This window comes from Candidatus Enterococcus huntleyi, assembly GCF_009933175.1.
Taxonomy (GTDB): domain Bacteria; phylum Bacillota; class Bacilli; order Lactobacillales; family Enterococcaceae; genus Enterococcus_K; species Enterococcus_K huntleyi.
On the sequence record NZ_MAEJ01000007.1, the window covers coordinates 57,672 to 115,342 of the forward strand.

Annotated in this window: 57 protein-coding genes and 2 riboswitches (2 of these 59 cut by a window edge); of the genes, 18 read left to right on the top strand and 39 right to left on the bottom strand. The window is 39.4% G+C overall.

Annotation, left to right across the window (positions count from 1 at the left end; genetic code table 11):
* Positions 1–154, bottom strand: partial view of a helix-turn-helix domain-containing protein gene (locus BAU15_RS04885; protein ID WP_161841635.1) — the start only. 872 nt of this gene lie to the left of the window's left edge; only the first 154 of its 1,026 coding nucleotides appear in the window; the start codon lies at positions 152–154; its stop codon lies off the left edge, out of view.
* A gap of 39 nt (positions 155–193) precedes the next feature.
* On the opposite strand from BAU15_RS04885, the gene BAU15_RS04890 reads away from it, so the two are divergent.
* Positions 194–406 carry a ferredoxin gene (locus BAU15_RS04890; protein ID WP_161841636.1) on the top strand — a complete coding sequence of 71 codons (213 nt, stop codon included), beginning with the start codon at positions 194–196 and terminating at the stop codon, positions 404–406.
* A gap of 92 nt (positions 407–498) precedes the next feature.
* Here BAU15_RS04890 and BAU15_RS04895 read toward each other — a convergent pair whose 3' ends face one another.
* The 14 genes from BAU15_RS04895 to BAU15_RS04960 all read right to left on the bottom strand — a co-directional run bounded on the left by BAU15_RS04895 (position 499) and on the right by BAU15_RS04960 (position 15,903).
* Positions 499–1,839: a M20 family metallopeptidase gene (locus BAU15_RS04895; RefSeq protein WP_161841637.1), complete on the bottom strand. Its 1,341-nt coding sequence runs from the start codon at positions 1,837–1,839 to the stop codon at positions 499–501.
* Positions 1,840–2,210: 371 nt separating this feature from the next.
* Positions 2,211–2,819 (bottom strand): ECF transporter S component, encoded by a 609-nt coding sequence (locus BAU15_RS04900; protein ID WP_161841638.1) that lies wholly within the window; start codon positions 2,817–2,819, stop codon positions 2,211–2,213.
* Positions 2,820–2,967: 148 nt separating this feature from the next.
* A riboswitch (FMN riboswitch) is annotated at positions 2,968–3,091 on the bottom strand.
* 155 nt (positions 3,092–3,246) lie between these two features.
* On the bottom strand, positions 3,247–3,987 hold the full coding sequence (locus BAU15_RS04905) for a pseudouridine synthase (RefSeq protein ID WP_161841639.1): 741 nt from the start codon (positions 3,985–3,987) through the stop codon (positions 3,247–3,249).
* Entirely contained in the window at positions 3,988–4,584 is a 597-nt protein-coding gene (scpB, locus tag BAU15_RS04910; protein WP_161841640.1) for an SMC-Scp complex subunit ScpB, read from the bottom strand.
* Complete coding sequence (locus tag BAU15_RS04915) at positions 4,568–5,335, bottom strand: segregation/condensation protein A (RefSeq protein ID WP_161841641.1); 768 nt, start codon at positions 5,333–5,335, stop codon at positions 4,568–4,570. The genes scpB and BAU15_RS04915 overlap by 17 nt, the downstream gene beginning before the upstream one ends.
* A gap of 36 nt (positions 5,336–5,371) precedes the next feature.
* Positions 5,372–6,262: a site-specific tyrosine recombinase XerD gene (gene xerD, locus BAU15_RS04920; protein WP_161841642.1), complete on the bottom strand. Its 891-nt coding sequence runs from the start codon at positions 6,260–6,262 to the stop codon at positions 5,372–5,374.
* A 353-nt stretch (positions 6,263–6,615) separates the two neighbouring features.
* Positions 6,616–7,113: a ferric iron uptake transcriptional regulator gene (gene fur, locus BAU15_RS04925; protein ID WP_161841643.1), complete on the bottom strand. Its 498-nt coding sequence runs from the start codon at positions 7,111–7,113 to the stop codon at positions 6,616–6,618.
* A gap of 105 nt (positions 7,114–7,218) precedes the next feature.
* Positions 7,219–8,094, bottom strand: coding sequence for a CvfB family protein (locus BAU15_RS04930; protein ID WP_161841644.1), 876 nt, complete (start codon positions 8,092–8,094; stop codon positions 7,219–7,221).
* A 15-nt stretch (positions 8,095–8,109) separates the two neighbouring features.
* Positions 8,110–8,433 (bottom strand): AzlD domain-containing protein, encoded by a 324-nt coding sequence (locus tag BAU15_RS04935; protein ID WP_161841645.1) that lies wholly within the window; start codon positions 8,431–8,433, stop codon positions 8,110–8,112.
* Positions 8,423–9,136: an AzlC family ABC transporter permease gene (locus BAU15_RS04940; protein ID WP_161841646.1), complete on the bottom strand. Its 714-nt coding sequence runs from the start codon at positions 9,134–9,136 to the stop codon at positions 8,423–8,425. Before BAU15_RS04940 ends, BAU15_RS04935 begins: the two co-directional genes overlap by 11 nt.
* A 367-nt stretch (positions 9,137–9,503) precedes the next feature.
* Entirely contained in the window at positions 9,504–11,756 is a 2,253-nt protein-coding gene (locus BAU15_RS04945) for a cell division site-positioning protein MapZ family protein (RefSeq protein ID WP_161841647.1), read from the bottom strand.
* A 255-nt stretch (positions 11,757–12,011) separates the two neighbouring features.
* The gene (rpoD, locus tag BAU15_RS04950) at positions 12,012–13,121 is read right to left on the bottom strand and encodes an RNA polymerase sigma factor RpoD (protein ID WP_161841648.1); all 1,110 of its coding nucleotides are present in this window, start codon (positions 13,119–13,121) and stop codon (positions 12,012–12,014) included.
* A gap of 18 nt (positions 13,122–13,139) precedes the next feature.
* Positions 13,140–14,990, bottom strand: a complete 1,851-nt coding sequence (dnaG, locus tag BAU15_RS04955; protein ID WP_161841649.1) for a DNA primase — start codon at positions 14,988–14,990, stop codon at positions 13,140–13,142.
* 280 nt (positions 14,991–15,270) lie between these two features.
* On the bottom strand, positions 15,271–15,903 hold the full coding sequence (locus BAU15_RS04960; protein ID WP_161841650.1) for a lysozyme family protein: 633 nt from the start codon (positions 15,901–15,903) through the stop codon (positions 15,271–15,273).
* 167 nt (positions 15,904–16,070) lie between these two features.
* On the opposite strand from BAU15_RS04960, the gene BAU15_RS04965 reads away from it, so the two are divergent.
* A complete protein-coding gene (locus BAU15_RS04965; protein WP_161841651.1) occupies positions 16,071–16,787 on the top strand; it encodes an alpha/beta fold hydrolase in 717 nt (238 codons plus the stop codon).
* 166 nt (positions 16,788–16,953) lie between these two features.
* On the opposite strand, the gene tuf is transcribed toward BAU15_RS04965, so the two are convergent.
* Positions 16,954–18,141, bottom strand: a complete 1,188-nt coding sequence (gene tuf / locus BAU15_RS04970; RefSeq protein ID WP_161841652.1) for an elongation factor Tu — start codon at positions 18,139–18,141, stop codon at positions 16,954–16,956.
* A 352-nt stretch (positions 18,142–18,493) separates the two neighbouring features.
* A complete protein-coding gene (locus BAU15_RS04975) occupies positions 18,494–19,009 on the bottom strand; it encodes a hypothetical protein (RefSeq protein WP_161841653.1) in 516 nt (171 codons plus the stop codon).
* A gap of 178 nt (positions 19,010–19,187) precedes the next feature.
* Here BAU15_RS04975 and BAU15_RS04980 point away from each other — a divergent pair, with 178 nt between their 5' ends.
* A complete protein-coding gene (locus tag BAU15_RS04980) occupies positions 19,188–19,544 on the top strand; it encodes a YxeA family protein (protein ID WP_161841654.1) in 357 nt (118 codons plus the stop codon).
* Between the two features lie 448 nt (positions 19,545–19,992).
* On the top strand, positions 19,993–20,175 hold the full coding sequence (locus BAU15_RS04985) for a hypothetical protein (RefSeq protein WP_161841655.1): 183 nt from the start codon (positions 19,993–19,995) through the stop codon (positions 20,173–20,175).
* Between the two features lie 115 nt (positions 20,176–20,290).
* Here the strand turns inward: BAU15_RS04985 and BAU15_RS04990 are convergent, their stop codons facing one another.
* Together BAU15_RS04990 and BAU15_RS04995 are read right to left on the bottom strand one after the other, a co-directional pair.
* Positions 20,291–20,932 (bottom strand): endonuclease III domain-containing protein, encoded by a 642-nt coding sequence (locus BAU15_RS04990; RefSeq protein ID WP_161841656.1) that lies wholly within the window; start codon positions 20,930–20,932, stop codon positions 20,291–20,293.
* A gap of 55 nt (positions 20,933–20,987) precedes the next feature.
* Entirely contained in the window at positions 20,988–21,992 is a 1,005-nt protein-coding gene (locus BAU15_RS04995; protein WP_161841657.1) for a nucleoid-associated protein, read from the bottom strand.
* Positions 21,993–23,050: 1,058 nt separating this feature from the next.
* Here BAU15_RS04995 and BAU15_RS05000 point away from each other — a divergent pair.
* The 3 genes from BAU15_RS05000 to BAU15_RS05010 all read left to right on the top strand — a co-directional run bounded on the left by BAU15_RS05000 (position 23,051) and on the right by BAU15_RS05010 (position 25,266).
* Positions 23,051–23,902 (top strand): aldo/keto reductase, encoded by an 852-nt coding sequence (locus BAU15_RS05000; RefSeq protein WP_161841658.1) that lies wholly within the window; start codon positions 23,051–23,053, stop codon positions 23,900–23,902.
* A 40-nt stretch (positions 23,903–23,942) separates the two neighbouring features.
* The gene (locus tag BAU15_RS05005; protein WP_161841659.1) at positions 23,943–24,191 is read left to right on the top strand and encodes a hypothetical protein; all 249 of its coding nucleotides are present in this window, start codon (positions 23,943–23,945) and stop codon (positions 24,189–24,191) included.
* Between the two features lie 286 nt (positions 24,192–24,477).
* Positions 24,478–25,266, top strand: coding sequence for a hypothetical protein (locus tag BAU15_RS05010; RefSeq protein WP_161841660.1), 789 nt, complete (start codon positions 24,478–24,480; stop codon positions 25,264–25,266).
* Between the two features lie 81 nt (positions 25,267–25,347).
* On the opposite strand, the gene BAU15_RS05015 is transcribed toward BAU15_RS05010, so the two are convergent.
* Positions 25,348–27,810 (bottom strand): hydroxymethylglutaryl-CoA reductase, degradative, encoded by a 2,463-nt coding sequence (locus tag BAU15_RS05015; protein ID WP_161841661.1) that lies wholly within the window; start codon positions 27,808–27,810, stop codon positions 25,348–25,350.
* Positions 27,811–27,997: 187 nt separating this feature from the next.
* Here BAU15_RS05015 and BAU15_RS05020 point away from each other — a divergent pair, with 187 nt between their 5' ends.
* Complete coding sequence (locus BAU15_RS05020) at positions 27,998–29,155, top strand: hydroxymethylglutaryl-CoA synthase (protein ID WP_161841662.1); 1,158 nt, start codon at positions 27,998–28,000, stop codon at positions 29,153–29,155.
* Between the two features lie 50 nt (positions 29,156–29,205).
* On the opposite strand, the gene BAU15_RS05025 is transcribed toward BAU15_RS05020, so the two are convergent.
* Positions 29,206–30,192, bottom strand: coding sequence for an ABC transporter substrate-binding protein (locus BAU15_RS05025; protein ID WP_161841663.1), 987 nt, complete (start codon positions 30,190–30,192; stop codon positions 29,206–29,208).
* Between the two features lie 3 nt (positions 30,193–30,195).
* Positions 30,196–30,939 (bottom strand): polysaccharide deacetylase family protein, encoded by a 744-nt coding sequence (locus BAU15_RS05030; protein ID WP_161841664.1) that lies wholly within the window; start codon positions 30,937–30,939, stop codon positions 30,196–30,198.
* A gap of 97 nt (positions 30,940–31,036) precedes the next feature.
* Between BAU15_RS05030 and BAU15_RS05035 the strand changes: the two genes are divergently transcribed.
* Complete coding sequence (locus BAU15_RS05035; RefSeq protein ID WP_161841665.1) at positions 31,037–31,762, top strand: ABC transporter ATP-binding protein; 726 nt, start codon at positions 31,037–31,039, stop codon at positions 31,760–31,762.
* Positions 31,752–32,486, top strand: a complete 735-nt coding sequence (locus BAU15_RS05040) for an ABC transporter permease (RefSeq protein ID WP_161841666.1) — start codon at positions 31,752–31,754, stop codon at positions 32,484–32,486. The genes BAU15_RS05035 and BAU15_RS05040 overlap by 11 nt, the downstream gene beginning before the upstream one ends.
* Before the next feature lie 100 nt (positions 32,487–32,586).
* On the opposite strand, the gene BAU15_RS05045 is transcribed toward BAU15_RS05040, so the two are convergent.
* Together BAU15_RS05045 and spx are read right to left on the bottom strand one after the other, a co-directional pair.
* Positions 32,587–33,024 (bottom strand): GNAT family N-acetyltransferase, encoded by a 438-nt coding sequence (locus BAU15_RS05045; protein ID WP_337247987.1) that lies wholly within the window; start codon positions 33,022–33,024, stop codon positions 32,587–32,589.
* A gap of 167 nt (positions 33,025–33,191) precedes the next feature.
* A complete protein-coding gene (gene spx, locus BAU15_RS05050; protein WP_161841667.1) occupies positions 33,192–33,596 on the bottom strand; it encodes a transcriptional regulator Spx in 405 nt (134 codons plus the stop codon).
* A 429-nt stretch (positions 33,597–34,025) separates the two neighbouring features.
* Here spx and psiE point away from each other — a divergent pair, with 429 nt between their 5' ends.
* Together psiE and cls are read left to right on the top strand one after the other, a co-directional pair.
* Positions 34,026–34,472 carry a phosphate-starvation-inducible protein PsiE gene (gene psiE / locus BAU15_RS05055; RefSeq protein ID WP_161841668.1) on the top strand — a complete coding sequence of 149 codons (447 nt, stop codon included), beginning with the start codon at positions 34,026–34,028 and terminating at the stop codon, positions 34,470–34,472.
* A 170-nt stretch (positions 34,473–34,642) separates the two neighbouring features.
* Entirely contained in the window at positions 34,643–36,088 is a 1,446-nt protein-coding gene (gene cls / locus BAU15_RS05060; protein WP_161841669.1) for a cardiolipin synthase, read from the top strand.
* Between the two features lie 225 nt (positions 36,089–36,313).
* Here cls and BAU15_RS05065 read toward each other — a convergent pair whose 3' ends face one another.
* On the bottom strand, positions 36,314–36,778 hold the full coding sequence (locus BAU15_RS05065; RefSeq protein ID WP_161841670.1) for a MerR family transcriptional regulator: 465 nt from the start codon (positions 36,776–36,778) through the stop codon (positions 36,314–36,316).
* A 177-nt stretch (positions 36,779–36,955) separates the two neighbouring features.
* Here BAU15_RS05065 and BAU15_RS05070 point away from each other — a divergent pair, with 177 nt between their 5' ends.
* The 3 genes from BAU15_RS05070 (at position 36,956) to proC (ending at position 40,107) form a co-directional block, all read left to right on the top strand.
* A complete protein-coding gene (locus BAU15_RS05070) occupies positions 36,956–38,410 on the top strand; it encodes an MDR family MFS transporter (RefSeq protein ID WP_161841711.1) in 1,455 nt (484 codons plus the stop codon).
* A complete protein-coding gene (locus tag BAU15_RS05075) occupies positions 38,407–39,108 on the top strand; it encodes a DUF4811 domain-containing protein (RefSeq protein ID WP_161841671.1) in 702 nt (233 codons plus the stop codon). The genes BAU15_RS05070 and BAU15_RS05075 overlap by 4 nt, the downstream gene beginning before the upstream one ends.
* Positions 39,109–39,324: 216 nt before the next feature.
* Positions 39,325–40,107: a pyrroline-5-carboxylate reductase gene (gene proC / locus BAU15_RS05080; RefSeq protein WP_161841672.1), complete on the top strand. Its 783-nt coding sequence runs from the start codon at positions 39,325–39,327 to the stop codon at positions 40,105–40,107.
* 58 nt (positions 40,108–40,165) lie between these two features.
* On the opposite strand, the gene BAU15_RS05085 is transcribed toward proC, so the two are convergent.
* The 6 genes from BAU15_RS05085 to BAU15_RS05110 all read right to left on the bottom strand — a co-directional run bounded on the left by BAU15_RS05085 (position 40,166) and on the right by BAU15_RS05110 (position 46,040).
* Complete coding sequence (locus BAU15_RS05085; RefSeq protein ID WP_161841673.1) at positions 40,166–40,864, bottom strand: Fic family protein; 699 nt, start codon at positions 40,862–40,864, stop codon at positions 40,166–40,168.
* A 242-nt stretch (positions 40,865–41,106) separates the two neighbouring features.
* The gene (locus BAU15_RS05090) at positions 41,107–41,862 is read right to left on the bottom strand and encodes an ABC transporter permease (RefSeq protein ID WP_161841674.1); all 756 of its coding nucleotides are present in this window, start codon (positions 41,860–41,862) and stop codon (positions 41,107–41,109) included.
* A gap of 1 nt (position 41,863) precedes the next feature.
* On the bottom strand, positions 41,864–42,814 hold the full coding sequence (locus BAU15_RS05095; RefSeq protein ID WP_161841675.1) for an ATP-binding cassette domain-containing protein: 951 nt from the start codon (positions 42,812–42,814) through the stop codon (positions 41,864–41,866).
* A gap of 211 nt (positions 42,815–43,025) precedes the next feature.
* A complete protein-coding gene (locus tag BAU15_RS05100) occupies positions 43,026–43,706 on the bottom strand; it encodes an amino acid ABC transporter permease (protein ID WP_161841676.1) in 681 nt (226 codons plus the stop codon).
* A complete protein-coding gene (locus tag BAU15_RS05105) occupies positions 43,707–44,555 on the bottom strand; it encodes a transporter substrate-binding domain-containing protein (RefSeq protein WP_161841677.1) in 849 nt (282 codons plus the stop codon).
* A 9-nt stretch (positions 44,556–44,564) separates the two neighbouring features.
* Positions 44,565–46,040: an amidase gene (locus BAU15_RS05110; protein WP_161841712.1), complete on the bottom strand. Its 1,476-nt coding sequence runs from the start codon at positions 46,038–46,040 to the stop codon at positions 44,565–44,567.
* A gap of 173 nt (positions 46,041–46,213) precedes the next feature.
* Here BAU15_RS05110 and BAU15_RS05115 point away from each other — a divergent pair, with 173 nt between their 5' ends.
* Positions 46,214–47,740, top strand: coding sequence for an AMP-binding protein (locus tag BAU15_RS05115; RefSeq protein ID WP_161841678.1), 1,527 nt, complete (start codon positions 46,214–46,216; stop codon positions 47,738–47,740).
* A 145-nt stretch (positions 47,741–47,885) separates the two neighbouring features.
* Here the strand turns inward: BAU15_RS05115 and BAU15_RS05120 are convergent, their stop codons facing one another.
* The 3 genes from BAU15_RS05120 to BAU15_RS05130 all read right to left on the bottom strand — a co-directional run bounded on the left by BAU15_RS05120 (position 47,886) and on the right by BAU15_RS05130 (position 52,223).
* Positions 47,886–50,081 (bottom strand): alpha-galactosidase, encoded by a 2,196-nt coding sequence (locus tag BAU15_RS05120; protein ID WP_161841679.1) that lies wholly within the window; start codon positions 50,079–50,081, stop codon positions 47,886–47,888.
* A 3-nt stretch (positions 50,082–50,084) separates the two neighbouring features.
* Complete coding sequence (locus tag BAU15_RS05125) at positions 50,085–51,086, bottom strand: aldo/keto reductase (RefSeq protein ID WP_161841680.1); 1,002 nt, start codon at positions 51,084–51,086, stop codon at positions 50,085–50,087.
* A gap of 105 nt (positions 51,087–51,191) precedes the next feature.
* The gene (locus tag BAU15_RS05130; protein ID WP_161841681.1) at positions 51,192–52,223 is read right to left on the bottom strand and encodes a LacI family DNA-binding transcriptional regulator; all 1,032 of its coding nucleotides are present in this window, start codon (positions 52,221–52,223) and stop codon (positions 51,192–51,194) included.
* Between the two features lie 315 nt (positions 52,224–52,538).
* Positions 52,539–52,637: riboswitch (guanidine-I (ykkC/yxkD leader) on the top strand.
* 57 nt (positions 52,638–52,694) lie between these two features.
* Between BAU15_RS05130 and BAU15_RS05135 the strand changes: the two genes are divergently transcribed.
* Positions 52,695–53,027 carry a DMT family transporter gene (locus BAU15_RS05135; RefSeq protein ID WP_161841682.1) on the top strand — a complete coding sequence of 111 codons (333 nt, stop codon included), beginning with the start codon at positions 52,695–52,697 and terminating at the stop codon, positions 53,025–53,027.
* A gap of 1 nt (position 53,028) precedes the next feature.
* Positions 53,029–53,343 (top strand): DMT family transporter, encoded by a 315-nt coding sequence (locus BAU15_RS05140; RefSeq protein ID WP_161841683.1) that lies wholly within the window; start codon positions 53,029–53,031, stop codon positions 53,341–53,343.
* 272 nt (positions 53,344–53,615) lie between these two features.
* Here BAU15_RS05140 and BAU15_RS05145 read toward each other — a convergent pair whose 3' ends face one another.
* From BAU15_RS05145 to dltA, 5 genes are all read right to left on the bottom strand, one after another.
* Entirely contained in the window at positions 53,616–54,350 is a 735-nt protein-coding gene (locus tag BAU15_RS05145) for a class I SAM-dependent methyltransferase (protein ID WP_161841684.1), read from the bottom strand.
* Between the two features lie 295 nt (positions 54,351–54,645).
* Positions 54,646–55,923, bottom strand: a complete 1,278-nt coding sequence (gene dltD / locus BAU15_RS05150) for a D-alanyl-lipoteichoic acid biosynthesis protein DltD (RefSeq protein WP_161841713.1) — start codon at positions 55,921–55,923, stop codon at positions 54,646–54,648.
* 2 nt (positions 55,924–55,925) lie between these two features.
* The gene (dltC, locus tag BAU15_RS05155) at positions 55,926–56,165 is read right to left on the bottom strand and encodes a D-alanine--poly(phosphoribitol) ligase subunit DltC (protein WP_161841685.1); all 240 of its coding nucleotides are present in this window, start codon (positions 56,163–56,165) and stop codon (positions 55,926–55,928) included.
* Between the two features lie 17 nt (positions 56,166–56,182).
* A complete protein-coding gene (gene dltB, locus BAU15_RS05160) occupies positions 56,183–57,385 on the bottom strand; it encodes a D-alanyl-lipoteichoic acid biosynthesis protein DltB (RefSeq protein ID WP_161841686.1) in 1,203 nt (400 codons plus the stop codon).
* A protein-coding gene (gene dltA, locus BAU15_RS05165) for a D-alanine--poly(phosphoribitol) ligase subunit DltA (RefSeq protein WP_161841687.1) crosses the window boundary here: on the bottom strand, positions 57,385–57,671 show its 3' end. 1,234 nt of this gene lie beyond the right edge of the window; only the last 287 of its 1,521 coding nucleotides appear in the window; the start codon falls outside the window, past its right edge; the stop codon is at positions 57,385–57,387. Before dltA ends, dltB begins: the two co-directional genes overlap by 1 nt.

The following is a 57,671-nucleotide window of genomic DNA, read 5'->3' on the forward strand; positions in this document are numbered from 1 at the left end:
TTAAAATAGGAAAAGCACCAAAATACGGAAGAACTTGATGAAAAAAACCATATACCAACACTGAAGTAGTTCTTTTACCACGCAGCAAATGATATAAAGTTGTGCCTTTCATCTTGTTTCCTTCTTTAAAGAAGGATAGAATTAATTCATTCATGCTTTACTATACTCCTTAATAAGATAGGGTTGACTATTTATGAAAAATTGCCAAATCATTCCGGAACGATGTATTGCTTGCGGGATTTGTGAGCTATTGGCTCCTGCTGTATTTGACTATGATGATGAAGGAATTGTTCGCTTTGTAGAAGAACCGAATGCAACGCATCAATTTATTCCTGAAGCCGAAGAATCAGCGGTCCTTGAAGCCTATCGAAAATGCCCCGTTCGTGCTATTCTCATAGAAAAATAAGGACTATTCCCAAAATATTTAGTTTTTATTTTTGTAATTAGAGGTTATGACATCCGTCTTCTTGACCAATGTCATAACCTCTTTTAACTATTTTAGACACATAAACGGTAGACTGCCTCAGCATAAATATCCATGGCCTTATAGATACTTTCTAATGACCACGCCTCATCTGGTTGATGGGCCATACCAGCAACATCCGGTAGAATTGCCCCGAAGGCTACACATTGATTCATCGTCCGTGCGAAGGTTGCCCCACCAGAAACAATCGGTTCTGAAACTAAGTCACCTGTGATGTCACGATAAGTACTCATTAAATTCTGTACAAGCTCACTATCTAAGGGAACATAGAGAGAATGAATAAAATCATATTCTTCATAACGAAGGTCATATTCAGCAGCTTTAGCTGTTAGTTTTTCGACTAGCTCTGCTTTCTCGACAGTGACTGGCATCCGCATATCCACACCTATTCTGGTTTCTGTCGGTGTAATCGTAAGGCTTGCAAAGTTCATCGTTAACTCACCAGATTGTTCGTCTTCTATTTTTCCTACAACCGTTTCACCGGTTGCATTTTCTTGAACCAATTTCCCTAAGAAATTTAATGGAGCAAAGTCAACAATTTCTGACAAAGCCATTGCTAAACGAGTGATGGCATTAATCCCTTTCGGTGCCTCTTTCGAGTGAGTACTCTTACCGATGACCGTAATTGCTTCGCCCGCTTCTTCAAAATCAAAATTAAGAGCCTTAAGTTGCTCTTTCACTTCAGCTAATTTATCTCCTGAATACTTCGCTACTTCCGGTACAACATTCATTGTCCCAGGTAGATTGACTGCCACTTCTTGTGAACCAGGTCCAACTAAATAGGCTTGTAATAACCCTTTTTCAGCATAAATTAATGGAAATTTTGAGTCCGGTGCAAAGCCTAATGTAATTGGCTCTTCCTTTTCATTATACTTATCTAAACAGCGCCATAAATTTTCTTCATCTGTGCCGAAGATGAAACGCACCCGTTTATTAAAGGTTACGCCCTCATCCATTAAAGATTTTACTGCATACAAAGAAGCAATCGTTGGGCCCTTATCATCCTGTACACCACGGCCAATCAAGCCTTTATCAGTTAAGACGGGCTCAAACGGATCAGAGTGCCAATTTTTCAAATCCCCTGCAGGAACAACATCCAAATGACACAAGATACCAAATAATTCTTGGCCTTCCCCTACTTCTGCATAACCGTAATACCCTTCCGGATCTTTAAAGGTTTTAAACCCTAATTCTTCAGAAATTTCTAAGACTTTATCTAACGCAGCCACCACATTCTTGCCAAAAGGATGTCCCTTACCGGCATCCGATTCATCTAAAATTGATGGGATACGGACTAATTCTTTGATTGCTTCAATTGCTGCTGCTTGGTGTTCTTTTTTGACAAATTGTTTCATTTTTATAGCCTCCAATTTTTAAACTCAGCGGCAGAAACGACTCAAATTAATTCAGTCGAAGTCTTACCTACCGATCTCGAACAATCAGACATTCGTGCTCCCTTTTATGATAGGCTTACCGAAAATATTTGTCTAGCCCTACTCTAAAAAAAGACCGATTTTTTCATAAGTCCTTGTTTTCATTTACTTATTACTTACTCTATCTAAGCTACAGATTAGATACGAGTTAGCTTTCCTACCTATAAATCCCCTATATAATCCACGTGCCAGTCTAACTGTTTCGCTATCTTGTTCTATGGATTATATGGTAAAGCAAAGAAACAAAAAAACTGACCAAAAACGTGCTTGTTTTCAGTCAGAATTATTATTTTTTATTTAATTATAGTAGATGGTCGATTGAATTGATGCTGTTTCTTGACTAACCAAGGAAGTAACTTGGCATGCAAGACAAGGAAAACCGCACTCACAATAGCTCCTTTAATTAGATTGAATGGTACAATCCCGATTAACACGTAATTTATTAACGGCATTCCGAGAAATTGATTCGCATTCACTCCAAAGAAATACAAATATAAGGGCGTAATCACAAAATAATTAGCCACACTCATGAAGACTGTCAAGGCTAGGATACCACTCACGGTTCCCACGGCTTTATTTTTAAATTTGTGGCTACCTTTGTTAAAGAAATAATACATCGGTAAAGTAAATATTGTTGAAGCAAAGAAACTTGCTACGTCGCCCACCATATTCGATGGACTGAATCCTGTCGTTATTAAATGCAACACAGAGCGAATGAAAGCAGTCGCTATCCCCGCCATTGGGCCGAATAAAAACATACTAATCATAATCGGAATATCGCTAAAGTCGATTTTTAGAAAACCGAAAGCTGGCATTATTGGAAATGCGATATACTGTAAGACCAAACCTATTGCTGCAAACATTGACACGGCGACCATTTTTTGTACCTGATTGTTCTTCATTTGAAATCCTCCTGGTTAAGGACACATCTTCAACGAACCCTTTAAATCCATATTTTTATGCGTAACAAACAAAAAAACTCTATTTTTTCGCAGGGAAAAATAGAGTTAGAGTTATTTGAGTCAGCAAAAAAACATCAATTCAAATAAGCCCTATCTTCTTTATCCAGACTGTACTGTCGGTATCAGAATTTCACTGACTCAGCCACCTCAATGAGATGGGTCGTGGACTATAACCACCGGTCGGGAATTTCACCCTGCCCCTGAAGACGAACCTTTTATTTAATTTTTGTTACAAGTCAAGTATACACGGTCGATAGAAAAAAACAAGCTTTTTGTTTCAGACCAATCTAACTTTTTGATACTCTTGCTATTTTAAGACTTCCAAACAGTTTAGGGGACTTTTTTAAAGTCCCCTTCCTATTAGTTATTAGTTGCGTCTCTCGTTTGACTTATTAGTCGCTAAATTCAATAAACTGCTGACTTCTTTCTTATTTAACTCACGATAATCACCAGGTCGTAAGCCTTTTAATGTCAATTCCCCGTAGCGTTCACGCTTTAGTTTTTGAACAGGTAAACCGACTGCTTGAAGCATATTTTTCACTTGGTGATTTCTGCCTTCGTGGATTATCAGTTCGACAATACTCGTGCCTGTTCGTGGATCTACAGAAATAACCTCTGCTTTAGCAGGCGCTGTTTTCCGTCCTTCAATTCGAATGCCTCGTGTCAATGGATGCAACATTTGTTTCGTTGCTAGACCTTTAACTTTCGCCACATAGACTTTATCAATTTCATGACTTGGGTGGGTTAGTTTTTGCGAAAACTCGCCATCATTGGTCAATAATAATAAACCTGAGGTATCATAATCCAAGCGACCCACTGGATAAATTCGCTCATTGACACTTGGTAAGAAGTCAGTCACAACTTTTCTTTCCTTATCATCAGAAACCGCCGAAATTACTCCTTTGGGTTTATATAACAGATAGTAGCCATATTCTTCTTGATAAATCGGCACATCATCCACTTCAATTTTGTCACCCTTATTAACTTTAATTCCTAATTCTTTTACGATTTTGCCGTTCACTCGTACTCGCCCAGCAACGATATATTCTTCTGCTTTTCGGCGCGATGTAACTCCTGCGTGTGCGATGACTTTTTGTAGTCTTTCCATTTATTCTTGCTCCTCTGTGGTTGTGTCTAATTCTTTTCCTTTATAACGATCGAAAAATAAATCGGTTGACTCCTCTTCGTCTTCCATCTCCATCGATTGAATATCTGGTAGTTCATCTAATGATTTCAAGGCAAAATAATCCATAAAATAATCAGTTGTACCATATAAAATTGCCCGTCCAGGACCATCTACTCGACCTTTGTCTTCAATCAATTGGCGAGCCACTAACTTTTGAACAGAGCCGGATGACTGAACCCCACGAATCTCCTCAATTTCAATTCGCGTGATGGGCTGTTTGTAGGCAATAATTGATAATGTTTCTAAGGCTGCTTGCGATAATTTATTTGAGATAGGTGACTGAGCATATTTCTTGAGCAACTTGGCAAATTTCTTTTTCGTAGTTAAGACAAAATGATTGCCTACTTCTAAGATATTTAAGGCCGAATTTTCGTCCTCTTCGTACCTTTTATCCAATTCGCCGACCCATTCATATACTTGAGGCGTCTCTGCTCCTAAAAGATAGCTCAACTCATCTAAGCCGATGCCTTCTTCTCCCACAACAAATAAAATCGCTTCTAACTCACTCAGTTTCGTCATCTGTTTGTTCTCCTACTGTTCCGTAGAGCATGATTGGCAGATAATTCGCCTCTTGCTCCACCTTAATTCGCCCGGTTTTCATCAATTCTAACAACGCCATAAAAGTTGTCACAATTTCTGAACGGGAATTTTTTGAGAAAAAGGAATCAAATGTACAGCCTTTATTTCTCGGTAAACTAGCCAATTGTTTTTCAATCATTTGAATCTTCTCTTCAATCGTCACATCCTCTGAAGCCACTGTTGTTTCAACCGTTTTATTTTTTTTGCGTTTTTCTAGCATACTATGAAACGCTAAAAATAAATCAATCGTATTAATCTGGTTCAAAGGTAATCGAGGATCATGATCCTTATATTGATCGACATCCATCGGCTCCTTAGTAAAATACAAGCTTCGTTCATCTGCTTTTTCAGAGAGCACCTCTGCTGCGTATTTAAACTTACGATACTCTAATAATTGCGCAACTAAGGCATCTCGTGGGTCTTCCCCTTCTTCTAGTTCTTCCTCAATTTCCAATTCTTGCTTTGGCAAAAGCATCTGACTCTTAATCGCCATTAGCGTAGCAGCCATAACTAAATACTCCCCAGCCATCTCTAATTCCAGTGTTTTCATTGTATGAATATAGGTCATATATTGTTCGGTTACAGCAGAAATTGGAATATCATAAATATCGATTTCCAGTTTTTTTATTAAGTGAAGCAACAAATCAAGTGGCCCTTCAAAAACATCTAGCTTTACATTAATCTCTTGCACATGACTCCTACTTTCTTTACAAAATACCTAGCCAGCCTACGCCCGCGGAAAATGCTGTTTGTACACATCTGTCATCCGTTTTTTGGTAATATGCGTATAAATCTGCGTTGTTGAAATATCGGCATGTCCCAGTAACTCTTGCACCGTGCGTAAGTCCGCCCCATTCTCTAGAAGATGCGTAGCAAAACTGTGACGCAACGTATGAGGAGTGACGTCTTTATTAATTCCAGCCTCACGCACAATCGCCTTTAAATTTTTCCAAATTCCTTGTCTCGACAAGCCGGTTCCGTGATTGTTAACAAACAAGTGAGTTTCATTCGGTTTCTTTTTCGTCAATGTCGGACGAACTTCTTCCAAATAACGTTCAATCCAATGAATGGCATAATCGCCTAAAGGAATAATTCGCTCCTTATCCCCTTTACCAATCGTCTGCAATAAGCCAATCGATAAATGGAGATTGCCCAACTTCAAACCAATCAGCTCACTCACGCGCAAACCGGTGGCATACATAACCTCCAAGATTGCACGGTCTCTAATCCCCAAAAGCTTACTCGTATCCGGCGTTTCTATTAAACGTTCAACTTCTTTCAAACTTAAGGTACTAGGTAACTTTTGTGCTTTTTTAGGAGAATCAATATGTTGCATTGGATCATGCTCTGTATATCTTTCCTGCCGTAAAAACTGATGAAAACGTCGCAAGCTTGACACCATCCGTGTCACCGTTGCAGAAGACTTTCCAGCCATTTGCAAGGCCTGCAAAAAATTCACCACTAAAAATCGATCGACTTCTTGCCAAGAAGCAATCTTATTTTCTTCAAGGAAAGCTAGATACTGAGTTAGGTCACGCTCATAACTCATGCGTGTATTTAACGATAGACCTCGCTCAATATTCAAATAATGAAGATACTCGATAATTTGCTCTTTCACAAAAATCACCCAACTTTCGCATTATTTATCATAACAAATAACCAGTGGGAAGGATAGAAAAAAATAGGATTTCCCTTATAAACTCACTATCAGCTCACTAATTATGAACAATCGTCCCCTCAATTCTCAAGAAACTCGAAAAAACAGTTCCTCACTCCTAGCTGACAAAGAGCCAAAAAAAGAGAGAACACGCTACAGCGGCTCCCAAATTTTTGGCTCTCAACCGGATGACACAATTCCCTACCTATTTAAAAAATAGTAGATTTGATGATAAACATGCTACATTGATTTTTAATCAATAGGCAACGTCCATCCAGCAAGTTACTTAGTCATTTATTTAATGGTTTCCAAATCTAGCCATTTTGCATCTCTGTGGAATGACTTGACTCTTCTGTCGCGTCTTTTTTCTTCAATTGACACGCCCGACAAATACCGTGGAATGTCAGACGGTGATCCTTTATCGCAAATTGGTATCTTTGTTCGACAATCTGCTCCACAGAGCCCAACAAATCTTCTTCAATCTCTTCGATATTTCCACATTCCAAGCATAACAAATGATGATGGAAATGTTTTGCACCTTCTTTGCGCAAATCATATCGAGCAAGCCCATCGTTAAAGCTGACTTTATCAACAATTTTCAAATCAGTCAAAATTTCTAAAGTCCGGTAAACCGTTGCTAGACCAATCTCAGGACTCTTTTTTTTGACTAAAAAATAAATTTCTTCAGCAGATAAATGATCTTTCTCATTTTCTAACAATACTAGCACGGTGGCTTCTCTTTGTGGCGTCAGTTTAAATCCTGATTCATGAAGCTGTTCTTTAGTTTTTTTCAATGCGGCAATAGGATTCATGTGACTTCTTTCCCCTTATTTATAATTATTATAATTAAAAAACTTAATCGCGACCTATAAATTAAAATAATTATAGGTTACAATTAAGTTTTTAGCAAGCGATTCTCAATTAGAATCTTTATCTATCTCTGAGGTTAAGATTGTATAGCCATCTTTTTGTTGAATTCTGCGTTGTTTCAGCAAACTTCCCATCGCCCGTTTGAATTGTCCTTTACTAATCCCAAACGTTTGAAGAATTTCCTCTGGTGTTGATTTATCTGTATAAGGAATCTTATTCTCAGGTGCCCGTTCTAAAAAGGTTAGAATCATCGCAGCATCATCACTGATTGCTTCATAGGCCCGCGGTTTCAAAGAAAGATTCAGTACGCCATCCGGTCGAACACCAATCACTCGTCCAGTAATCTTCTCTCCTAAACGAGGCTCTTGATATCGCTCAGAAGGATGGATAAAGCCAATATAAAAATCATCTGTCAGTACATAAGAACCGACAATTTTTAAGCGATACACTGTGCCGCTAATGTTTTGATTCTTCAATTCCTCCGTGCCGCGATTACTCAATGCTTGGAAGATTTTTTCATCAGCCAAAGATCCCCAAATGCGATCCTTAGCATCAACTGTTAAAGAAATCATCAGTTGATCCCCATTTTTAGGCCATAACTCACGCATCGATGGCAGTTCATCTAAAGAAATAGCGACATCTTTATCTGGTAAGCCAATATCCACAAACGCCCCTAAATCTCGACGTGTGCCTGTCACTGTACCAAACGCATAGTGTCCGATGCGACTTTTAGGAATCTCAGAAGTCATACTCAGCTCTTGCTTTTGATTCACATACCCAAAACCTTCGACAGCCTCTCCTAAATTATGTTCCCCTTCAGATTTCGCTAATCGAAACGTCAGTCCATTTTTTTGGACAAAGTAATGTGTTTCATTTTCATCTGTAATCATTCCACTAAATACTGTTGCTAATAATGTATTCATTTTTTTCTCCTCTACTTAAAAAAACAAGCGCAGTAAAGCCATTGTGACAATCCCAACAATCACTGTTTTCATCAAATCTTTGGTGCGTATAGCTACTAAAAAAGTCGGGACACACGCTACTAACGATAATAAATCAATTGCCGGTAATTTACCAGCCCGAACTTCTAAAATACTCTGAAATAACAACGCCGTCAAGATACAAATTGGAATATAAGACAAAAAATCCATCAACCATTTAGGAAAATCAATTTTTTTTGACAAGATAAACGGAACAATTCTAGGAATCCATGTGACAACTGCTGATCCCGCGATAATCAAAAATAAATAACTAGTTGTCATGATTCGTCACCACCCCTACTAAACAGCCAAGTAACGTCGCAATCAATACGGAAATTTCGGGAGAAAGAAGCGCCATCATCAGATACAGAGAGACACAAACACTAGCCAATACGATGATTGTCTGGCGTGTTCGTTTTCTCATAGGTAAGTCGACTTGTAAGACGAACAATCCTATAAACATCCCAATCAGAGCAAAATCTAAGCCAAAACTTTCAGGACTAGGAATGTATTCTCCCAGTAATCCGCCTAGTACTGTTGCGATAATCCATGTAGAATAGGCCATTATATTTAATCCATTCATCCACGGCACTGTAACCTTTGATTTTTTTGTTAATTCAGTCGCCAGAACGCCATAAGACTCATCAGTCAATAACGTACCAATCCCGATACTTTCTAATAAATTAGCTTGTTTAAAATGGGGTGCTACAGACATACTCATCAAGAAATGCCGCAAATTCACTAAAAAAGCCGTAAAAACGATACTCGCTACCGGCGCTTGAATAGCAATCATTCCACAAATAATAAATTGAGCACTTCCCGCATAGATAAAAACCGACATCATCAGAATTGCAAAAATTGACAACCCAACACTTTTCCCTACCACACCAGCCGCTATACCAATCCCTAAATAGCCTAAGACTGTTGGTAAACAGGCCTCAACTCCTGCTCGAAATGTCGTTGCAGATTTCATTTGTTTTTCCATAGACTTCCCCCACATCCTTTTAAAACAGATATCCTACTAAAATAATCAGCCAGACATTCGCCACATTTCCCCTTGTTTACCTAGCAAGCCGTCCCTTTACACCGAAGCTTTAGCAAAATTAAAAAACACCCATTTTTATGTATTTCTTCTATAATAACGAAGTTGAAAGTACAACGCAACGTCAAACAGAGACTTTTTTCTAAATTTTCTGATTATTTACCGTAGCATCTATTACCCATGTAAAAAAACGAGTAGGCTAATCGCACCCACTCGTTTGAGAAATATGAATTAGAATTTTTTCCACACCTGACCTGCTATAAGCTACTAGCTCCTTTTCAAGCGTTCATTCACTAGCCATTCTCTCGCCTTATTGCGTTTGATCGCTACCATTTCCACCAAACCAACCCGTTTTACAATTGATGGTCATTAAATAAACAGGAAAAGAATAATCAGAACTCAATAAATTGGATGGCTTAGTCGCGTACAAATTATAAAATCCTTCGCCCGCTTCAATTCGAGCTGGCTCTAAATAATAACCACCTTCGACAATATAACCACGAGAAAAAGCAATCGATAGCACATGGTCTTTCACCCCATCAGCCCAAGACCAAGCTGCATTGTTGACGTCAGCAATATCACTTTGTCTTGAAGATAAAATTGGTAGTCCTTGGTTATTTTTTTGGAAGACAGGGTGTCTCATTCCTTGACTATCATAGGTCCACTCCACATTAGGAACAGCCGCTGAGCCGCCAGAATTTTGGGCAGATACATTCGTTTCAGCGGACGTTGTCTTGTTCGCCGTTTCTGCTTGTTTTGCCGCCTCCGCTTGTTTATTCGCTTCAGCTTTTTGCGTGGCTTCCTTGGCTTTGTTAGCCTCTGTATCAATCTGTTTTTTTACTGCTTGCAAGCCGATTGTTAACTCTTTTGCTAGCTCTTTATTTTTGACATTTTCTACTGCTTTTTTCGCAGCATCATAATTTTCTTTGTTTGCTTTGTCAGTCACTTTTCCATTCACATAAATCACGTCAACCAACTCTTTTGCAGTTTGCAATTCATCAAATTGGCTCTGAGCCGTAGCAATCGCTTCGTTCATCAATTTAGCAAAGCCACTTGTTTCTGTAGAAGCCTCTAGCCCAATTTGCTTATCTTCCTTCAAAAGTGGTTCTTTGATTAATGTATCATCAGAAATCACCGCACCTGTAAAGAGCGCATTGACTTTATTTATCATGGCAACTTTATCAGAAACATCTTTGAACTCTTCAGCAACTTTTTCATAGCCCTTTTGATCTTTGAGCGCTGATAATTGCGAAGATAATTTAGTTAAATCTGCAGATACTTTTTCAGTACGAATAAATTCATGGGTATCATCCGTATAAAATTCATCTAAATTTTGTTGAATTGCTTCAAGTTCAGTCGCTTTTTTCTTCGTTTCTTCAACTTGTTGGGCTTCAGCAGCCTTCTTATTCTGACTATATACAGTCCAAGCACTTGCGCCTAAAATAAGCACCGCTACCGCAGTAATCCCACGAGCAATGTTTCTTTTCTTATGAGAAGTAGTCTTTTGTTCTGGTTCTGTTGATTCAGAAGTAGCAGCCTTTTCCAGCGGTTCAGCCTCTAACAATTCAACTTCATCCAAAATCACTTCGTTCGTATCAGGTGCTTTCGGTGCTTCGCCAAAAATAGGTGTTGGCGTGACTGACTCAGTTAATTTATCTTCATCACTCTTTTCTTCGTTTGCTGCACCTTTTTTCACATCAGCTGTTTCTACCGCGTTCTCGTCTAGCGAATTTTTTTCTAGCTCTTTTGAAGTGACTTCAGCACTTACAGCATCGGAAGATACTTCGGATAACTTTTCATCCGCTGCTTCTTCACTTTCCTGCTCCACAGACATATCCTCGGTTGATTGTGTCTGTGCCTGCTCTGTCAAATGTCCCTGATCTACTACTTCTTTTTGATCCACTTGATTTTTTTGTTCTGGTTGATCTACTTGGACAGTTTGATTTGCTTGTTTATCTTGATTACTGGCGTTTTCTGGTAATTCAGGGGAGTCAGATTCTTCCTCCCTGGCCTTTTCTATGGAATCATTGGCAGTTGCCTCAGCCTCAGAAGAACCATTGACCTCTTCTCCACGATGCTCACGAATATAGGCCGCTAAAAGAGAATTTTCTGTATCTTCTTCATCCAGTTCTACCGATTCTTTCAATTCTTCTGGCTCTTCTGATTCATCTGTCGCTTCTGAATCTTTTAGGCTCTCCGGCTCATCTGGTTGTTCTAATTCTTCAGATAACGTTGTTTGTTCGGTTTCTTTTTGGCCAATGTCAGGCTCTGATTGTGAACTAGACTCTAGTTCTTCCGACTTATTTTCGACGATATCTTCTGATTTATCTGTTTCTTCGTTTGTCGACTCATTCGTTTCATTCGCTTCTGAATCTGGCGTTTCAGTAAACATTTCCATCATAGATTCCAATGGTACATCGCCATAATCTGACCATTTAATATCATCATTTTTATCTTCAGTTAGTTCATCGATTGATTGTTTTTTCAAATCAAAGCCGCATTTTGGACAACTATCTAAATCGTCTTTATATTTAAATCCGCAATTTGGACACTTTTTTCCCACTAGTCGTTCGGCTCCTTAGTTTATTTTTTTACGCTCATGCTTTAATCTATCATATAAATCTGTAACAGAAAAGCCCCTCTGCTTTACGATTTTATTAAGAATTTTTAAAAGCAAGTAATATTCGTAGAATTTATATCGATTTACGACGAAAAAAATAGTTAGAACAATCAATTATGATTGCTCTAACTACTTAATTTTGGTGACTTTCTATAGAAGAATGAATTAACTTATCTCCTCATCCTATAGACGTCTCTCTTATTCTAAAAAGTCTTTTAATTGTTTTGAACGTGATGGATGGCGTAATTTACGTAAAGCTTTCGCTTCAATCTGACGGATGCGCTCTCTCGTTACGCCGAATACTTTTCCGACTTCTTCTAGCGTACGTGTCCGACCATCGTCTAAACCAAAACGTAAACGAAGTACGTTTTCTTCACGGTCAGTTAAGGTATCTAGGACATCCTCAAGCTGTTCTTTTAATAATTCATAAGCTGCATGTTCAGCTGGGCTAGTTGCTTCTTGGTCTTCAATGAAGTCTCCAAGATGCGAATCATCTTCTTCACCAATTGGTGTTTCTAATGAAACTGGCTCTTGAGCTATCTTCAAGATTTCACGAACTTTTTCAGTCGGTAAATCCATCTCTGCACCAATTTCTTCAGGTGTCGGTTCGCGTCCTAAATCTTGTAGTAATTGACGTTGAATACGAATTAATTTGTTAATCGTCTCAACCATATGAACTGGAATACGAATGGTTCTCGCTTGATCGGCAATCGCACGGGTAATTGCTTGACGAATCCACCATGTCGCATAAGTTGAGAATTTGAACCCTTTGCGATAATCGAATTTTTCAACAGCTTTCATCAAGCCCATGTTCCCTTCTTGAATTAAATCAAGAAATTGCATTCCACGGCCCACATAACGCTTAGCAATACTAACTACTAAACGAAGATTGGCTTCTGCCAAACGTTGTTTTGCTTCCTGATCGCCTTCTTCAATTTTTAATGCTAAAGCAACTTCTTCTTCAGCAGTTAATAAAGAGACACGACCAATTTCTTTTAAATACATACGAACGGGGTCATTGATTTTCACACCAGTTGGTGCTGAAAGATCTTCTTGTTCCGCTTCTTTGGCTTTTTTTTCATTACTTTTTAGACTATGAACAGATGGTTCCCCATTTTCATCGACAACACTAATCCCAGCGTCTTCAACTTTTTGGATTAATTTGTCCATCTCATCTGCATCCAAAGTAAATGGCGTTGCTAATTTATTCGACAATTCGTCATAAACGACTTGTCCTTTTGCTTTGTTTTCTTTGATGAATGACGCAACCGCTTCATTATACGCTTTTTTCTCTGTTTCTTTTGCCATAAAGAAGGCCCCCTCTAGTTAGCTATTAGGCTTTTTTAACTGTTTCGTTAAATTTATTATTTCAATTGCTAGTTCCAACTCTAGTTGTTGATTTCCGTTTCGACTGGCTTCTTGCTGCAATAATTTTTTTTGTTTTATTTCATCAGCTAAGCTAGCTTTCCCGATAACCGCCAATAGGTCTTGTATTTCCCGTTCGGAACTCGTATCCCCAACAGAAAAATAAGCAATTTCAATGACTGTTTTTCGTAATGCTTCTTTCTTTAGAAAGTCTAAAAATTCTGGAAGTGTAAAGGTTCCTCGTTCTTCCAAGAATGCTCCCAATAAAAAGTAAATTTCTTGGTACTGATCATGCACAAATTGAAAGGATAATTCATTCAATTGATTCCGTATTCCTTGTTCGTTAAATACCCGAAACAATAAATTACGCTCGGCTTTCTCAACCAAAGATAGTGGCGCTTTCGTAACAGGAGTCGGTGCAACCGGCGCAATCTGCGGCGCAAAATTTTCTTGCCGTCTGGCTGCTCTTCTCTGTTGTCGAGATTCTTGCTTTAACGACCGCAATTGTTCTTGGAGACTTTCGCGGCCAATTTGAAATTCTGTTGAAAGCTGGGTAAGGTACTTATCTTGCTCAATCGGTGAGGCAACTGCCACAAGTTCTTGAAGTAACTCCTCAATATAATCAAGTTGTTCTTTCTCATTTTGTAAGTTGCGATTCAATCGATGGTAACGCATTTTAAAAGTAAAAACTGTTTCTCTTCCATGAAGAGCAAGTTCCTTAAATGCAGCTTCACCATATTTCCGCAGATACTCATCTGGGTCACGGCCTTCTGGCACGCTCACCACTGACAAATTCAAACGACTATTATCATTCAATAATTCAATCGCTCGATTCGTTGCTTCAATCCCCGCACTATCGCCATCGTAACAAATAACCAATTCTTTGGTCACTCGTTCAATCATGGACAACTGCTGACTGGTCAAACTGGTCCCCATCGAGGCAATCCCATTATGAATTCCGGCTTGCCAAGCCGCTATAACATCCATAAATCCTTCAAATAAGAACACTTCGCCTTCTTTTCGAATCATGCTGCGTGCCTTATCGAAATTAAAGAGTACCAACCGTTTATTAAATAATTCAGTCTCTGGACTATTTAGATATTTTGGTTGATCCGTTCCTGGGAATTTTTCAGTCTTTAACAAACGTCCGGAAAATCCGATTGTTTTGCCTTGCGGGTTTCGAATAGGAAACATAATCCGTTGGTAGAATCGATCAACGAAGGTTCCATCATCTCGATGCACGAACAAACCACTTTCTTTCATCAGTTCGACATCATATGACTCGTTTTCGAATACTTGAACCAAAAACTTGCGTTCATTTGGTGCAAAGCCAATCTGAAACTCTTCAATCAACTCCATAGTCAAACCACGTTCGAGTAGGTAATCTAATGCTTCTACCCCAGCTTTTGTACGCACCAATAGATGATGAAAAAGCTCATTTGCTTTTTCATGCAATTCAATCAACTGTCTCTGTTTTGAGTTTCCTTGTTCTTCTCGATTAGAAGCTACCCAATTTCCTTGTAGAGGAATTTGTTCCAATTCAGCAACCTTTTCGACTGCCTCAGGGAAGGAAACTCCTTCAAGTTCTTGAACAAAGTTAAAAACATTCCCGCCTTTTCCACAGCCGAAGCAATGGAAAATTTGTTTGTCTTCTGCAACTGAAAATGAAGGAGATTTCTCTTCATGAAAAGGACATAAACCTAAATAGTTTTTACCAGATTTTTTCAGCTGTACGTATTGACCAACAATCTCGACTATATCTGTTTTCCCTCGGATTTCATCAATGACTTCTTGAGGGATTCTTTGAGCCATTTGACTCACCTCCCGTTTATACTTTTTCTGTATAAACAACAGTCGGTAAAAAATCGCACTAATAAGCATCAGCGCGATTTCTAAAGGACACAATTATACATATTTCATTCTACCATATCTTTTGCTGTTTTCAAGTAGTTTGACTTCAACTAAATGATTTTTCTTTATTTTTTTCAACTTATTTTCAATTATTAGATGGTTTTCATAGAAAAATCACTTTGCAGCCTAATGCTTCCACTTGTTTTACATTCAGTCTATTACTTTTTCAATCCCGTTACCTTTAGAACCAGTCGGCCGTCGTAGAGAAAATCCACTGATTGGTTTTGACCACATCTGCATAAAATATATTTCCCCCATTATGGTACAAATAGCCCCCATTATATAATAAAGATTGGATACGCAGATAACGGTACTGTTTCTTTTCGGAATTTCCTAAGGTTGGTGAGAGCACATCTCGCGAATAAACTTCGGCTAACTCGACTGTATTTTCCCCACCATTTTCAGCAATATAATTCACATAATCGATTCCATAATTATACGCCTGAACAGCTGTCCAAATATCGGTGCCTTTATCTTTTGCCTGAGCTAAAACTTCAGCGAAATAAGACACACCTTTTTCGATACTCTCTTCCTGTGTGGTAATCTGATTTTGACTTCCGAAGGCACTCTCAGAGCTTTGCATCAGATCAATTCCCTTACCTTTAGACTCTGTATAGATGATTGCCATCAATAAACCCTTATATTCTGAAATTTGATTCTTCTCCGCAGCTTCTTCGACCTGTTCTTCATATTGATTGACTCGTCTCACTGTTTGAACCGTTTGATAGGTCAAATACAGCGTCCCAGCAATAAAAATGAAGAGAACCATTAGGAGAAAGGTTTTCAAAATTCTTCTTTTTTTCCGTTTTCTCATTCATAATCATCCAAACTTTTTACGTCTTTCAACATAGTACTATGAGTTGAATTAAATAATCAATTATCTCAGCAACATTTCTGTTTCTTTAATAAAAAATGAAGAATCTAGCCTTTTCTTTGCCGAAAATACAAGTTGGTTTATACTTAATCTAAGTAGGTGATTAAATGAACCCAGAAAGACACTATGCCACCATGGCTGATGGCAGTCAAATATACTACGAAAAAAGTGGGCAAGGCTACCCGCTATTTCTATTACACGGTAACGGCGGCAGTGGCAAATACTTCTCCAGACAAGTCCCAGAGTTAGAAAAAAATTTCCAAGTATTTCTAGTCGATAGTCGTGGGCATGGGCAGTCAACGAATAATGCAGACAGCTTGACTTTCGCTGAAATGGCAGAGGATATCAAAACAATTATGCACTTAGAACAAATTCAGATAGCCGATTTTCTAGGTTTTAGTGATGGCGCCAATCTAGCCATGGTCTTTTCAAGTAAGTATCCCGAATCTGTGCATCGCTTAATTTTAAATGCCGGAAATACGACAACAAATGGTGTGCGCTTAACCTTTCAATTAGCCAGTTATGTACAATACATTTTTTTATGGATGCTCTCTCTCTTTTGGCCGCAAGCAAAAAGAACATTAATTTCACTGAGCTTAGTATTACATGATATAGGCATCCAAGAAAAAGATTTACAACAAATTTCTAGCCCGACATTAATCCTAGTCGGCAAACACGACATCATCAAATTAAAGCATTCAATCTATCTAGCAAAAGCTATTCCGAAAGCTTCGTTCGTTCTCGTCCCCGGCCAAGGACACAGTTTTGCTCGGAAAAATCCAAAGCGTTTTAACCATGAAATCTTAAAATTTTTAACAGAATAGTAAGTGACTCTGTTGAATAAATCGATTACTGGCTAAAAAGCTCAAATAATCATTTTAAGATTTTTTATTCTCCCCAACTAATAAAAATTACAGAAAAAAGGATCGAATGCTCACTGGAAATTCCAGCGAGGTTCGACCCTTTTCGTTTATTATTTTTGTACTTTATCTATGCTTCAATCTCAGTAACCATTCCTGAACCGACTGTCCGTCCACCTTCACGAATAGAGAAAGTTGTGCCGTTTTCGACAGCGATTGGATGAATCAGATCAACATCAATTGTCACATTATCGCCTGGCATTACCATTTCGATCCCTTCAGGTAAGACAATATTTCCGGTCACATCCGTCGTCCGGAAATAAAATTGTGGACGATAGTTATTAAAGAATGGCGTATGACGCCCGCCTTCTTCTTTGGTCAATACATAGATTTCTGCTTTGAATTTTGTATGTGGCGTGATTGAACCTGGTTTTGCTAAGACTTGTCCACGTTCAATCTCATCGCGGGTAATCCCCCGTAACAAGACGCCAACGTTATCGCCTGCTTCGCCATAATCCAACGTTTTCCGGAACATTTCCACGCCGGTTACGACAGCTTTTTGGGTTTCTGGTTTGATTCCCACAAGTTCCACTTCATCACCAACACGTACCACGCCTCGGTCAATTCTCCCAGAAGCAACAGTGCCGCGTCCAGTAATTGAGAAGACATCTTCGATTGGTAAAAGTAATGGTTTGTCTGTATCACGTTCAGGTGTTGGAATATATTCATCCACCGTATCCATCAATTCCATGATCGCAGCTTCGGCATCTAGATCACCTTCAAGAGCTTTCAAAGCTGACCCTTTGATAACAGGAATGTCATCGCCTGGGAAACCATATTCAGTCAGTAACTCACGGACTTCCATTTCGACTAAGTCGATTAATTCTTCATCATCAACTAAATCAATTTTATTTAAGAAAACGATCAAATATTTAACACCCACTTGGCGAGAAAGTAAAATATGTTCTCTCGTTTGTGGCATAGGTCCATCAGTTGCTGAAACGACTAAGATTGCCCCATCCATTTGGGCAGCCCCAGTAATCATATTTTTAACATAATCCGCGTGTCCTGGTGCATCAATATGCGCATAATGTCTTTTTTCAGTTTCATATTCAACATGCGCGGTGTTAATCGTGATGCCACGTTCACGTTCCTCAGGGGCAGCATCAATACTGGCGTAATCTTGAGGATTCGCTAAGCCTTTTTTCCCTAATACTGTCGTGATTGCTGCAGTTAACGTGGTTTTCCCATGGTCAACGTGCCCAATTGTTCCGATGTTAACATGTGGTTTGGTTCTGTCATACATTTGTTTTGCCATAATTTTTACTACCTCCTATTTTAGTGAACAGTTGATTTATCGCGCTCAACCATCCCAATTATATTCCTTTTCTTACAAATAGAAACGCTAGACGACTCACTTACTATTTGTAAGTTTTTGAATATGGATTTATTATACGTCAAAATTGGTCAAAGTCAATTGATTTGTCTTCGTGCTTTGTTTCAGCTTAAATCCGCCTCTTAAATCTTGTCTGAAATTACCGGAATTATTCACTTCACTAATAACCTACGCGTTTCTTTTCTCGATACACGAAAAAAGTCAAAGAAACTTTCTATCTCAGAAAGACTCTTTGACTTGATTCCTATTTATCTATTTTTCAGGCGACTGATCCTTAGCCAATAAAGTGTTGGCCTTCTTGGGCTTTCTGCGGACTCGGATCCTCCACTGTAAACACATCAGCTTCTTGCCATATGATTTCTAAGTCGGTATAGGTCAATAATGCATCAAAATTTTCCATCTCGTCATAAATCTTATGCAGCTGTTCACTACGTTCATTTTCTTCTTGAAACTCATTAATCAGTTGTTCTTTAAACGTCGTCAATTGTTTGTTCCCAATCGTCACTAACTCGTCAAACAGTTGGCGGCTCACATTCATCACAAAATTTGTCTGTGTGCTCAGTGCTGTAAGTTGCCCTACTTGTTGGCCCTCTTCGACCTCTTCAAATAATCCCTCGGCAGTATTGTAAGCATATTGCTCCCCTTCTAATGCGTACACTAAATTAATAGGCGCTGATAATTCTACCTGATTCTCATTCGCCCAGTCGATTGTTTCCGTTAAAAATTCAATAATAAAACCTGTTCCCCACTTAAAACGGAAACTTGTTTCGAAAAATTCATTTTCAGCCATAATAATCCTCCATACACGTGTAATCGTTTTACTTAATCTAGTCTATCATAATTTTGATTAGATGAAACGTTGTTTTTCTTCTACCCTTTTCTCGACTAACAAAACTGTCACTCTTTTGTGAGGGAATCAAATGGACGAACCTCCTCATTTTGTGAATAATAAAGGTGAGGTGAAAAAAATGAAGAAAATAATCGGATTCTTCGTAGTTCTTCTATTATTAGCTGGCGGTAGCTGGTTTGGTTACACGTATTACTTTGGTGGCGAAACCTATTACACACAAATTATCAATGAAGGTGATAGAAAAATTGAGCAATCAAGTGGTGAAACATTCACTAAATACACCTATCAACAAGAGGCCTACAATAAAGTAGGCGCTGAAAAACAACTCTCGCTAGATGCTTTTCGAACGCAACCATTAAGACTCAAAGCCTATCTTAAAGTCACAGTGAACCCTCGAAAAGGTGTCCTAGATTGGCAAGAAATCAGCCAATCCGATATACCAAAAAAAGCTTTAGAAAAGCTAATCCAACGCTAACTAGACATCGTTAGTAGTTGAAACGAATCCATTTTTCAGACAACAATTCTACCCACCGGTAAGGCATCATGCTTGTATATGGTGGGTAGATTTATATTTAACAGACTAATTTTGGATTGATTATTTCCAAAGCTATAAAAAAACTAGTTTTCATTTTTGATTCGGTACCTACTCTGTGTCTCCTCTTCGACCAATTAAATAAATAGACTAGAATGACTAGCGTACTGGTTAATAAGGAAGCGCCTGAATACGAAAAAGCGAACAAGAATATTCTAGTAAAATAATCAAGAAAACACTATTTTGATATTGCCTCAACTTTTTGATAAGATTAATGAGTAATACTAAAATTGAATTTACATAGTAAGTGTCAGATTCTAAAGCTACTCGCACGATTATATTTTTTATTAGAAAAAGTGATTAACTCTTTAATTCGGAAGGTGTGATACTATTGAAACTTTCTAAAGTTATGCTTGTTTTGGCTATTATCGGAAATTTCATCGTTTTTTTATCCGGAATCGAAGATAAAAATCTATTGCTGATTATCGCTCCTATATTATTGATTTGCATTTATCTCTATGAATTAATGCATACAAAAATCAATAAAGAGAGTGCTCAGAAAAATGAAAAGTAAAAAAGTTTCAGTATCGTCAGGATGTTCTCCACCTGATAATTTCTGAAACTTTTTTATTTATTAGCTAACTATTCTCAGCACTTCGATAGCTAGATTTATCATTTTAAGCTTAGTATTATTCTTCACCCAGCAGCCAGCTTTCATCCATTTGCTTGTCTGATCTGTAGTGTTTCCCATGGACATCAATCGCGGCATGCCATTCCTTACACAAAGCATGTGGAATTTTGTCGGCTAGATGGGCAAAATCTTTTCTCATATCGCTATAATTTTTGTATTCGCCAAAACCTAACCGCGTAAATAAACGAATTGCATATTGATCGCAGATAAAGACATTTCGTTCGAAAATATACAATAGCATCGCATCAGCCGTTTCTTGTCCAACGCCTTTGATACTCAATAGTTCCTTACGTAGCGCTTCGGTGGAATAGTCAGCAAACTTCGCAATATCCGCGCCATTCTTGATATACCAATTAATCAGCTCTTTGATATACAGACTTTTTTGTGTGAAAAAGCCAGCTGGGCGAATCAATTCCTGTAGTTCCTCTATCGGCATTTCAGCTAATTGCTCAACACTCAGATATCCCTCGAGATTCTCCAAGGCCTTCTTGGCATTTTTCTCAGTGGTTTGTTGAATTAAAATCATTGAGACCCAATCAGTAATCCGATTTTCATCCTCCCACCAATATTGCACGCCATAGTGTGCAACCAAGCGATTCAGGACATCGATTTTTTGGCTGTCTGTTTTCTTTTGCTTCATTTTTTAGAACCTCTTCTATTCTTCCATCATCTCTCGACTTTCCGAAAGCTCCCTATTACAGACGGTTCAGCACTTCATCCACATTCTTAATCATCACTGAAACCGTCCCGTCTGGATTATTGACAAACTCAATTAAATCAGGGTTTCTATAGACGTCGACCGGGACAATCAACTCAATCCCATTTGACATTTTGAACTTTTGTTTCCCAAATTTTTTCTCAGAAACTTCTCGTACCTCACGAATCTGTGGGACATCTGAGACAAAGCCCTTTTCTTGAACCTCTTCTTTAAAGGCCATTTGAGCCGTAATATTATCCTTAAAGACTCGACTAGCAATCTCTTCATGGTTGATTAATCCGACCTCTTCGATGCTATCATAGACGGCTTCCTTAATATCCGCCACCACATCAAACTCATCGGCATCAAATTTCTTGCCAATCTGCTTAGCCACTTTTTGAATCACTCGAACGTTTTCTTCTAATGAAGGAGCCGGCTCTGTTTCAATCACTGATTCAGAGAAATAGAAGCGTTTTTCTCCTGAAAAGAGATATTTCTTCTCAACTAATTCATACGTTAACTCTTCAATATCAATCGTGATCGCTTCGTCGGCTTTTTGTGATTTTGATGCCAAAATAGCTCGATTAATAATCAATTTGTTCGCGACTCCTTGTTCGTCAGCATCTACAAAATGAGTATAGGCATCGTGATAGTTAACTTTCAAGAAAGCCAGATTCATTTTTGTATCCAATTCATATAGCACAACAAAGATATCGGCACTTGGCGCTTCTTCACTTTGTTGATAGATATCAACCCAGCGCTTAACTAGTTTTTCAGAAGCCTCGACAAAATTTGCGACACTCTCACGGACGATTGTTGTGAACGCCCCATCCTCTGCTAATTTACCGGTTTTTGTTTGTGCAGAAGAAACTTTTTTTATCTTGTTAGTTAAATAATCTCGGACATATTCCGTACTTAAATCTAGTTCTACTTGCGAAAATACGGGTACCCCTGAATCCTTATCAATGATATGTAAAATCGCTTTTTTTAAATAAATATCCATCTGTTCGTCTCCTTTTTGACCACCTTACTAGTTTACCGAAATCTTCAAAAAAAGCCAGTGATTTTTTTCTTTCTTTTCTCAACAACTAAAGAAAACTCCTCTAATTTCATCGTCAGAAAATTGGTCCGAATGCCAACTCAACTCGCTAAATTTCCTCGCATTAAAATGAAACGCACAGTAGCCTAAATATAACAAGCTGTGCTTCGAGCTTTCTCCATATAAGGTTGCTAGCTAGAGAAATTCCGGACTTTTTCCACTAATCTTTGCTTGTGGAGTTTTGATTAATTTTACGGAAGATTAAGTGCTAAGAACCCATTGGCTAGTACGTTTTTCTTTTAAATCCGCTCTTTTGTTTGTACTTCCTTTCACAAAAAACGCAACTAACCACAAGTATTCTAAATGTGGCTAATTTACCACTCATGAACTAATGAGTGTAAAGTTTATACGAGTTATAAACCTTGAAAAATCAGGATTTAATTATCAATCTTTGTCACAGTCATCTGAGTTGAACTTGTCTTTCGCTGAAAATTTCAAGCTTTCGTGCTTTTTTCAAAGTTGTGGCTAGTTGCGCTGTTTTCGTGCATTCCTACAGCATTCAAAAAAGTAAGAATCTAGCAACCAGTGGTCTTTCCTTTTGAAACTAGCCTTATTCTCTCTGTTTTCCACTAAAAAAGTGCGCAACTAGCCACAAGTCTCTTAAAAACAATTAGTGTATGCTCATTTATAAATTTTATTCTATTTGTTTAAATAACGAATCGATAGTTATCTAAACAGATAACTCTAAGCTTCGATCAACAAGTATTTATCGTTCGTCTAAACTTCTGCTTGCAGTACATCAGAAAAATACTTAACTGATTGATGATTCCTCGATAGTCTTGGAATTCCCCTATTTTTCTCAAATAGTTTTCTAAAAAACTAAAGAGATTAGACTACATCTATCAGTGATTCTGTCCACATCTTTCGTCCGAATTTTTATAAACAATAAGCAAATAATTGCCTATTCTCTCCAATTTTGCGATACACTAGATATGAACAAAAAATTAGGAGGCGTTAATTTTATGAATTCACTGACATCTACGTATAAACTAAGCAATGGCATTGAAATCCCAGTTGTTGGCTTTGGCACATGGCAAACTCCCGATGGCGAAGTAGCTGTTCAATCAGTTAAAGAGGCCTTAAAAGCTGGCTATCGTCACATCGACACAGCACAAGGTTATGGCAATGAAGAAAGTGTCGGTCAAGCAATTGCTGAAAGTGGCATCGACCGCAAGGACATTTTTGTCACCAGTAAATTAGGTAATGGTCAACATAGTTATGATCTTGTGATGAGTTCTTTTGACGAGTCTTTAAAAAAACTTAAGACAGATTATCTTGATTTATTCTTAATCCATTGGCCAAATCCACTAGGTTTTAGAGAACATTGGGAACAAGCGAACGCAGACACTTGGCGTGCTATGGAGGAGCTGTATGAAGCTGGCAAAATTAAAGCGATTGGCGTCAGCAACTTTTTACCGCACCATTTAGAGACTCTTGCAAAAACAGCGAAGATCATGCCGATGGTCAATCAAATTTTCTTAGCTCCTGGTGAACTTCAAACAACAGTCGTTGACTACGCTCGTGCACATGACATGTTGTTAGAAGCCTACAGCCCTCTTGGTACTGGGAAAATTTTTGAGGTGCCTGAGATGAAAAAAATTGCTGAAGCACATGGCAAATCAATCGCCCAAATCGCAATCCGTTGGTCTTTACAACACGGCTTCTTACCTTTACCAAAATCAGTGACACCAAGTCGTATAGAAGAAAATACGCAGGTTTTTGACTTCGAATTATCTGACGCTGAAATGTCAGTAATCGATGGACTTGATGGCGTTGTCGGCAAAGCAATCAATCCAGATACAACCCAGTGGTAAGCGAAAGTGATAGCTTATTTCTTTAAAAGAGGTGACGCAAATGAAAAATGAATTGATTGAACAGCAGTTGGATACTCTACCGGAAGAGATTATTCGAACCTTTCACAAGGATTTTATCTTTTTAATATCTCCTGGCCTCGTTCAGCACTTCCCTGCTCGAGGATGGAGTCAAGAACAAATCGAAAAAGAAGTCAAAAAACGTATCGGTGAGCCTTTGATAATCGAGCCTTGGCGGACACATACCATTGCGTACAAAAAAGACTCGACCCTCGTAGCTCTGATCCCTTAACAGTCTGCCTATTTTTTGCAGAATAAAAAGAAGTCAGATAGATAACTTGATGAAGACTGTTGATTCTTCTCTCAAAAATATCCTTAACTCAGTCATCTCCCATTTCATTTGGTCCGGCTGAGTATAAGGATATTTTTTTATTTTTCTATTATTTTTTCACAAAAACAGACTATATTGTAAAGAAATTCTCATAATAATGTTATTTTCAGAAAAATTTACCACCTTTTTCTTTTCATTTTGAGCAAACTTTTCTATAATCGTAAGAGTAAAGATAAAGGAGTGCATTATGAAAAAGAAACTAAAGAAAAAATTATTAACGCAATTCCGTCCTTCAATGGATGCCATTCGTACCAAATTACTCCACTCGATGGAAGAAAAAATCGCCGCGCAATACGGTCGGACTTTTAAATTAGAAGTCGAAAAGAAAGAAAAGCTGTTCTTAGTCATCCAACCTGAAAAAGAATCCGGTGAAGAACGCATTTTAATTCCGATTGATGATAATTTCACTGCCATCCTAAAGAAAATCCAGACAGGAGATCAAACAGTTTTTGATACATTTAGAGACAAATTACTGCTAGAAGTCCTATCTATCTGGGGGCAGCACCGGGCGCCACTATCTCCTATAAGCACGGAGAAAGAGCAAACAACCGCTGATATGAGCCAAGTGAAACAGGAAGCCGCTACTAAAGCGACCTCAAAAAAAGCCCAAGGTAAAAAGAACGATGGCGACAAAGTAACACATACAAAAACGAAAACAACGACACCTACAGAAAAAGCAGAAACACCGAAAGCAACTGAAACAGTCGAGTCTCCTTCAGCTGGCGCACCGATTACATTAGCTGAATTTAAAGAAGCGATTGCCCGTGATTATTCAAAATTATTCGTCGAAGAAACGGATAACACAATCACCATCAATGAACAAGCCGCTGCTGGCCCAAAATTGTTAGCCAGCCTTTCAAAAACTGAGACTGATTCAGTCATCATCGAAAAAGCGCTTGAGCGTAAGTACAAAGTTAAATTAACACTGATTCCGCTAATTGAAGCTTTAGCTAACACGCCAATTGATAAACGTTAAAAACCGGAATTCCAAACGAAAAAACTTTCCTGACAGATTCATTCTAATCAGGAAAGTTTTTTTATTGATACTCAAGTCATGCTACTTATTCAAGCGGATTTCTTTTAATGCCGCTTCCGCGTTTTCTTTGTTCATCTGTCCTTTTTTCTTCAAGGCTTCAACAACTAATTGAATTTCTTCACCTTGTGCGCCAACTGACATCGCAAGCGAACGGACTTGAAGCGACATATGGCCTTTTTGGATACCATCAGTTACCAAAGCTCTAATCGCTGCTAAATTCTGAGCTAATCCCACAGAGACAACAATCTCCGCCAACTCGATAGCTGAATCCACGCCTAATAAGTCAAGTGCAAATTTGGCTTTAGGTAAGACGCCAGACGCGCCGCCGACTGAAGCTATCGCCATTGGCACGGTCAGTTCACCGACCAAATATTCGCCTTCTATTTTCCAAGTTGTTAAGCCTTCGTAATGTCCATCTTTTGCCGCATAGGCATGACAGGCAGCCGCAACAGCTCGGTTATCATTACCTGTCGCAAGGATTACGGCGTCGATACCGTTCATAATTCCTTTATTATGAGTCACTGCCCGATACGTATCTAATTTGGCATAAATCGCAGCTTCGGTAATTCGTTTCGCCACCTCTTCGCCATTGATTGTGCTATTTCCAACTTGCTTCAATGGGATTTGACAGCGTGCAGTAACTAAAGATTCTGTCGCAAAATTACTCAAGATACTAAATAATATTTCTTCCTGAGGAAACCACTCGCGTAGGCCCACCGCAATCCCTTCAAGAATTGTGTTGACGATATTGGCACCCATCGCATCCTTAACATCCACCAGTACATCCAGAGAAACGTATTTCTCATTCGCTTCTGTGAAACAGCGTGTATCTACCTTACGAATGCCGCCACCACGCTTAACAATTGATGGATAGCTACTCTCCGCAAGAGAAAAAATCGCCGCCTGTTTTTCCACTAATAACGTTTGAAGCTCTTCTGCATTTTTGACACCTGCAAAGACAATCTGTCCCCGCATCAAACGTTCGTTGGTTGTGGCAGTAAAGCCGCCTGCTTGTTTGACAATCTTGGCTGCATTACTGGCCGCCGCAATGACTGACGGCTCCTCTGTCGCCATCGGAATGAGTTTTTCTTGGTCATTAATCAGAAAGTTTTGCGCAATTCCTAAGGGTGTCTCGATCTCACTGATTTGATTTTCAATCAAATTATCGGCTAACCCTTCTGGCAAACTAACTTGTTCCGACAGCAACGCTTTTTGCTCCGCCGTAATTTTATTTTCTTTGAACAGCTCATCTAGACGTTCTTCACGTGAGAGCTGATAGAACTTTTTTTTTTCGTTCATTCCTTCTAAGGAGTCTGTTCCATCTTCTCGTTCGATTAAAACAGCCAAACCTAAGCCGCCACCGATACATAGTGAGGCAATCCCACGTTTTTTATTATTCGCTTTTAAAGCATACGAAAGCGTAGTTAAGATACGGGAACCTGAAGCTCCAATTGGATGGCCTAAGGAAATCCCACCGCCATAAATATTGACTTTTTCATTGGGCAAGCCTAACTCACGAGCCGCAGCGACTGTGGTTGCCGCAAAAGCTTCATTAATTTCAAATAAATCAATATCTTCCACTGTCAGCTGATTTTTTTTGAGTAACTCCGTGATGGCGTTATACGGTGCAAAGCCCATGTATGCTGGATCAACACCGACCTCAGTGTAGTCTTTAATAACAGCTAGATAAGAAAGATTCTCCCGCTCAGCATATTCTTTAGAAGCGAGCAAAACAGCCGCCGCCCCATCATTGACTGTCGAAGAAGTACCGGCAGTCACCGATCCGTCCTCTTTAAAAACTGTCCGTAGCGTCCCTAATTTTTCTAAGGTGCTATTGCCACGAATCCCTTCATCTTGTGTAAATAATGCGCCTGTGGGCAATTGAACTGGCGTAATTTCTTCAACAAACTTGCCTTGTTCAGTCGCCGCTGCTGCTCTTTGTTGCGACTGCAAAGCAAATTCGTCTTGCTGTTGTCGCGAAACGTTATATTTAGCCGCGACATTTTCAGCTGTAATCCCCATTGATGCTTGACTAAAGGCATCTGTCAACCCATCTAAAGCCATGCTTGAAATAGCAGGTCCATATTCCTGTGTTTCCGGTTGATATTGCTGAATCATAGGAGCTTGTGACATGTTTTCTGTGCCACCAGCTAAGACCACCTCAGCTTGTCCCACTTGAATTAATTGTCTCGCTAAAATGACTGATTTTAAGCCTGAACCACAGACTTCATTCACTGTCATAGCCGGCACAGTCACCGGCAAGCCCGCGCCAATAGCAATTTGTCTAGCTGTATTTTGCCCAACACCGGCTTGTAACACGTGACCAAAAATCACTTGTTTAATTTCATTCTTAACTGTTTTATTTCTATCTAAAATCGTTTCAACGACCGTCTTACCTAAATCTACCGCACTCAGTGAACTTAATTCACCTCTGTATTTCCCTATCGGGGTACGTGTTGCGTCAATTATTACAACCTCTTTCACGAAATACACCTCCACTCAGAATATATCATGATTTGTCAAAAAACAAAACTCTGTATTCATTTTTGGTATTTTTTCATACCAAAATTTAACAATCTCTAAAATATCATCTTTTTTTAACTACATTTTCCATGAAATATGATACCTTAGATAGTAGATAGTTTTTTACATACGAAAAGGAGACGTGAAAATGAATATTGGTATTGATAAATTATCCTTTTATGTGCCAAATTTGTATGTCGACATGACGGACTTAGCGCATGCCAGAGATACAGATCCAAATAAATTCCACATTGGGATTGGGCAAGATAAAATGGCGGTTAGCCCAGTCACTCAAGATATTGTTACACTAGGAGCAAATGCTGCAGCAAAAATCCTTTCAGATAAAGACAAAGAAGAAATTGACATGGTGATTGTCGGTACTGAGTCGAGCTATGACTTTTCTAAAGCATCGGCTGTCGCAATTCATCGTCTATTAGGTATCCAACCCTTCGCTCGTTCTTTTGAAATAAAAGAAGCTTGCTACGGCGCAACAGCTGCTCTTCAAATGGCAAAAAATTATATCGCAGAACACCCAACGCGAAAAGTCTTAGTAATTGCTGCTGATTTGGCTCGTTACGGCTTAAATTCTGGTGGCGAACCAACTCAAGGAGCTGGTGCTATTGCAATTCTTGTGACTAGTGACCCACGCATTTTAACTATTGAAAACGATAGTGTCTTTTTGACAGAAGATATTTACGATTTTTGGCGCCCAAGCTACGCTGATTTCCCATTAGTTGATGGGCCTTTATCTAATGAAACATACATCCAATCATTCGGTAAAGTTTGGAACCGCCATAAAGAAGTTACTGGGCAAACTTTGGCTGACTATGATGCATTATGCTTCCATATCCCTTATACGAAAATGGGTAAAAAAGCCTTGCTTAGCGTCCTATCAGAAACCGATGAAGCAACGCAAGAACGCTTAATGAATCGCTATGAAGAAAGTATCACCTACAGCCGCAATGTCGGCAATTTATATACAGGTTCATTATTTTTAGGCCTAATCTCTTTACTAGATATCAGTAAAGAACTAGACGCAGGCTCAACCATCGGCCTCTTCAGCTATGGTTCTGGCGCCGTCAGCGAGTTCTTCACCGTTCGCTTAGTAGAAGGCTATAAAGAACAACTAGCCGTCCAGGAACACCAAAAACTCTTAGAAAATCGTCGCAAATTAGCAATCGATGAATACGAAGAAATCTTCACTCAAGCACTACCAAAACACGGTGAAGCAGCCACTTTCGACGATGAAATATTGTTCTCAATTGAAAAAGTTGAAAATGACATTCGCTTCTATAAAGAAAACTAAAAGACAAAAAAATTACCTGACGCCAAATTTTTTTCAGCGTCAGGTATTTTTTATTTAGCGTTAATTCCGTTAAAATCTGTTAACTCGTCGTATTTATATGCTTCGTCAATCTGACCTTTATCCTTAGACCATTTGATAATGTTATCAAACTGTTCTTGCGTCACCGCTTGAGCATGTGGATAATCGTCCGTTTTGCTGTCCAAATATTGACTCATCGCATCAGGAAATTGATATTTCGTTAAGATATCCGCATATTCGCTGGCTTTGTGTTCATTCATGTAATCAATCGCTTGGTTGTAGGCTGCATAGAAAGCTGCAATATCTTGTGGTCGTTCGTCCAATACCGTATCCATGAACTGAATTGTTCCACCGTAGATATCTAAATCTTGTGAACTACCCAAGACAACTGCCCCTTGTTTTGCTAACATGCTGGCCTGAGGTTCCGTGTAGACTGCGGCATCTACTTGACCATTCAATAATGCTTCTGATCGCGCAGAAAAGGAAGCAATTTCCACAACTTCATAGGTAAAGTTATCTTTTTTCGCGAATTCGTCCATGATATATTCCAAGATAAAGTTTGGCACCAAGGTTACCGTGTGTTTATCCAAGTCTTTCATCTCAGTAATTTCCGATTGAGGAGACGCCAATACTTTGAAATCTTCCAAAATTCCTGACGTGATCTTCATATCAATCCCATTCTTCTTGAAAGCCGCTGCTGTCATCACATCGCCAATCGTTCCCTCAAGCTCTTTGGATTGGACTGCCACGTTTCGATCGTTTGGTGAAGTAAATGATTTAATCTCCACCGTTAGTCCCACTTTATCAAAAAATCCTTCTTCTTTAGATAAAATAATTGGAATAGCTGATTCCGCTGGTAAGACCCCGATATTTAATGCTTGATCCGTTACTTTCGCTTCCGTACTCGCCGCTGTCGATTCTTGACTAGACGCTGCCGTTTTGTCATTTCCATTGCCACAAGCACTCAAGCTGACCGCCCCTAATAATACAATCCCTAAACCTAGTAACATCTTTTTCATCGCTTATTTTTCCTCCATTAATTGTTGAAATATTGGTAGGCTCATGGCCTCTGGAATCACTTCTCGATGTAATTCCAATGGTGCTGTCTCCTTCGTATTCCAACCTGTTTTCGTTGTAAATGCTAGCTTGAACGCCATTTCATCTAAAATAGCCACCGTTTCTTGATTATATAAGCCAAATGGATAGGCAAAGACATCTTGGTGTATCACGTATTCGTTGCATTCCCGCAAATCCTCTATGACAGCTCCCTTCGGCTCCCACATCGGTTGAGAAAGCGTCGTTCCCTGTCTCTTATGGAAATGGGTCGTGTGATTTGCCGTTTCAAAAACATCGGCCATCGCTGAAACTTCCGCTACACTTAAACAACGTGAAAATTCCGGTTGATAGGCAACTTCCTCAGTAAACAGCCAACCCTTTACGACGAACACCGTCGCCTTCATCCCAGCTTTTTTCAAAATTGGGTACGCATACTCCTTCATCGATTGGTAACAATCATCAAAGGTAATCAGCACCGACTTTTCAGGTAGCTCTTTCTTCTTCTCGTAAAACTCTTTGACTTCGCTCAAGGTTAAACAATGATAATTTTGTTCCTTCAAAAAGTTTATTTGTTCTTGAAAATGCGCTACACTGACATAGAGCGGCATGGGCAATGAATCCTCATAACCATCAGCTACACGAATCGGTCGTGGCCCCGTAGCCAACTCTTTTTCAGGACGAACTTCATGAAATACAAGCGTTCGAAACACAACGTTCACCTTTCTTTCTGATTAATTTTTCCTAAGCTAGTATAGCATATTACTCGCCATTTGTATCTTATATCACAATCAAAAAAAGGAGCCTCTTATGCCGATAGATATCCATAATCTAACCTTTAGTTATGCAAATGAACCCATTTTTAAGCAACTCTCATTCTCCTTTTTAAAAGGAAAAACCTACACCATTTTAGGGAAATCTGGTAGCGGCAAAAGTACGCTACTCAATCTTTTAAAAGGGTTTGAACAGCCACAAGATGGCACGATTGATTATATCGAAACAACTGCTCAAAAAGTCGAATTACTCTTCCAGGAACACCTACTATTTGATTGGCAAACCGTGCGACAAGCGATTGAACTTCCTTTACGACTCACACATGTCGAAAAAAAACAGCGCAAGGAGCAAGTCGACATTCTTCTGAGAGAACTGCAGCTTACTGAACTTTCTGACCGGTTTCCTAATCAACTCAGTGGCGGACAAAAACAACGCGTCGCCATGGCCCGAGGACTGATCACCAATCCTGATTTTCTACTATTAGATGAGCCAACCTCTTCCCTAGACCAAGAAACCAAAGAGGAAGTTCAAGCCTTTATCCTATCGGAACAAAAGAAACGCCACAACACTCTGGTTGTTGTCACTCACGATATAGAAGAAGCTGCTTTTCTTGGTGAGGTTATCTTGTTAGTGAAAAATCAAACAGTCACCATCTATGAAAACCCGCTAATTCATTTGGAGAACCGCCGGGAAACTCTCGAATTCTATGAATTTTGTATCAAGCTTCGTGCCGCACTCAAAGGAGGCCCTTATGAAAAATAAACCGCTCTTCTCATTTATTATCGGTCTATGCTCCTTCTTTGTCTTATGGACTCTGCTCTATTTTGTTGTCCAAAACCATTCAATTCCAAGCCCACTTGCCACACTGCAACAAGCTTGGATTATAAAAGGCCAACTCCTTTTGCATACAGGCGCTAGTTTTTTACGCATTTTCGTAGCCCTAGCTATTTCATTAATTATCGGCGTACCATTAGGTATTTTACTCAGCCGCGTCAGCCTAATCGACGACTTTTTAGGTCCTTTACTCTATTTTTTATATCCCTTACCAAAAGTCGCTTTCCTGCCCGTTTTTATGATCTTTTTTGGTCTTGGAAACACGTCAAAAGTTTTGTTGATTTTTGCCATTATCTCGATTCAAGTAATTGTTTCAATTCGCGACGGAGTCAATGCGATTCCGCAAAATTATTATCGTTTACTGGAAAATTATGGCAGCACAACCTGGCAGACGACTCGTTACCTAATTTTGCCAGCTATCCGAAAAACCTTATTTTCTAGCCTACGGGTCAGTATTGGTATTTCCCTAGCCTCACTCTTTTTTGCTGAAAACTATAACACTACGTATGGCTTAGGTTATCTCATATTAAGCGCTTGGGCAAAAATGAATTATCCCGAAATGTTCGTTGGTATTCTCATGATTGGTATTTTAGGCTTCCTACTCTTTCGGACATTGGACTACTTGGAAGAAAGCAAGCATTCTCCAAAATAAAAAAGTTACAAAGACCTGCAAAATGTAGTGACCCCAAAAGTTAGATTTTTAGTCTAACTTTTGGGGGTCGGTACAAAATCAGCACTCTTTGTAACTTTTTCTATGCTCTATGCCATTCCAAAATAGCTTCTTTCTCGCCTGTTTCTTCATCTAGTTGAACTTTGACAAGCTGAAATCCTTGAGAAAGGTAAAACTGCATTGCCCGTTCGTTCTTCTCATACACTGCTAAAGTCAACGTTGAACTTTCCTTTTTGGCCGCCTCTAAGAGCGCCTTCCCTAAGCCAGAGCCTTGATGTGCCTTTTTGATAAACAGTCCCGCCACATAGGCGTCCTGCAGTCCTAAAAAACCTGTTACTTCTGCTCCATCAAAGGATACAAATAGTGTGGCTTGCGGCAATTGGTTCTTAACCATCAATTCATTTTTTACCCAGTAATCTGACGCTATAAATGGATGCGCTTCTTGATTTGTCTTCAACCAGATAGCAACTAATTGAGCCAATGTCTCCTGGTCTAATTGAGTAATCCGTTTAATCGCCACGATATCCTCCTTCTCTTTTCATCTATATGTCTCTTCTTCATAGTAAAAAGACTTTATTCTGTTTCTTTTATCACTCGATTATTCATTTTAAGTTCCAATTGTTTCCTATTTATTCAAAAAATTAGAACGGACTCGCAATTTTTATGTAAGTGTGGGAAGCCGTTCGACTATTTTAAAAGATACATACTTTTCTGTCTTGCTAAAAACAAACAATTTCGAACCGCTCTCGGAACGAAACAATGAATATCTTCTTCATTATAACCAACTTGCAAACGTTTATCATCATGTATAATAGGACGTCGCAGTAGACTAGGATTCATTTCTATAATTTCTAGGACTTCACTGAGTGGAAGATCATCTAAATCTACGGCTAATTTTTTATAAGCCTTCGATCGAGTAGAAATAATATCCTGCGTCCCATTTTCTGTCAACATTAAGATTTTTTTTAGTTCTTTGGCACCTATGGGATTTGCGAAAAAGTTTTGTTCCTCGAAATCAAGATTTTGTTCCCTTAACCAAGCCTTTGCTTTACGACAAGAAGTACAGCTTGGTGCGGTATATATATAAATCATCGAATTCTCTCCTTCCCCTGCCCACTAGTATATTCAAAAAATAACCAACAAGCAACAAAAAATAACGATTGTTAAAAAAGAAATAGATTAAATAACCCAAATAAGAATAATTATTAATCAAAAAATCACAATAATAATTCATATAATAACTAATTTCCGCAAACATAAGACGCTACCCAAAGAAACTTCTATGGATAAATTGTTCCATGAGCATATATTTATACATTGAATAAAAAAACATTTAGAATAATAGTAAGAAAATAACTCTTTTTTAGTCGACTTCTACTTACATTTCATACATACTGCATAAAGAGAGCCTTATGCTGCGTTTACAGCCTTTCTACTATTCAAAGGTGAGAATCCTTTTCATTACAGGAAGATAACTAAAAAAGTGTCATTTTCTACTACAACTTACAAAGGAGTGTTTTGATGAATTTTACCTTATATAAAAAAATACTGGATCGGATTATTGATCTAATCTTAGGGGTTGCCTCAGTTTTTATTATCATCTATATGATTCGCTACTTGGCTGATGTCGGTCGACTTATTTTTGATGATGTCTCGACAGACAATTTCGAATTATTTATTCAAGAGATTACCGCATTCTTTATGTTATTCGAATTTGTGGTCATGCTCATTCGTTACATTCAAGAAGGTCATCATATCCCTATCCGATACCTTGTATTAATCAGTATGACCGCTATTTTACGGCAATTGTTAGTTGTTCATGATAATGGCTTGCAAACACTACTGCTAGCAGCATCGATTATTCTTCTTGCAGCTGTCTTAACGATGTTTACCCCTGGATCACGCTTCAGTTTCCACGGGCAAACGAAAAAGCCTGACGAAGTAAATTCAGGCGATCCAAAACCATAAATGTTCACGTAGATTATCCATTTTATATAATGGGTAATCTATTTTTTTGCTACAAATATTCCTTTCCAACTTAATGTAGTGAAATAACTAGGCAGCGACTTGCTTATTTCATAAATAACAATCTAATCTATGCTATACTGTTGTCATCAAAAAAATTAAAGGAGTGCCTTATGTTACTAACCATCCTGACCTTAATCTATTTTTTTAACGCAGCAATTGCACTCATTACTATTCTTATGAAACCTCGAGATGTCTCAGCTATCTGGGCCTGGCTCTTAGTATTGATCGCTCTGCCAGTCTTTGGTTTCATCCTTTACTTATTCTTCGGACGTGGTTTAGGTGACAAAAAGAAATATCGACTCCAACAAAGCGATCTCCGCGAATTGGAAAATTTTAGCCGCTTACAGGAAGATGATACCTTAAGTCTTTTTGATCCGACTATGGAAAATCAGGAACTACAACCTTTTGTGGATTTCTTCTCTCTATTAAATCGGATGCCTTTGACTCGGAAAAATGAAGTCGAAATCTTTTCTGATGGAGAAGAAAAACTTACCGCTCTACTACAGGACTTAAAGCAAGCAGAAAAATCCATTCATATTGAATACTATGCCTTCGTCACTGATAAAACCGGGCAAAGAATCTTGAAAGTACTGGAAGAAAAAGCGGCAGAAGGCGTTGAAGTACGCCTGTTGTATGATGCTTTTGGATCAAGAGGAACTACACCTAAAGACTTTCTTCAGCTTGAAAAAAATGGTGGCTTCGCTCAGACATTTATTACATCTCAAAAAGCATTGTTAAAGTTTCGTCTAAATTACCATGACCATCGGAAAATTGTTGTCGTAGATGGAAAAATCAGCTATATCGGTGGCTTCAATATTTCCAATCAATATGTTGAGCCAACGAAACGCTTTGGTTATTGGCGCGACACGCATCTAAGAATTCACGGAGCCGCTGCCTCATTGTTACAGATGAGATTTCTAATGGATTGGAATGTTTCCTCACCCGAAACCAATCAAGTCAATTATCATCTCGATTATTTTTTCACGGAAGATCATTTAGCTACCGGTACGACCGCCATCCAAGTAGTCGCTAGTGGCCCTAATAGTGAAAAGGAGCAGATCAAGCTAGCCTTTATAAAATTAATTACTTCCGCAAAAAAACGCATCTGGATTCAAACGCCTTATCTAGTTCCTGACGATAGTGTCATAGCCGCTTTAAAGATCGCTGCTGGTAGTGGCATTGAAGTAAAAATTATGATTCCTGACCGTCCTGATCATCCATTTATTTATCGTGCAACACAATATTATGCTCGGCAACTTCTGAAGGAAAATGTCGAAATCCAAGTGTATCGTGGTGGTTTCCTGCACGCCAAAACATTGATTATGGATGATGAAATTTGTATGGTCGGCTCTGCCAACCAAGATATTCGTAGCTATAAATTAAACTTTGAAGCTTCCGCTGTTCTATATGACAAGAAAGTGATTCAGCAATTAGAACAAACGTTTATCAAAGACTTAGAGGTCTGCGAAGAAATGACCCAAGAGACTGTCGCAAACATGTCCGCGTGGCTCATATTTAAACAACAAATATCACGCCTCTTCTCTCCTATCCTCTAGTTAATATGAAGTGAAATGTAATTATGGAAAACCAAAAAGACTGGTTCGAGTGCCTTATAGCATCTCAAACCAGCCTTTTTTTGGTTTATGTATATTTTTTCAGTCCCTGCCCATCCTCTCCAATAGCCTACCTCTTTGCTATAACTACTAGAATCCAGCAAATTATGTCCACAAATGTTTTCTTCTTTCTATTAAAATTCCGTCTTTACTCATGTAAACCAATCGTCACTTTTTGTAATACACTTGAATTGATTGTCCTTGTTCTAATAAAACATACTTCGACTCCTCTGTTTCCTCATTAAAGATCATGTACAACCGCTGTGCCCCAGTCTCATCAAAATCACCTAAATCAATCGCAAGTAGCTGCTCCTCTAATTGAATCTTTTGCTTAAACGTCTTCAATAATATCCGTCTCGTCCGCTTCACTTCACGCATTTGTTCCTGCGCTTTTTCAGCCGCACTACTTAACGTATAGCCATCATCCAAATAGTGTTTAATCAGCTGTACTTTAATCACCATAGGCAATTGATAGCGACGGGCACAGTTTTCTGAAGTCTTTGCCGAAATAAAGCCCTTTTCTTCCCAATATCTCAACTGTCTAGGCGAAACATCGACCATCTGACTTAACTCACTAATACCGACTAAAAGATTGTCTTGTTGTAACAATGAACGAAATAACTTTTCCCACATATACGAAGGCCTCCTTTTCATTAAATGTGTTAACTTATCCTCATTTATTGTAATCTATTTACTATTTATGTCAAGTAAGTTGACAAACCGATTTTATTGGATTAAAGTAATACATGGTTTTCATGAACATTTACAGAAAGAGGCGAATATATTTTGTCAACAGAACCCGTTTTAGATATGCACGGTAAGCCATATAATCGGACCTTACTAGTTTTGGTATTATTAGTTGGAACATTTTGTACTGTCCTAAATCAAACATTATTAACCACAGCCCTACCGACGTTAATGAAAGAATTTAATGTCTCGGCATCCAGTGTTCAGTGGTTGACGACAGGTTTTTTACTGGTCAACGGTATTATGATTCCTATTAGCGCTTGGCTGATTAATAAATTCAGCTCCAAAGTCCTATATATGACGGCCATGGTGGTCTTCTTATTAGGAACTATTATTTGTTTTACTGCACCAAGCTTCAGTCTTTTACTAACTGGTCGCTTAGTTCAAGCAGCTGGTGTTGGGGTCTCTATGCCCCTATTACAAACAATTATGCTCTCTATTTTCCCACCAGAAAAACGTGGATCAGCGATGGGTACGGCTGGAATTGTCATTGGTTTAGCACCTGCCTTAGGCCCAACTTTATCTGGTTGGATTATTGATTCCTACAGCTGGCGTCAGCTGTTCGGCATGATTATTCCGATTGTTCTATTAGTTCTTTTACTCGCAGCTTTCCTAATGAAAAATGTTATTCATCTCTCTAATCCAAGCATTGATATCGCCTCTGCGATTCTCTCAACTATCGGATTTGGTAGCCTACTCTATGGCTTTTCAAATGTCGGAGACAAGGGTTGGGGCAGTCCAATGGTGCTTGGTTTCTTAGCGATCGGTGCGATTGTATTGACACTGTTCGCTCGCCGTCAGCTTCATTTAGAGCAACCATTCTTAGAACTTCGCGTATTCAGCTCACCAACCTTTACTATCGCGGCTATATTAAGTGGTGTGACCAACATGGCAATGGTTGGAGCCGAAATGGTTTTACCTTTATACATTCAGAATATTCGCGGTGAATCTGCTTTCCATTCCGGATTAATGCTCTTACCAGGTGCCGTTATTATGGGGATGATGATGCCTGTGACTGGACGAATTTTCGATAAAATTGGTGCTCGTCAATTGGCGATTACCGGCATGTTTATTTTGACCGCGGCAACCTTACCCTTCGCCTTTTTGACAAGCACCACACCGATTGTCTACATTGTTGTCTTATATGCCATTCGAATGTTCGGTATCTCGATGGTCATGATGCCTGTGACCACTTCCGGCATGAACGCTTTACCAATGAATCTGATTAGCCATGGGACAGCAGTAAATAACACTTTCCGTCAAATAGCCAGCTCCATTGGGACAGCAGTCTTGATCAGTGTCTTAACCAACCTGACAAAATCAAATCTGCCAAATGATGCCCTAAAATCCACTGATCCACTCTTGTACAAAGAGCAAGCTATTCATGCAACGGTCAGCGGCTATCACGGTGCCTTTGTTGTAGCAGTAATTTTTGGAGTATTAGGTTGTTTCATTACCTTTTTCTTGAAGAAAAAAGAAGCAGATATCCCAACTTTAGGAGGCGACTTAAGTAAATGATTCTACTCTGTTTAGTTATCGGCGTAATCGGTTTTGCCGGTTTTAATGTTTTTGGAAAAACTAAGCTTCATAAAGTTTTGATGGTGCTTTTTGCTGGCCTATTTATTATTTCTGGCACACTAGTTGTCTTAAATGATCGAAATGAATTTGGTATGAATAAGGTAGCTGAGCAAAAGCAACTCCACTTAGTATCTAGTGTTGACCAAGAATCATTACCTGTTCTACTCTACCAACCATTAGGTGATGGGTCAGAAAAAATTTATCTTTATCAAACAAACGACTCAAAAGAATTACAAAAAACTGGGACCGATCAAGTCACTAATAAAGTGGTAACTAAAGGCCAAGAAGCCACACTGACACAAAAAACACAGTACTGGGTTTATGAAAATGGCTTTTACAACCTACTCTTTGGTATCTCTGGAAATGATCATAAATATGCCAGTCAAACAAATACCTTCACGCTTCCAAAAACATGGCAAGTCCTCAGCACAGCTGAAGCCAAAGCATTGGCTGCGTATTTGCAAGAACACCAACAAGAGTTGACTAAACAAGCCGCAACTTACGTACAAGATAAACTTGAAAATCTACTGAATCAATCACCAAACCTTTCAGACAAAGAACAACAAACTGCTAAGCAAACTTTTGCCAATGAATACCAACAACATATGATAAAAGAAGTCTTAGCTACACTTAAATAACCAAAAACCACGCCAGTCTATGAATCATTCATACCGACTGGCGTGGTTTTTTTCTGTACATTGTAGTTTTTTATTATAAATCAACCGACCTTCTAACTATAGATACCTCAGTTTCTCAGACAATTTACTCTCAACCTCTCAGAAAAGCTCTTCTCATTGCAAAAAACGAATTTTGACTATGATTAGACATAGAGATTATTCAAGGAGGAAAAAATAATGAATATTGGTATTTTTGGCGCTGGTCAAATGGGCGGCGCGATGATTAAAGGTTGGCTCCATTCTGGAAAAATCCAACCACAAGAAATATTTGTCAAAGGTGGCCATTCAGCGACCGCCGCAAACTTACAAAAAGAATTAAGCTTTCACTTAGTCGACTCTCTTAAGGAATTCGCAGCCTGTGATGTGCTAGTCATCGCAGTTGGAACAACAGCTGTTGAACCCATTTTACACGCGATAAAAGAAGCGAATTTCGAGAAAAAATTGCCAATTATTTCGATTGCTGCTGGGGTTTCCTTGAAAGAAATGCAAGCAATCATGGGGACTGATTATCCATTAGCCCAAGCCATTCCTAACACACCTGTGCAGATTGGCAAAGGCTTGATTGCCATTACTTATTCAGAAGCACTGCAAGCAAAACAACAAGAAGTAATCGATCAATGCTTATATTTCTTAGGCGATTTATTAGAAACCCCAGCCGAACAATTAGATATCGTCAGCAGTGTCGCCGGTTGTGGCCCAGCCTTTGTCGATATCTTTATGGAAGCTATGGCTGACGGCGCTGTCCTCCATGGAATGTCGAGAAAACTCGCTTATGAAGTCATCGCCAAAATGATGGTCGGTTCCGCTAGTCTAGCACTTGAATCCGGTCAACACCCCGGCGCGCTTAAAGATGGTGTCACCTCTCCAGGAGGCACAACGATCCGCGGCGTAGCTGCCCTTGAGAAAAATGGCTTTCGTCATGCCGTCATCAGCGGCGTTTCTGGTTTAGTCGGTGAATAAATGAAAAGAGAGATTGTCTCACCCGCAAAAAAATGGATGTGACAATCTCTCTTAATTTTTATTTTTGATACTCAATCCCGAATAAACAATTGGTGTACATGAATTCAATGATCTCAAGTTCCTCACTAGTCGAATCACTGTTATAATAACTCGATAAAAGTTCATTGAACTGTCCAAATATAGCTTCAGGAATCGACAATAAGCCTAATCCCTGGGTAAACATCTTTTTATTCGCAGTTAATAGTGCCGTACGTCTATTTCCATCCCAAAAAATTTGGTTCTTAGAAATAAATAGGAATAAGCGGATTGCTTTTTCTGTCTCTGATATTTTCTGATTGATTATTTCAGCATATCTTTTTTCTATCGCAGCTTCCGTCAACATTGGTGGAACATATCTTCCTTTATTGGTCGAAACTTCTACCCCTCCCGTCCGTATTTCACCTGGGAAAAGCGTATCTTCAGCCGCGACTATCCGATTAATTCGCTCACTCGTCTCAATCAAAAGCTCCTGTACATCATTTAAAAGTACTTCAAATCCTCTTTTAAGATTAACAATAGTCAGTACCTCGTCGACAGTGACATTATTGGCTTGATTGTATTTGATAATTTCTTCAGTTTGTAAAAGTGTTGTATTCAACCCTTCAAATTTACCAGCATTGTAGACAAGTTCAACAATATTTTTCTTCAATAAATAGACAGACTCTTTATGAGATAATTGATATTTATCCGGAAACTTGAACATTATTTGTTCATTCATTTTTTCCCCTCTTACGTGTTCACAGTATGATTATAACAGATAATGAATTGTATTTAAGTTTGATGTAGAAATAAATCTCAGAAAAGTAGATTAACCATACGTTGAAAACGTTTTTTTGTAAAGGGATTTTGTAGTGAACGCTCTTCCTACCCATATCTGATTTCTCCCTTCACTTTATCCACACAATAAAAAAGCCAAGTACCCAGAATTTTCTCTGAATACTTGGCTTTCACTGTATAATTTTATAATTCCTTGTTACGAATGATCAAAGTGCTAGCTACCAATGAAAGTATAGTTACCACAGCACTAACGATGACGTAGGGTAAAATCTCATCAGATTTCAATTGACCGACACCTAAGACTTGAATAAAGCCTAAGAAGTCAAAATATCTCAATTGGTCCCATTCTGTAATTGTATAAATGATTTGAACAGCAATTGGATAGACCACGATCAAGATTGCGGCACCGACCATGCTGCCTAAGCCAACTAGTAACAGACTTGCCAAACTAAATACGACACTGATTAACAGGCTAATCGCAACTGCTAATAGGAAAGTTTCCAACACAAATGAGAAGAAATCTGCTTGTGTGCTACCGAATTTTAGGTAAGCTGTTAACATCACTGCTGCAAAATGAAGCACGATGAAAAATGTCAGATATAACACTTGACTGATGTATTTTGCTACAACAAATTGTAAACGGCTAACACCGGCGGTCAATGAATTCTTGTATGTTTTTTGTGAGAATTCGTAGCCGAACACGATCACGAAGACACCGATTAATAAATAGACCAATATGCTACTAGAAAAAACGGCTGCATCGATCGATGTTTTCAGATCAATCCCTGATGGCAGGGTTGTATCCATGTTCACACCCATGCCGACTGAGTTTCCAGTTAAGACGTTGACGACGGCGAAGGCAATCATCACGATGCCTGTCACGATAAATCCCTTTGTATGTAAAACTCTATAAAAATCTGCTTTAATTAATCGAATCATGTTATTTTCCCCCTGCACTGTTCGCGTTTGTATTCGTCACGTTTTGGACCAACTCGGTAAAGTAATTTTCCAAACTATTTTCTTGTTTTTGAATTTGGTTGACTAAGATATCATTTTGCACCAATAATTTATTGATGGCTTTAATTTCCAATGTTTCATCTAAAATACGAATCTGATTGGCTGTCGTTACTTCGAAATTCGTGATCTGGTTTTCATTCAAGATCATCGCCGCTTTCTTCGCGTCTTCCACGTCAACGACAATCGCTGTTGTCACCAAGTTATCAAACTCTTCTTTCGAGATTTCTTGAATCATCGTTCCTTCATTGATAAAGCCAAAACGATTAGAGACTTGATATAATTCCGTTAAGATATGACTTGAGATGATAATTGTCGTATTGCGCTCACGATTAATCCGTTCTAAAATTCCTCTAAATTCAATAATTGCGATTGGATCCAACCCATTAATTGGCTCATCCAAGATTAAGAAATCCGGATTACTAACAAGGGCCATCGCGATTCCCAAACGTTGCTTCATGCCTAATGAAAAGTTCTTGAACTTTTTCTTGCCTGTATCTGCCAAGTTGACGAATTCTAACGTTTCGTCAATCATTGAGAAATCATGGATACCTTTTTGAATGCACATGATTTTCATATTTTGGTAAGCCGTCATCTTGTTGTATGCCGCTGGACTCTCGATTACTGAACCGGTCCGTTGTAAGCTATTTTGGTAGCCTCTCGTGCCTTTTCGATTTCCTAGTAAAGCAATTTCTCCACCAGATGCTTCTTTCGATAAATCCGTGATTAATTTCATGATCGTCGTTTTCCCAGAACCGTTCCGACCAATCAAGCCGTAGATATCGCCTTTTTTCACCGTCAGCGATACATTATTTAAAGCATATTGTTTCCCAAATTTTTTCGTCACATTATTTAAAGTTAGAATATTTTCAGTCATTGTTGTTTCCTCCTCTTTCGATAGTCTTACTTTACCAAGCATTTCTTAACTCAGGTCTTAACTAATTCTTAACTCTTTCTTAAATCGAAAAAAACAGCTCCATTTATACTTGATATGCCAAGTATAAATGGAGCTGTTTATGGAGTTATTTCTATACTATTATTGACTACAGTCAACTTAGAGAGAGCTATGACTCTAATACTAGCTATTGCTATATTCTTGCTTCTGGTTTCATCTGATACCGATTCTCGTAATGTCGTTCTAGTCGAGTTTGACCCCAACCAATTGCGACACACAGGAGCCAGTAAATAATCGCTACGAGAATATATAAGGTCATATAATCAAAGGTCCGACCACCGACAATTTTAGCTTTTTGGAAAATATCTGGGATAGTAATCATCGCCGCTAACGAAGTCCCTTTTAATAAATCCATCGCCACATTTCCTAAAGCAGGCACGGAAATCCGGAATGCTTGAGGCAGGATAATCTTGCGCATGACTTTTCCAAACGGCAGTCCTAAGGCATAAGCGGCATCCCATTGACCATTCGACACACCTGCAATTGAGCCGCGATAAATCTCCGCTATAAACGCGCTACTTGTTAGACTAAAACAGATACATGCAGCGGTCAGTGCACTGAGCTGGTATGGCAAGCCAAAATAAAGTAAAAACAATAGAACCAAGCCGGGCACTCCTCGTAAAAAGGAAATATAAAACCGCACGGCAGCCTTAATCAATTTTGACGGCAACATGCCCAAAACGGTTAGAAGAATGCCCAGTACATTACCCATGAAAAATGTCACTAAACTAATGCCCAACGTATACGGCAACCCTGTCAGCAGAAAGGGAATCGAATCCACCATCAACTGAAAATCGATTTTCGGGATATACATCTATTCGGCAGAGACACTTTCTTCAATTTTTTCTTTCGGCTCCACAGATACGTCGGTCTGGAAATAGCCTTCAGAAATTTTTGCAGTCGTGCCGTCTTCCTGCATTTCTTTTAAAACTTCATTGATTTTTTTGCTTAACGCAACACTCTCTTTTTTCATTAAGAATCCTGTGTGATTGGCGTTAAAATAAACATCCTCCAAAATTTTCACAGGGATATCAGGTAGCGCACCGACCGACATTTTTTGTAGATAATAGTCATTTAGAATGACGTCCGTCCGGCCATTTGCGACATCCGTCAGGTATTGATCATTTGTGGCATTGTCGTATGTCACAAGCTCGGCACCATATTTCTCAGCAATCTTCATATAACTTGTGTTAGGCTCGCCAGCTGCTTTTTTGCCCTTCAAATCTTCAAGTGAAGTAATGCCAGAGCTATCGCTTTTACGAACAATCATACTATCAAATGAGTACTTAATTGGCGATGACAACATGAATTTTTTGCCTCGTTCACCAGATAAACCAAAGTCGTTGGCCGCTAAATCTGACTCGCCTTTATCTACCGAAGTAATTTGACCATCGACATTATATTCCTTGAATTCTACTTCAAGGTCCAAACGCTTAGCGACTTCCTTAATCACATCGATATCATAACCTGTTAGTTGATTGTCATCATTATAATACGAAGATGGAAAGAGCGTGCCCGATGTTGCGACCGTCAATTTCTTCGCCTTCTCAACTTTTTCAAAGCTTTCATCTTTACTTGTTTGCGCCTTGTCTGTTGTCCCGCCACAAGCCGCCAAAACCATTGTTAATGCAACCACACTTAAACCTACTACGAACTTTTTCATTTGATTTCCCTACGCTTCCCGATAATATTTTGGTAATTTAAATTTTTCTTCTCGTTCAAATAACTGCCCTACTTGCAGTAACAAATCTTCGCGCCCTTTTGATGCCATGAACTGAATTCCAAGAGGTAAGCCTGCCTTAGTAACATGTGTCGGCAAACTAATCGCTGGCTGCCCCGTCAAATTAGCTAGTTGGGTATACGGCGTGATGGCAAGACTTTTCTCGAACATTTGATAGATTAATTCACTCAACTTAGCCGCTGATTTTCCTTCAGCATTAGCTAGCTCTCGGCGGATATGATCACTTTGCAAGTCTTGATCAATTCTTGGTGCACTATCAGCTGCAGTCGGTGTTAAAAATAAATCATATTCTTCAAATAATTGCTCCATGGTGTTCGCCGCTTTATCCCAAAGTTGGAGTGCGCGAACATATTGACTCGCTGGCAATTGTAAACCATATTGGTAGATGCCCCACGTCATCGGCTCCATATCAGCATAAGTCAACGGTCGACCGAGCCCAAGACGAATCCCCTCGAACATTGAGGCTGTTTCCGCCCCGTTCATCAAATAATAGCTATCAATTAACTGACGCCCATCCACAGGATAGGCAATCTGCGTGACCTCATGCCCTTGCTCTTCTAAAAATTGGACTGCCTCGTGTACCGCTTGTTCCGCTTCGTCAGAGACTGGCGTGCCCACTGGCGATTCCGTCAAAAAGGCAATCTTCAAACGCTTTTTATTAGCTGCCTCTTGATGTTGCCACTCCGCTTGTGGCGTTTGATAAGGTGCTGCTTTCGAGGTACCACGTAACTGATAAAATAGTGCTTCAGTATCTCGCATCGAAACAGTCAACGCAAAATCAATCGAAGCCCCTTGCCAGCCACGCCAACCACCAGGTCCTACTGGCATACTACCCCGGGTTGGTTTCAAACCAATCAAGCCGCTAAATGAAGCCGGAATGCGAATCGATCCGCCGCCATCACTGGCGCCAGCAAGCGGAAATAGCCCACTCGCCACCGCAGCTGCTGCCCCGCCGCTTGAACCACCTGGTGAATAATCCAGATTCCAGGGATTTCTCGCTGGTCCATAAATCACTGGATCAGAGACATTTTTAAAGCCAAATTCTGGCGCCGTTGTCTTTCCTAGTGGCGTCAGTCCAGCTAATTCAAGTTTTTTCACAAAGTTATCTGTAGCGCTTGCAACATTCTCGGTAAATAAGCGCGAACCAGAAGTTGACTTCATGCCTTTTTTGTCTTGACCCAACATTTTTAAAGGAATCGGTAAGCCCTGAAAAGGCCCCTCAGTCGCTGCCGTTTCTTTCGCTGCTTTAGTTGCATATTGTTGTTTAGCCATTTCTGGTAGCCACTCGACAAACGCATTTAATTGGGGATTTTGCTCCTTAACCAAGCGATTCCGTTCATCAATCCATTCCGGTACACTTATCTTCTTTTTTTGAAACTGCGAGGCATAATACAATCCATCTTTAATCATGAGATCCTCCTTTTATTTCAATGGTTATTATTATACAGGTTCTGCTATATTTTACGGTCAACTTTGCTTGTGCAGTTCTTCTCATATTCATTGAGTTTGTCCTTCTATATGTGGTATTATGTGGGCGTATTTACAAATGAGTTATCAAATTAAAAGAAGGAAGTGTCAAAATGCTTGCAGATTTGACGTACCAACCACTAAATTTATACAGTAACTACCGCGACGCTGCGCAAGTTACACCCGATACAGCGATTATCCTAGACCAACTACTCCCAGCTTTTCCAACACTTGGTTATGAGACAACCTATGAACTCAGTCACCAAGAAATTCTAAAGCGTGCCTACCAATTAGCGCAGATGGGTGTTACTGCCGGCGATAAAATTATTCTCTATAAAAGTCCCAAATTTGATACCTATTTGTTAGCAGTAGCAGCCTCTTATTTAGCGGCGGTGCCTGTGATGGTTTCTTACCATCTCCCTTACGAAACGATTGAGGTCTTTGTCGACCGTCTTGAGCAACCGTATATTTTATTTGATGAAGAAACGGAAGAAAAAGCCAATAAAGTCAGCAACTTAGCCGCTGATAAAAAATTAGCTGTCCGCGATTTACTCTTGCAAGAAGCGATTGCTGTCCCACAAGCGAGCTTAGATAAAGATGAGATTGCCTATATGACTCACACTTCTGGAACCACCGGAATCCCAAAATTAATCTGTCATTCCGCAAATTCTATGGGCTGGCGCACAAAATGGCAAAAAACAATCTTCACAAAAATTGCCGAACTAAAATTAGTGGCCTTCCACATTTCGCCTGTTCACTCACGCTTTAACATTGGTGTTTCATCCCTAATGGCGATGGGCTTTCCCATGATGCCACTAGCAAAAGCAACTAGTTCGCATCTCGTGCGCATGCTCAAACAATATCCGCCGATTGCTTTAGAAACACATCCGAATAACTTCGTTCAATGGACGCAGATAGCCAAATCTTCCCCTGAAGCGTTTGCCAGCATCCGCTATTACCATTCAACCTTTGATGCCATTAACAATCAGACAATGGCAACATTCTTAAGCGCAACCGATCAACCTGAGCCAATCTTTTTACAAGTCTACGGTCAAAGTGAATGCGGCCCAATGATTTTAAAAGCACACACACTCGACTCACTAAAAGATTCCAATGCCCGCGATATGGGTGTCGGTCTTGAAGAATTAACCAAAGCCCGGATTACGGATGAACAAGGCAATCCACTTCCCGACAACACGGACGGACACATTCAATTTCTATCAAAAGGTCGCGCCTTAACCTACTATAAAGAGGATGCGCGTTTCACAGAAAATGTTTACGGCGACTGGTGGGACAGTGGCGATTGGGGCATGATTGATGACCAAGGCCATCTCTTCTTAAAAGATCGTCAAGTCGATTTGGTCGATACCATCAATAGCACCCTAGCCATTGAAGATTACTTACTCGATCAACTACCTTTCTTAGAAGAAGTCGTGATCGTCCGTGGCAAAGATAACGCACCACAACCAATTATTGCCGTCGCTGACTCACATGAAATGAATTGGGATGCTTGGTGGGAACAAGTCCATAATCTCCCAAGATTAAATGAACCCATCATCCGCAAATTCGAGGACATCCCACATACTGCAACAATGAAAGTCCAACGATTACAAATTGAAAAAGAATTAAAAGGTGAATAAGTCAGAATAATAAACTAATTAAATAGAAGAAAAAAAGATTGTCGCAAATCCGAGTTGAAAACTCAGGTTAGCGACAATCTTTATTTATTTTTCGAAAAGATTTTGTCTCAAAATCTACTCATTCTACTTCTTTGCTTAAATTAAGCTATTCAGCGACTTCTTTTAGGTAGAACATTTGGCTAGCGTAGTCCCCACTGAGCGTAGGATCGATGTAAAAGCCAAGATTCATCAATTCATCGCCACCAAATAGTTGCTCATTCATCTGATAAACTTTCTCTGCATCCAGACCTCGTAATTTCAAACTCTCCAACGGACGAGAAGCCTCCACTAAGACGCGATAATAGAATACCATGGCTTCTTTTTTATCGTCAGAAACAAATATCCAAGCCGTTTCGTTGCCTTCAAAAGGACTTAGTAAACGCGTAAATGTGCCGTACTGCAATAAGGAGCGATGGGCTTTATAGAATGCCACTTGCTCTTTCATCTCCGCTTTGTCTTCTTCAGATAAGGTACTCAAATCTAATTCATAGCCAAAGACTCCTGACATCGCAACATTCCCACGCATCGCTAGACTAGTTTTGCGAGAGGTTTGATGATTCGGAATCGCCGATACATGTGAGCCCATCGTTGAGATTGGATAAACCAAACTTGTGCCATATTGAATCTTCAGACGAGCCACTGCATCCGTGTTATCACTGGTCCACGTTTGTGGCATGTAATGCAGCATTCCCGCATCGAAACGACCACCCCCGCCTGAACAGCTTTCGAATAAAATAGCTGGGTACTCGCTGGTTAACTGCTCCATAAACTCATAGAGTCCTAACATGTAGCGATGCGCCGTGCTCCCTTGCTCCTCAGCTGAACGATTTTTAGAATAAACTTCCGTCATATTACGGTTCATATCCCATTTTACATAATCGACAGGCACTTCATCGAAGAAAGCCTTCATCTGCTGATAAATATGCCCGCGAACGTCTGCTCTGGAAAAATCCAAGACGTATTGACTACGACCGAGAGATTTTCCACGACCAGGAATTTGCAAGGCCCAATCAGGATGCGCACGATACAGGTCGCTATCTTCTGAAATCATCTCAGGCTCAAACCAAATACCAAATTCTAAGCCGCGAGCATGAACTTCTTTTGACAAATTCGCTAAACCCATCTTAATCTTGCCAGCATTTTCAAACCAATCACCCAAGGATGAATTATCCGATTCACGTTTACCAAACCAGCCATCATCCAGGACGAACAACTCAATGCCAATCTTTTGCGCTTCATCAACAATTGCCAACAGCTTATCCTCATCGAAATCAAAATAGGTCGCTTCCCAGTTATTAATCAAAACCGGCCGTTCTTTTTGCTGATGTTGCCCGCGGACAAGACGGTGATTAAATAATTCATGGTACGAATGTGACAATTCATTAAGGCCTTGGTCAGAATAATTTAGAATCACTTCTGGCGATTGGAAACTATCCTCAGGCTCCAGCACCCAACGAAAATCAAAGGAATTAATCCCCATCGTCACGCGTGTTTGATCATACGGATCTTTTTCAATCATCGTCTCGTGATTACCACTATAGACGAGACAAAATCCATAGACCTCGCCAGTTTCTTCCGTGGTCGTCGGACTAGCTAACGCAACAAAAGGATTCTGTTGATGGCTACTCGAACCTCGCTTACTATCTAAGACTTTGATGCCCGTGTTCAGCGGTTCTCTAGTTACCATCCGCTCTTTGGCCCAAGTGCCATTTAGATGAATCAAATCAAAAGCCGTCGCCGGAAAATCAATCGCTAGACTAGCTAGCTTCTCAATCACGACTTTTTCTTTCCCTTTATTGACCAAGCGAGTATTGCGCGCAATCACCGGTGAATCGTCAAAAATTGTATAAGATAATTCTAATTCTAAGCCTCTAAAACGATCTTCCAGTGTCACAAGCAACGTTTGCGCATCCGTGGTCGCATTGACATACGTTGCTGGCAATCCAGTCAAGCTAGGTTTCCCTTCAATCACTCGATACTCTTTAAAAGTAAAATTCGTAACAATTGTGCCATCACTTTGACGAATCTCATGAGCCGGTGTCCGGAAATCACCGCCACCAAACCCAGGATATTCTTGCAACACCGTATCCAAAGAATATGAACGATCAATCGCACCCGGCAAATTAGGAGAAAACGAACGATCTAGTCGCGGATAACGAAAATTCCCGTGATAGTGCGTAATTTTCTTCCCATAATATAAATGGCTGAGCACCTGACCTTCCTCAATACTGAAAAGGTAGCTGACTTGTTGATTACTCAAATGGAAAGTCTGTGTCTGCTCATCAAATTGAATTGATATCATCGGTTACCCCTTTCTTAACGGCAATAATAAACGGTCAATCTCAGTCAATTCATCGGCAGAAAATTCTAGTTTCTTCAAGGCAGCAACGTTGTCCTGTAATTGACTCAAACGACTAGCACCAACCAGTACGCTGGCAATTTGCTGCTGACGTAAATTCCACGCCAAAGCCATTTCAGCGAGCGTTTGTTGTCTTTGACCAGCTACTTCATTTAGATTACGAACGACTTCAATCGTGCTTTCAACTTTTTCTTCAGATAAGAATGGACTATCTGAGCGATGCGCTCTTGAATCTTCTGGAACGCCGTTCAGATAACGATTCGTTAGCATGCCTTGTGCCAGTGGACTAAAGACAATCGCACCCAATTTTTCTTCTTCTAAGACATCCAGTAAGCCATCCTCAATCCAACGATCAAACATATTGTAGTTCGGTTGGTGAATAATAAATGGTGTCCCCAAACGTTTAAAAATCGCCGCAATTTCTTTTGTCCGTTGTGCATCATAGTTCGATACCCCAACATATAATGCCTTACCTTGTCTAACCAATAAATCAAGCGCTTGTGCAGTTTCTTCCAATGGTGTATCGAAATCTGGACGGTGATGATAGAAAATATCCACATAATCTAAATTCATTCGTTTTAGACTTTGATCACAGCTGGCGACAATATTTTTCTTAGAGCCCCATTCGCCATAAGGTCCAGGCCACATATAGTAACCAGCCTTCGAAGAAATAACTAGTTCATCACGATAGCCTTTCAGGTCTTCATGTAAAATCCGACCAAAATTAATTTCTGCAGAACCAGCTGGTGGTCCATAATTATTGGCTAAGTCGAAATGAGTAATCCCCATATCAAAAGCCCCATGAATAATTTCGCGTTGATTTTGAATCGTATCGACGTCTCCAAAGTTATGCCATAAACCCAAGGAAATGGCTGGTAATTTTAGTCCCGAATTGCCCACACGATTGTAGGTCATCTCTTCATAACGTTTTTCATTTGCTAAATACAAGATTTATCTCTCCTTTTTGGTTCATTCTGCCTCTATTATCTAGTTATCAAGTCAAAATGAAACCGTTTTTTTTAATTTGTTTACTCACTATAGTGTTTACCTAATTCATTTGTCAAGCGCCTTTTCACTCTCTCTTAAAATAATTCTTGAAGGCACCACCACATGTATCGGCACATCGCGTTCATCTCTAATCCGTTCTTTCGCTAAACGGACAGCCATCTTGCCTAATTGTTCGGTCTCTATATCGGCTGTTGTTAAGGGTGGCGTCAGAAATTCAGTGACTTCGATATTATCAAAGCTAGCGATCGAAAAATCTTCTGGAATCTTTTTTCCAGCCTTTTGAATTGCACGGTACACGCCAATCGCCAAAGGATCACTAGCCACTACAATCGCAGTCGGGACTTTATTATCAGTGAATTTCGTAAGCATTTCTTCAGTCATTTCAAGCCCATCCTGTGAGCCCCAGCCACCTAAAAAGACATTTTCTTCTTTATAAGCCCCTTTGATTGTCAGCCATTTTTTATAGGTCTGATAACGGACATCTTCACTAAGTAAAACATCCTTGCCTGAACTAGTTTTGACTGTCCGAACCCCACCAATAAAGGCAATGTTTCTGTGTCCCAACTGCCATAAACGCTCTAAGTGTTTCTTTGTAATCATTTCAAAATCCGTGTAGACCGCATCAAAGGACTCGTTCGCTGTCGTATCATCTACCAAGACTATTCGCGGATTTTTTTCGTAAATTTCTTGGATGAATGATTCCTCAAGATTGCCTAAAATAATCACCGCACCTAACGCTTCAATCCCTTTTAATGAATGATTCTCAGAGACACGATAAATTCTGTTTGCGGCAATATGGCACTTCTTGGCTTCTGCTTCTATCCCCAAACGAATTGCTCGAAAATAAGGATCCTCAATCTCCCCACGTTCAGAAGCCGCAGTAATCAAACCTAGCGAATGATTCATCTTTTTAGCCGTTCCTCGCTCTGGTTTCTTATAATTTAATTTCTTGACCGCCTCGTGAATTCTCGCTCGCGTTTCAGCTGTTGCCGACAGTGTCGGATCATTGTTCAGCACTCTAGACACCGTTGCCGGGGACACACCCGCCTTTCGAGCAACCTCTCTAATCCCAACCATAGTTTTCCTCCTTTTTACTAAACAGTATCAACTTGTATACTAAACACAATATAACAACGCTTCCAACTTTGCAAATCTAAGTTGCTCTTCACTCATTTCTTTGATGTCCCCTTCGACATTCCTTATCACTCGTTCTTACCCATTCGTCTATAAATCTTTTATCTATTCCTTTATTCATTCCCTTATACATTCTATTAGCACTCACCAGAGCACCTTCCATATTATGCAAAATGACAGACTAGATAGGCTCACAAAATTTCTAAATGAAAATACTTGAACTTTAAAAAAAATTGCGTATAATTCTAAGAAATGACGCAAAAAGTTTTCTAGGGTTCCGTGGCGAAAGCGCCAGTCTGGTCCAAGAGAAAACGCACATGAACTTGTGTAACACGGAGGGATAAAAGCCCGGGAGATATTGTAACCACAATATTTCTCAGGCTTTTTTTGCGTTTAAAAAGGAGGAAATTACTTATGAACAAAACGTGGGTTTCAGTGATTATCGCGGCTTTATTTGAAATTAGTTGGGTCATCGGCATCAAGCACGCGACAACTTGGTATGAATGGGCTGGAACACTGATCGCCATAATCGTCAGCTTCTCACTCATGATTATGGCTGGAAAAACTCTGCCTGTCGGAACCGTCTATGCAGTATTCGTTGGCTTAGGCACATTAGGCACGGTCTTCAGCGGCATTCTGCTCTTTGGCGAACCCTTTAGTTGGGGAAAACTCTGTCTAACTGCAACACTGCTTATCGGTGTAATCGGCTTAAAAGTAGTAACACCTGAAGAAACGGAGGGCCATTAATATGAACTGGATTGCTTTAATTTTTGCTGGATTATTTGAAATGTCCGGCGTTTTAATGATTAATAAGTGGCACAAAGAAAAAACCATTACCGCACTAACGCTACTAGTCGTTGGCTTTGGGATAAGTTTCCTGCTACTTTCTTACGCGCTGAAGACTTTACCTATGGGCACGGCCTACGCCATTTGGACTGGAATCGGTACAGCCGGCGGTACCCTCTTAGGAATGATTTTCTATGGGGAATCAAGAAATCGGAAACGCCTCGTCTTCATCGGACTTATTTTAGGCTCAGCTGTTGGTCTCAAATTGATTTCTTAAGGACTCACGAAAAAATCAATGAATCCCATTGACTGCTGACGAATTTTACTATATCTCCTAGTCTTTACTGATGAATTATTATAAAGAGTAGCTTATAAAGCTTGAGTTTATTTCAAAAAAATTATATTTTTTTCGCAACGCTATGTTGTCGAATACGAATAAAGAGTTGGTGGATACGTATAGAATCCGCCAACTCTCTCTGTTAGTTACTCGCAACTATCATCTCTAGCTTTCGCTCTTTTCCAAGTTCTCGGAGAGCTAGAACATAAGCTTTATCCTGTCGTTTGCCAATAGAGCAATGTGAAGGTTATTGTCGTTTGACTGATTACTCGAGTTTCTCGTGAAAACAATTCTGCCAGCAATACCTGAAAGTCTTGATTCTCTGCATATTCTTCATAATATTCTTCAATGAATGCACGAGTGAATTTTTCTTCAGACTGATAGGTAAAAGATTTTGTCTGACTTTTTATGCCAATTGCCTGCAACCACGTTTGATAAGTTGAGAGTAACGTCAGATCTTCTTCAGGTGAAATTTTCAGTGTCCGTTCAATTCTAGAAAATAAAGAATCTTGATTTTCTGTCATGCGAAAAATGAAGACTGCCCTTTCAGAAATCCGATCCATTTCAAGCAAATCTTCTAGTGTTTGAATTCCCGGGTTCATCGCCGAAAAGCTATACTCATAAGCATTATCCGCAGTCAACTCAAAGAAACTAGTCATCTCTTCATGAATAAATAAACAGTTTTCTCGCTTGCCCTCTGCCATTTGCTTGGCTTTTTTCAGCATTTCCCCAGAAATATCAACTACTGTATAGCTATCGACTTGCTTCGAAAAATCTAATAAATAGCGCCCCGCTCCACCTGCGAGATCTAGGAATGAATGCGCCGGAAAAACACCTAGCTCTTTCAGATAATCCGTTACGTCTGTTGAAAGAGGTAAGATTGATTCCCTCTGAATTTCCGCGTACTCATCTGCAAAATCGTCCCAAAAAGCTTCTATCTCCTCCATACTTATCCCCTCTCAGCTACCGTCTTCCTTATTCAATCACTTCTCATTAGCTTTTCCCATTTCTCTTAGTCTACACTAATTGCCCCTGATAAATCAAAAAAGACAAAGGAAACTGGCTGTGTAGCAGAATTCATAAACAATGAATTGGGTTGCTACAAGATAGTTTAGGCAGCTGTTTGTAACGCCACTTTTCCTATCAGACACAGTTAACTTTATCTATTTGACTACTATTTATTCTTATTAGCTAAGTTTGAAAACTCTATTAGTACAGTACTCAGATGTCCGACAATCGCACTCAGTTTAACTCATTGCTGAGGTCATCTGGCGAAGCTTTTTGCCACTCTTTTGATAAAAACTTAGTATCCAAATGATACTCAAGTTTGTTTTTTGTCTCAGATTCCATGAAGGCTTTAATCGCTTCATCCGCTGCTAACCACCCACGCCACCCAAGGTGAATCGTATCTTCCATAAAATAATCAACGTTGCCATTGGCAGTAAAATCAGCCACATTGGTAAATCCTTGACTGGTAAGCTGATAGCGAATCTTTTGATCAAATCCTGTAAGCACCTCATCTGGCAAACCAGTATGATCCATCCATTTTTGATTAATCGGTGGAATAACGAATAAAACATCGACATTATTTTTAGCAAACGCCTCTAAAACCAATTGAAAATCACTAAATTCTGGCCCAAATCGATAGTCCAAATTCTTTTGAGAACCTTTCATTTTAGCTAACCGATCCTGTAAATTATTAGCATAAAAAGTATTCTTAATCCCTAGTGAATTATTGGACGTTTCCTTTCGGCCTTCTTTATTAGCTAGCGAAACTAGCTGACTGAAGTCATACTTATGGGGTAACTTTTCTGTTGCACGATCAATTTTTTTCTTCAAATTACTGTCAAGACCGATTCCTCCAAAAAGCTCATCTTCACGAGTAAAGACAGCTAGTTGACGTGTCAATTTGCTTTTTTGAGCTTCTGTCAGCAGTTTTCCTACTTGAATTTGCGTCAGCACCTCTACCATTAATGGATTATGAGTGACTTTCGAAAATTCCAGCAAACGACTAGCATAGTATTCGTCCGCTGCTGAAATTTCAGTACAAGACAATAGCCAACTATAGACCTGTTGCTCTGAATAATAATTATCAAAGTAAGGCTCTTTAACTCCTTTTGGAACAAACCATTGTGGGGAAATAATGAAGACTGCTTTCTTTCCGGCAATTTCCTCAGCCATCGATTGAATAATCGAAAATTGTGTCATAGATTGCGTTCCCGCTGCTCCTAATAAAAAAGGCGTGTAGTTTCGATTATATTTTTGAGCTAAGACAGATGGATGCATCGAACTAATTCGATTAAGCTCAGAAGAGCCAAAAAATGGCACATACCGCCCAGTCTCAACAGCTTCATTTTTAATTGCATTGCCCCGTAGCAAACTGTTACTCATTGCTGTAGAGGCTTGTGCTAATATTTTCGGATCGCTGGCATTTATCTTCCAAGGGCCAAAAAATAATACCCCTAAAAGGACCGCAGCACACACCAACGGACCAAAAATAGAAACGAGTCGCTTCTTCATCATTAGGCCTGCAAAGCTTCGACTTGGCTAATGATTTTAGCTGGCGTATTCCACTCATCACGGTCAAATTCTGAGACAGGAACTTGCACACCTAATTGGCCTTCTAATTCTACTAATAGCTGGACAGTCGCAAGAGAATCCATTAATCCCTCTTCAAATAAATCGACTGTCAAATTTTCTTTTACTTCATCTGTTCCAATAATCATTTCTAAAATATCTAATACCGTTTCTTGTGTATTCATAAATAAATCTCTCCTTTTTATTTGAAAAATAGTTGGTCTAGTACTCCTGAAAATATCAAGAAACTCAGACAGACTGCATGAAATGTTAACACTGTTGAAAATGCTTTAGTCAAACGATTGGACGGCAAATGCTTCCCACGTTTCTTCTTAAACCGAATCCAGGCATCATTGCTACAAATTAATAGCGCATGATACAAACCATAGACGACATAGTACCAAGTTAAGCCATGCCAGATACCCATGATTAAGAATAAGGCAAAATATCCGACATTTGATGCCACAATCCGACTCTTAAAAACTTTCTTTTTGATTAAGGTAAACATTAGTCGCATATAAATGTAATCTCTAAACCAGAAGGAAAGGCTCATATGCCAACGATTCCAAAAATCTTTGATGCTGGCTGCCAAAAATGGTTTATTGAAATTGACTGGCGTATCATAGCCCATTAGATTGCTGACTCCGACCGCAAACAAACTGTAGCCAGCAAAATCGAAGAACAGATAGAGGCTATACACGTACATGTAAGCAAAGAATCGCCAAGAAAATAGCCCATGATTCAGTAACTCCTTCGTCACAGCCGGTAACATCACTTGTCCCAGATAGTAACCCAGAATAAATTTATACAAGAAGCCCATAAAGATATTCCAGACGCCTCTCTCAAGAAATTGAAGATACTTTTCCTTCGTCGGTGCGTGTAATAATTCCTTCTCAAACCGTCGATAGCGATCGATTGGACCGGAGGAAATCGTCGGAAAGAATAAAAGAAACTGAATATAACGTGCAGGATGGTACTCTTTAATCAAGCCATCTCTCATTTCCATAATCATTTGAACAGATTTAAAGGTTAAATAGGATATCCCTAAAAAATTAAAGAGCGAGGCTTGGCCAGAAAACAAGGGCGTTACTTTGACCAAAAACAGTGGCAGAATAGCCGCTGCGACGGCACTATAGAACACCCAAGAATTATTTTTCTGCGTGCGATAACGATGGTACGCGTAGACCAGTACTGTCTGGAAAATGACATAACCAATCAGCGCCACTCCTTGTTGCCAATAGCCCCCACTAAAACTGATATATATAAAGACAACTGTCAACAATATTTGGTACCAACCCCAGCGTTTTCCAGCCAATAATAAACCAAGTATTAACGGTAATATAGCCAGTGCCAACCAAATAAAATACAGCGGATTCGCATAAGGAATCAGGTGCTCGAAATTCATCAAGGATTCACCTCATTTATCAAGCTTTTGCGATCAATTTTGCCATTTGGCGTCTGTAAAAGCTGGTCGACATAGACAAATCGCTGTGGAATCATATAATCCATAACGAATTCACTCAAAGATTCTTTAATCGCCTTTGTCAGCTGAAACTCTTTTTCATACGAATGGGCTTCAGGTACTACATAGGCAATCAGCTGCTCCACCTTGTGCTCCTGATATTTCGGTACGACTACCGCTTGCTTGACTAAAGAAACGCTGCTCAGATGATGATCAATATCTTCCAACT

What these genes read in the sequence shown, in the direction of transcription:
- BAU15_RS04890 (WP_161841636.1), top strand. Translation starts at nt 194, where the DNA reads ATGAAAAATTGCCAAATCATTCCGGAACGATGTATTGCTTGCGGGATT.
- BAU15_RS04895 (WP_161841637.1), bottom strand. Translation starts at nt 1,839, where the DNA reads ATGAAACAATTTGTCAAAAAAGAACACCAAGCAGCAGCAATTGAAGCA.
- BAU15_RS04900 (WP_161841638.1), bottom strand. Translation starts at nt 2,819, where the DNA reads ATGAAGAACAATCAGGTACAAAAAATGGTCGCCGTGTCAATGTTTGCA.
- BAU15_RS04905 (WP_161841639.1), bottom strand. Translation starts at nt 3,987, where the DNA reads ATGGAAAGACTACAAAAAGTCATCGCACACGCAGGAGTTACATCGCGC.
- scpB (WP_161841640.1), bottom strand. Translation starts at nt 4,584, where the DNA reads ATGACGAAACTGAGTGAGTTAGAAGCGATTTTATTTGTTGTGGGAGAA.
- fur (WP_161841643.1), bottom strand. Translation starts at nt 7,113, where the DNA reads ATGAATCCTATTGCCGCATTGAAAAAAACTAAAGAACAGCTTCATGAA.
- BAU15_RS04930 (WP_161841644.1), bottom strand. Translation starts at nt 8,094, where the DNA reads ATGAATACATTATTAGCAACAGTATTTAGTGGAATGATTACAGATGAA.
- BAU15_RS04935 (WP_161841645.1), bottom strand. Translation starts at nt 8,433, where the DNA reads ATGACAACTAGTTATTTATTTTTGATTATCGCGGGATCAGCAGTTGTC.
- BAU15_RS04940 (WP_161841646.1), bottom strand. Translation starts at nt 9,136, where the DNA reads ATGGAAAAACAAATGAAATCTGCAACGACATTTCGAGCAGGAGTTGAG.
- rpoD (WP_161841648.1), bottom strand. Translation starts at nt 13,121, where the DNA reads ATGGCAAAAGAAACAGAGAAAAAAGCGTATAATGAAGCGGTTGCGTCA.
- dnaG (WP_161841649.1), bottom strand. Translation starts at nt 14,990, where the DNA reads ATGGCTCAAAGAATCCCTCAAGAAGTCATTGATGAAATCCGAGGGAAA.
- BAU15_RS04960 (WP_161841650.1), bottom strand. Translation starts at nt 15,903, where the DNA reads ATGAGAAAACGGAAAAAAAGAAGAATTTTGAAAACCTTTCTCCTAATG.
- BAU15_RS04965 (WP_161841651.1), top strand. Translation starts at nt 16,071, where the DNA reads ATGAACCCAGAAAGACACTATGCCACCATGGCTGATGGCAGTCAAATA.
- tuf (WP_161841652.1), bottom strand. Translation starts at nt 18,141, where the DNA reads ATGGCAAAACAAATGTATGACAGAACCAAACCACATGTTAACATCGGA.
- BAU15_RS04975 (WP_161841653.1), bottom strand. Translation starts at nt 19,009, where the DNA reads ATGGCTGAAAATGAATTTTTCGAAACAAGTTTCCGTTTTAAGTGGGGA.
- BAU15_RS04980 (WP_161841654.1), top strand. Translation starts at nt 19,188, where the DNA reads ATGAAGAAAATAATCGGATTCTTCGTAGTTCTTCTATTATTAGCTGGC.
- BAU15_RS04990 (WP_161841656.1), bottom strand. Translation starts at nt 20,932, where the DNA reads ATGAAGCAAAAGAAAACAGACAGCCAAAAAATCGATGTCCTGAATCGC.
- BAU15_RS04995 (WP_161841657.1), bottom strand. Translation starts at nt 21,992, where the DNA reads ATGGATATTTATTTAAAAAAAGCGATTTTACATATCATTGATAAGGAT.
- BAU15_RS05000 (WP_161841658.1), top strand. Translation starts at nt 23,051, where the DNA reads ATGAATTCACTGACATCTACGTATAAACTAAGCAATGGCATTGAAATC.
- BAU15_RS05005 (WP_161841659.1), top strand. Translation starts at nt 23,943, where the DNA reads ATGAAAAATGAATTGATTGAACAGCAGTTGGATACTCTACCGGAAGAG.
- BAU15_RS05010 (WP_161841660.1), top strand. Translation starts at nt 24,478, where the DNA reads ATGAAAAAGAAACTAAAGAAAAAATTATTAACGCAATTCCGTCCTTCA.
- BAU15_RS05020 (WP_161841662.1), top strand. Translation starts at nt 27,998, where the DNA reads ATGAATATTGGTATTGATAAATTATCCTTTTATGTGCCAAATTTGTAT.
- BAU15_RS05025 (WP_161841663.1), bottom strand. Translation starts at nt 30,192, where the DNA reads ATGAAAAAGATGTTACTAGGTTTAGGGATTGTATTATTAGGGGCGGTC.
- BAU15_RS05035 (WP_161841665.1), top strand. Translation starts at nt 31,037, where the DNA reads ATGCCGATAGATATCCATAATCTAACCTTTAGTTATGCAAATGAACCC.
- BAU15_RS05040 (WP_161841666.1), top strand. Translation starts at nt 31,752, where the DNA reads ATGAAAAATAAACCGCTCTTCTCATTTATTATCGGTCTATGCTCCTTC.
- spx (WP_161841667.1), bottom strand. Translation starts at nt 33,596, where the DNA reads ATGATTTATATATATACCGCACCAAGCTGTACTTCTTGTCGTAAAGCA.
- psiE (WP_161841668.1), top strand. Translation starts at nt 34,026, where the DNA reads ATGAATTTTACCTTATATAAAAAAATACTGGATCGGATTATTGATCTA.
- cls (WP_161841669.1), top strand. Translation starts at nt 34,643, where the DNA reads ATGTTACTAACCATCCTGACCTTAATCTATTTTTTTAACGCAGCAATT.
- BAU15_RS05065 (WP_161841670.1), bottom strand. Translation starts at nt 36,778, where the DNA reads ATGTGGGAAAAGTTATTTCGTTCATTGTTACAACAAGACAATCTTTTA.
- BAU15_RS05070 (WP_161841711.1), top strand. Translation starts at nt 36,956, where the DNA reads ATGCACGGTAAGCCATATAATCGGACCTTACTAGTTTTGGTATTATTA.
- BAU15_RS05075 (WP_161841671.1), top strand. Translation starts at nt 38,407, where the DNA reads ATGATTCTACTCTGTTTAGTTATCGGCGTAATCGGTTTTGCCGGTTTT.
- proC (WP_161841672.1), top strand. Translation starts at nt 39,325, where the DNA reads ATGAATATTGGTATTTTTGGCGCTGGTCAAATGGGCGGCGCGATGATT.
- BAU15_RS05085 (WP_161841673.1), bottom strand. Translation starts at nt 40,864, where the DNA reads ATGAATGAACAAATAATGTTCAAGTTTCCGGATAAATATCAATTATCT.
- BAU15_RS05090 (WP_161841674.1), bottom strand. Translation starts at nt 41,862, where the DNA reads ATGATTCGATTAATTAAAGCAGATTTTTATAGAGTTTTACATACAAAG.
- BAU15_RS05095 (WP_161841675.1), bottom strand. Translation starts at nt 42,814, where the DNA reads ATGACTGAAAATATTCTAACTTTAAATAATGTGACGAAAAAATTTGGG.
- BAU15_RS05100 (WP_161841676.1), bottom strand. Translation starts at nt 43,706, where the DNA reads ATGTATATCCCGAAAATCGATTTTCAGTTGATGGTGGATTCGATTCCC.
- BAU15_RS05105 (WP_161841677.1), bottom strand. Translation starts at nt 44,555, where the DNA reads ATGAAAAAGTTCGTAGTAGGTTTAAGTGTGGTTGCATTAACAATGGTT.
- BAU15_RS05115 (WP_161841678.1), top strand. Translation starts at nt 46,214, where the DNA reads ATGCTTGCAGATTTGACGTACCAACCACTAAATTTATACAGTAACTAC.
- BAU15_RS05120 (WP_161841679.1), bottom strand. Translation starts at nt 50,081, where the DNA reads ATGATATCAATTCAATTTGATGAGCAGACACAGACTTTCCATTTGAGT.
- BAU15_RS05130 (WP_161841681.1), bottom strand. Translation starts at nt 52,223, where the DNA reads ATGGTTGGGATTAGAGAGGTTGCTCGAAAGGCGGGTGTGTCCCCGGCA.
- BAU15_RS05135 (WP_161841682.1), top strand. Translation starts at nt 52,695, where the DNA reads ATGAACAAAACGTGGGTTTCAGTGATTATCGCGGCTTTATTTGAAATT.
- BAU15_RS05140 (WP_161841683.1), top strand. Translation starts at nt 53,029, where the DNA reads ATGAACTGGATTGCTTTAATTTTTGCTGGATTATTTGAAATGTCCGGC.
- BAU15_RS05145 (WP_161841684.1), bottom strand. Translation starts at nt 54,350, where the DNA reads ATGGAGGAGATAGAAGCTTTTTGGGACGATTTTGCAGATGAGTACGCG.
- dltD (WP_161841713.1), bottom strand. Translation starts at nt 55,923, where the DNA reads ATGAAGAAGCGACTCGTTTCTATTTTTGGTCCGTTGGTGTGTGCTGCG.
- dltC (WP_161841685.1), bottom strand. Translation starts at nt 56,165, where the DNA reads ATGAATACACAAGAAACGGTATTAGATATTTTAGAAATGATTATTGGA.
- dltB (WP_161841686.1), bottom strand. Translation starts at nt 57,385, where the DNA reads ATGAATTTCGAGCACCTGATTCCTTATGCGAATCCGCTGTATTTTATT.